The sequence below is a fragment of the Streptosporangium sp. NBC_01810 genome (genome assembly GCF_035917355.1).
Classification (GTDB): domain Bacteria; phylum Actinomycetota; class Actinomycetes; order Streptosporangiales; family Streptosporangiaceae; genus Streptosporangium.
Genome location: NZ_CP109070.1, coordinates 4,288,603 through 4,344,675 on the forward strand (window position 1 = coordinate 4,288,603; position 56,073 = coordinate 4,344,675).

57 protein-coding genes (2 of these 57 cut by a window edge) are annotated in these 56,073 nt (G+C 70.2%); 27 read left to right on the forward strand and 30 right to left on the reverse strand.

The features are described 5' to 3' along the window. Positions 1-243, reverse strand: partial view of an aa3-type cytochrome oxidase subunit I gene (gene ctaD / locus OIE13_RS18505; RefSeq protein WP_326638103.1) — the start only. 1,419 nt of this gene lie to the left of the window's left edge; only the first 243 of its 1,662 coding nucleotides appear in the window; it begins with the start codon at positions 241-243; its stop codon lies beyond the left edge, outside the window. Further along, positions 240-989: an aa3-type cytochrome oxidase subunit II gene (ctaC, locus tag OIE13_RS18510; protein WP_326638101.1), complete on the reverse strand. Its 750-nt coding sequence runs from the start codon at positions 987-989 to the stop codon at positions 240-242. The genes ctaD and ctaC overlap by 4 nt, the downstream gene beginning before the upstream one ends. Positions 990-1,205: 216 nt before the next feature. Here ctaC and OIE13_RS18515 point away from each other — a divergent pair, with 216 nt between their 5' ends. The 3 genes from OIE13_RS18515 to OIE13_RS18525 all read left to right on the forward strand — a co-directional run bounded on the left by OIE13_RS18515 (position 1,206) and on the right by OIE13_RS18525 (position 3,121). After that, a complete protein-coding gene (locus OIE13_RS18515) occupies positions 1,206-2,342 on the forward strand; it encodes a cysteine desulfurase family protein (protein WP_326638100.1) in 1,137 nt (378 codons plus the stop codon). Positions 2,343-2,367: 25 nt separating this feature from the next. After that, the gene (locus tag OIE13_RS18520; protein ID WP_326638099.1) at positions 2,368-2,637 is read left to right on the forward strand and encodes a sulfurtransferase TusA family protein; all 270 of its coding nucleotides are present in this window, start codon (positions 2,368-2,370) and stop codon (positions 2,635-2,637) included. Positions 2,638-2,698: 61 nt separating this feature from the next. Further along, a complete protein-coding gene (locus OIE13_RS18525) occupies positions 2,699-3,121 on the forward strand; it encodes a CBS domain-containing protein (RefSeq protein ID WP_326638096.1) in 423 nt (140 codons plus the stop codon). Between the two features lie 218 nt (positions 3,122-3,339). Here the strand turns inward: OIE13_RS18525 and OIE13_RS18530 are convergent, their stop codons facing one another. Together OIE13_RS18530 and OIE13_RS18535 are read right to left on the reverse strand one after the other, a co-directional pair. Beyond that, entirely contained in the window at positions 3,340-4,326 is a 987-nt protein-coding gene (locus tag OIE13_RS18530) for a carbohydrate kinase family protein (RefSeq protein WP_326638094.1), read from the reverse strand. 149 nt (positions 4,327-4,475) lie between these two features. Beyond that, positions 4,476-4,829, reverse strand: a complete 354-nt coding sequence (locus tag OIE13_RS18535) for a HesB/IscA family protein (protein ID WP_030910261.1) — start codon at positions 4,827-4,829, stop codon at positions 4,476-4,478. A 210-nt stretch (positions 4,830-5,039) separates the two neighbouring features. On the opposite strand from OIE13_RS18535, the gene nadA reads away from it, so the two are divergent. Beyond that, entirely contained in the window at positions 5,040-6,194 is a 1,155-nt protein-coding gene (gene nadA, locus OIE13_RS18540; RefSeq protein ID WP_326638089.1) for a quinolinate synthase NadA, read from the forward strand. A gap of 104 nt (positions 6,195-6,298) precedes the next feature. On the opposite strand, the gene OIE13_RS18545 is transcribed toward nadA, so the two are convergent. The 7 genes from OIE13_RS18545 to OIE13_RS18575 all read right to left on the reverse strand — a co-directional run bounded on the left by OIE13_RS18545 (position 6,299) and on the right by OIE13_RS18575 (position 13,385). Beyond that, the gene (locus OIE13_RS18545) at positions 6,299-7,009 is read right to left on the reverse strand and encodes an SIMPL domain-containing protein (protein ID WP_326638087.1); all 711 of its coding nucleotides are present in this window, start codon (positions 7,007-7,009) and stop codon (positions 6,299-6,301) included. A gap of 100 nt (positions 7,010-7,109) precedes the next feature. Next, on the reverse strand, positions 7,110-7,862 hold the full coding sequence (locus OIE13_RS18550; RefSeq protein WP_326638086.1) for a maleylpyruvate isomerase family mycothiol-dependent enzyme: 753 nt from the start codon (positions 7,860-7,862) through the stop codon (positions 7,110-7,112). A gap of 1 nt (position 7,863) precedes the next feature. After that, the gene (locus tag OIE13_RS18555; protein ID WP_326638084.1) at positions 7,864-10,320 is read right to left on the reverse strand and encodes a protein kinase domain-containing protein; all 2,457 of its coding nucleotides are present in this window, start codon (positions 10,318-10,320) and stop codon (positions 7,864-7,866) included. Between the two features lie 220 nt (positions 10,321-10,540). Then, positions 10,541-11,116, reverse strand: coding sequence for a PspA-associated protein PspAB (gene pspAB, locus OIE13_RS18560; protein WP_326638083.1), 576 nt, complete (start codon positions 11,114-11,116; stop codon positions 10,541-10,543). 263 nt (positions 11,117-11,379) lie between these two features. Then, positions 11,380-12,285, reverse strand: coding sequence for a zinc metalloprotease HtpX (gene htpX / locus OIE13_RS18565; protein ID WP_326638081.1), 906 nt, complete (start codon positions 12,283-12,285; stop codon positions 11,380-11,382). A 9-nt stretch (positions 12,286-12,294) separates the two neighbouring features. Continuing rightward, positions 12,295-12,573 (reverse strand): PspA-associated protein PspAA, encoded by a 279-nt coding sequence (gene pspAA / locus OIE13_RS18570; RefSeq protein ID WP_326638079.1) that lies wholly within the window; start codon positions 12,571-12,573, stop codon positions 12,295-12,297. Further along, positions 12,570-13,385 (reverse strand): PspA/IM30 family protein, encoded by an 816-nt coding sequence (locus OIE13_RS18575; RefSeq protein ID WP_326638077.1) that lies wholly within the window; start codon positions 13,383-13,385, stop codon positions 12,570-12,572. The genes pspAA and OIE13_RS18575 overlap by 4 nt, the downstream gene beginning before the upstream one ends. Positions 13,386-13,532: 147 nt before the next feature. Between OIE13_RS18575 and OIE13_RS18580 the strand changes: the two genes are divergently transcribed. After that, on the forward strand, positions 13,533-14,141 hold the full coding sequence (locus tag OIE13_RS18580) for a DUF3043 domain-containing protein (protein WP_326638074.1): 609 nt from the start codon (positions 13,533-13,535) through the stop codon (positions 14,139-14,141). A gap of 277 nt (positions 14,142-14,418) precedes the next feature. On the opposite strand, the gene OIE13_RS18585 is transcribed toward OIE13_RS18580, so the two are convergent. Further along, a complete protein-coding gene (locus OIE13_RS18585; protein WP_326828454.1) occupies positions 14,419-15,732 on the reverse strand; it encodes an SMI1/KNR4 family protein in 1,314 nt (437 codons plus the stop codon). 44 nt (positions 15,733-15,776) lie between these two features. On the opposite strand from OIE13_RS18585, the gene OIE13_RS18590 reads away from it, so the two are divergent. Further along, entirely contained in the window at positions 15,777-16,775 is a 999-nt protein-coding gene (locus OIE13_RS18590; RefSeq protein WP_326638070.1) for an aldo/keto reductase family protein, read from the forward strand. A 269-nt stretch (positions 16,776-17,044) separates the two neighbouring features. Here OIE13_RS18590 and OIE13_RS18595 read toward each other — a convergent pair whose 3' ends face one another. Further along, positions 17,045-17,251: a hypothetical protein gene (locus OIE13_RS18595; protein ID WP_326638068.1), complete on the reverse strand. Its 207-nt coding sequence runs from the start codon at positions 17,249-17,251 to the stop codon at positions 17,045-17,047. A gap of 205 nt (positions 17,252-17,456) precedes the next feature. On the opposite strand from OIE13_RS18595, the gene OIE13_RS18600 reads away from it, so the two are divergent. Beyond that, on the forward strand, positions 17,457-18,500 hold the full coding sequence (locus OIE13_RS18600; RefSeq protein ID WP_326638066.1) for a bifunctional adenosylcobinamide kinase/adenosylcobinamide-phosphate guanylyltransferase: 1,044 nt from the start codon (positions 17,457-17,459) through the stop codon (positions 18,498-18,500). 137 nt (positions 18,501-18,637) lie between these two features. Continuing rightward, on the forward strand, positions 18,638-19,585 hold the full coding sequence (locus tag OIE13_RS18605; protein ID WP_326647022.1) for an adenosylcobinamide-GDP ribazoletransferase: 948 nt from the start codon (positions 18,638-18,640) through the stop codon (positions 19,583-19,585). Between the two features lie 192 nt (positions 19,586-19,777). On the opposite strand, the gene OIE13_RS18610 is transcribed toward OIE13_RS18605, so the two are convergent. From OIE13_RS18610 to OIE13_RS18620, 3 genes are all read right to left on the reverse strand, one after another. After that, the gene (locus OIE13_RS18610; RefSeq protein WP_326638064.1) at positions 19,778-20,701 is read right to left on the reverse strand and encodes a CPBP family intramembrane glutamic endopeptidase; all 924 of its coding nucleotides are present in this window, start codon (positions 20,699-20,701) and stop codon (positions 19,778-19,780) included. A gap of 69 nt (positions 20,702-20,770) precedes the next feature. Continuing rightward, a complete protein-coding gene (locus OIE13_RS18615) occupies positions 20,771-21,739 on the reverse strand; it encodes a DUF1648 domain-containing protein (RefSeq protein WP_326828455.1) in 969 nt (322 codons plus the stop codon). A 65-nt stretch (positions 21,740-21,804) separates the two neighbouring features. Then, positions 21,805-22,152 carry a GntR family transcriptional regulator gene (locus OIE13_RS18620; RefSeq protein ID WP_326638061.1) on the reverse strand — a complete coding sequence of 116 codons (348 nt, stop codon included), beginning with the start codon at positions 22,150-22,152 and terminating at the stop codon, positions 21,805-21,807. Between the two features lie 126 nt (positions 22,153-22,278). Between OIE13_RS18620 and OIE13_RS18625 the strand changes: the two genes are divergently transcribed. From OIE13_RS18625 to OIE13_RS18665, 9 genes are all read left to right on the forward strand, one after another. After that, positions 22,279-23,775 carry a leucyl aminopeptidase gene (locus tag OIE13_RS18625; RefSeq protein WP_442811545.1) on the forward strand — a complete coding sequence of 499 codons (1,497 nt, stop codon included), beginning with the start codon at positions 22,279-22,281 and terminating at the stop codon, positions 23,773-23,775. 209 nt (positions 23,776-23,984) lie between these two features. Continuing rightward, positions 23,985-25,364 (forward strand): dihydrolipoyl dehydrogenase, encoded by a 1,380-nt coding sequence (gene lpdA, locus OIE13_RS18630; protein WP_326638058.1) that lies wholly within the window; start codon positions 23,985-23,987, stop codon positions 25,362-25,364. Positions 25,365-25,400: 36 nt separating this feature from the next. Beyond that, positions 25,401-26,888 carry a 2-oxoglutarate dehydrogenase, E2 component, dihydrolipoamide succinyltransferase gene (gene sucB / locus OIE13_RS18635; RefSeq protein WP_326828456.1) on the forward strand — a complete coding sequence of 496 codons (1,488 nt, stop codon included), beginning with the start codon at positions 25,401-25,403 and terminating at the stop codon, positions 26,886-26,888. A gap of 246 nt (positions 26,889-27,134) precedes the next feature. Continuing rightward, complete coding sequence (locus tag OIE13_RS18640; protein ID WP_326638054.1) at positions 27,135-28,031, forward strand: TIGR01777 family oxidoreductase; 897 nt, start codon at positions 27,135-27,137, stop codon at positions 28,029-28,031. Positions 28,032-28,071: 40 nt separating this feature from the next. Beyond that, the gene (locus tag OIE13_RS18645; RefSeq protein ID WP_326638052.1) at positions 28,072-28,809 is read left to right on the forward strand and encodes a peptidase E; all 738 of its coding nucleotides are present in this window, start codon (positions 28,072-28,074) and stop codon (positions 28,807-28,809) included. A gap of 28 nt (positions 28,810-28,837) precedes the next feature. Continuing rightward, the gene (lipB, locus tag OIE13_RS18650; RefSeq protein WP_326638050.1) at positions 28,838-29,515 is read left to right on the forward strand and encodes a lipoyl(octanoyl) transferase LipB; all 678 of its coding nucleotides are present in this window, start codon (positions 28,838-28,840) and stop codon (positions 29,513-29,515) included. Between the two features lie 126 nt (positions 29,516-29,641). Then, a complete protein-coding gene (gene lipA, locus OIE13_RS18655; RefSeq protein ID WP_326828457.1) occupies positions 29,642-30,571 on the forward strand; it encodes a lipoyl synthase in 930 nt (309 codons plus the stop codon). Positions 30,572-30,938: 367 nt separating this feature from the next. Then, complete coding sequence (locus tag OIE13_RS18660) at positions 30,939-31,619, forward strand: DUF4191 domain-containing protein (RefSeq protein ID WP_326638046.1); 681 nt, start codon at positions 30,939-30,941, stop codon at positions 31,617-31,619. Next, complete coding sequence (locus tag OIE13_RS18665) at positions 31,619-32,413, forward strand: class I SAM-dependent methyltransferase (protein WP_326828458.1); 795 nt, start codon at positions 31,619-31,621, stop codon at positions 32,411-32,413. The genes OIE13_RS18660 and OIE13_RS18665 overlap by 1 nt, the downstream gene beginning before the upstream one ends. A gap of 204 nt (positions 32,414-32,617) precedes the next feature. Here OIE13_RS18665 and OIE13_RS18670 read toward each other — a convergent pair whose 3' ends face one another. From OIE13_RS18670 to OIE13_RS18685, 4 genes are all read right to left on the reverse strand, one after another. Beyond that, on the reverse strand, positions 32,618-33,757 hold the full coding sequence (locus OIE13_RS18670; protein WP_326828459.1) for a serine hydrolase domain-containing protein: 1,140 nt from the start codon (positions 33,755-33,757) through the stop codon (positions 32,618-32,620). A 126-nt stretch (positions 33,758-33,883) separates the two neighbouring features. Beyond that, on the reverse strand, positions 33,884-34,186 hold the full coding sequence (locus OIE13_RS18675; RefSeq protein WP_326638040.1) for a cupin domain-containing protein: 303 nt from the start codon (positions 34,184-34,186) through the stop codon (positions 33,884-33,886). Then, positions 34,183-35,220 carry an RNA polymerase subunit sigma-70 gene (locus tag OIE13_RS18680; RefSeq protein WP_326638038.1) on the reverse strand — a complete coding sequence of 346 codons (1,038 nt, stop codon included), beginning with the start codon at positions 35,218-35,220 and terminating at the stop codon, positions 34,183-34,185. Before OIE13_RS18680 ends, OIE13_RS18675 begins: the two co-directional genes overlap by 4 nt. 255 nt (positions 35,221-35,475) lie before the next feature. Next, on the reverse strand, positions 35,476-35,937 hold the full coding sequence (locus tag OIE13_RS18685; protein WP_326638037.1) for an RDD family protein: 462 nt from the start codon (positions 35,935-35,937) through the stop codon (positions 35,476-35,478). Positions 35,938-36,381: 444 nt separating this feature from the next. Between OIE13_RS18685 and glnA the strand changes: the two genes are divergently transcribed. Further along, positions 36,382-37,806: a type I glutamate--ammonia ligase gene (gene glnA / locus OIE13_RS18690; RefSeq protein WP_326638035.1), complete on the forward strand. Its 1,425-nt coding sequence runs from the start codon at positions 36,382-36,384 to the stop codon at positions 37,804-37,806. Positions 37,807-38,357: 551 nt separating this feature from the next. On the opposite strand, the gene OIE13_RS18695 is transcribed toward glnA, so the two are convergent. From OIE13_RS18695 to OIE13_RS18705, 3 genes are all read right to left on the reverse strand, one after another. Next, positions 38,358-38,543: a hypothetical protein gene (locus OIE13_RS18695; protein ID WP_326638034.1), complete on the reverse strand. Its 186-nt coding sequence runs from the start codon at positions 38,541-38,543 to the stop codon at positions 38,358-38,360. Between the two features lie 101 nt (positions 38,544-38,644). Continuing rightward, complete coding sequence (locus OIE13_RS18700; RefSeq protein WP_326638032.1) at positions 38,645-39,544, reverse strand: cation diffusion facilitator family transporter; 900 nt, start codon at positions 39,542-39,544, stop codon at positions 38,645-38,647. Further along, positions 39,544-39,708: a hypothetical protein gene (locus OIE13_RS18705; RefSeq protein ID WP_326638030.1), complete on the reverse strand. Its 165-nt coding sequence runs from the start codon at positions 39,706-39,708 to the stop codon at positions 39,544-39,546. The genes OIE13_RS18700 and OIE13_RS18705 overlap by 1 nt, the downstream gene beginning before the upstream one ends. Positions 39,709-39,741: 33 nt before the next feature. On the opposite strand from OIE13_RS18705, the gene OIE13_RS18710 reads away from it, so the two are divergent. Then, complete coding sequence (locus OIE13_RS18710; RefSeq protein WP_326638028.1) at positions 39,742-40,014, forward strand: DsbA family protein; 273 nt, start codon at positions 39,742-39,744, stop codon at positions 40,012-40,014. A 123-nt stretch (positions 40,015-40,137) separates the two neighbouring features. Continuing rightward, complete coding sequence (locus tag OIE13_RS18715) at positions 40,138-40,383, forward strand: vitamin K epoxide reductase family protein (protein ID WP_442816071.1); 246 nt, start codon at positions 40,138-40,140, stop codon at positions 40,381-40,383. Between the two features lie 201 nt (positions 40,384-40,584). Here the strand turns inward: OIE13_RS18715 and OIE13_RS18720 are convergent, their stop codons facing one another. Together OIE13_RS18720 and OIE13_RS18725 are read right to left on the reverse strand one after the other, a co-directional pair. After that, positions 40,585-40,815 carry a DUF397 domain-containing protein gene (locus tag OIE13_RS18720; protein ID WP_442811544.1) on the reverse strand — a complete coding sequence of 77 codons (231 nt, stop codon included), beginning with the start codon at positions 40,813-40,815 and terminating at the stop codon, positions 40,585-40,587. Further along, a complete protein-coding gene (locus tag OIE13_RS18725) occupies positions 40,812-41,684 on the reverse strand; it encodes a helix-turn-helix domain-containing protein (RefSeq protein ID WP_326638026.1) in 873 nt (290 codons plus the stop codon). Before OIE13_RS18725 ends, OIE13_RS18720 begins: the two co-directional genes overlap by 4 nt. A 225-nt stretch (positions 41,685-41,909) precedes the next feature. Here OIE13_RS18725 and OIE13_RS18730 point away from each other — a divergent pair, with 225 nt between their 5' ends. The 3 genes from OIE13_RS18730 to OIE13_RS18740 all read left to right on the forward strand — a co-directional run bounded on the left by OIE13_RS18730 (position 41,910) and on the right by OIE13_RS18740 (position 43,846). Beyond that, positions 41,910-42,251, forward strand: coding sequence for a hypothetical protein (locus tag OIE13_RS18730; protein WP_326638024.1), 342 nt, complete (start codon positions 41,910-41,912; stop codon positions 42,249-42,251). 348 nt (positions 42,252-42,599) lie between these two features. Next, positions 42,600-42,791 (forward strand): hypothetical protein, encoded by a 192-nt coding sequence (locus OIE13_RS18735; protein WP_326638022.1) that lies wholly within the window; start codon positions 42,600-42,602, stop codon positions 42,789-42,791. Positions 42,792-43,234: 443 nt separating this feature from the next. Beyond that, positions 43,235-43,846, forward strand: coding sequence for a C40 family peptidase (locus OIE13_RS18740; protein WP_326638020.1), 612 nt, complete (start codon positions 43,235-43,237; stop codon positions 43,844-43,846). Positions 43,847-43,863: 17 nt separating this feature from the next. Here the strand turns inward: OIE13_RS18740 and OIE13_RS18745 are convergent, their stop codons facing one another. The 5 genes from OIE13_RS18745 to OIE13_RS18765 form a co-directional block, all read right to left on the reverse strand. Continuing rightward, positions 43,864-45,108 (reverse strand): hypothetical protein, encoded by a 1,245-nt coding sequence (locus OIE13_RS18745; protein WP_326638018.1) that lies wholly within the window; start codon positions 45,106-45,108, stop codon positions 43,864-43,866. Positions 45,109-45,341: 233 nt separating this feature from the next. Further along, a complete protein-coding gene (locus tag OIE13_RS18750) occupies positions 45,342-48,323 on the reverse strand; it encodes a bifunctional [glutamine synthetase] adenylyltransferase/[glutamine synthetase]-adenylyl-L-tyrosine phosphorylase (protein WP_326830300.1) in 2,982 nt (993 codons plus the stop codon). A gap of 207 nt (positions 48,324-48,530) precedes the next feature. Next, a complete protein-coding gene (locus tag OIE13_RS18755) occupies positions 48,531-49,232 on the reverse strand; it encodes a type 1 glutamine amidotransferase (RefSeq protein ID WP_326638016.1) in 702 nt (233 codons plus the stop codon). Between the two features lie 133 nt (positions 49,233-49,365). Beyond that, positions 49,366-50,091 (reverse strand): hypothetical protein, encoded by a 726-nt coding sequence (locus OIE13_RS18760; RefSeq protein ID WP_326638015.1) that lies wholly within the window; start codon positions 50,089-50,091, stop codon positions 49,366-49,368. 375 nt (positions 50,092-50,466) lie between these two features. Beyond that, a complete protein-coding gene (locus OIE13_RS18765; RefSeq protein WP_326638013.1) occupies positions 50,467-51,828 on the reverse strand; it encodes a glutamine synthetase family protein in 1,362 nt (453 codons plus the stop codon). 183 nt (positions 51,829-52,011) lie between these two features. On the opposite strand from OIE13_RS18765, the gene OIE13_RS18770 reads away from it, so the two are divergent. The 4 genes from OIE13_RS18770 to OIE13_RS18785 form a co-directional block, all read left to right on the forward strand. Continuing rightward, positions 52,012-52,905, forward strand: a complete 894-nt coding sequence (locus tag OIE13_RS18770; protein WP_326828460.1) for a terpene synthase family protein — start codon at positions 52,012-52,014, stop codon at positions 52,903-52,905. 35 nt (positions 52,906-52,940) lie between these two features. Beyond that, complete coding sequence (locus OIE13_RS18775) at positions 52,941-53,486, forward strand: EF-hand domain-containing protein (protein ID WP_326828461.1); 546 nt, start codon at positions 52,941-52,943, stop codon at positions 53,484-53,486. 161 nt (positions 53,487-53,647) lie between these two features. Further along, positions 53,648-54,595 carry a terpene synthase family protein gene (locus OIE13_RS18780; RefSeq protein WP_326638007.1) on the forward strand — a complete coding sequence of 316 codons (948 nt, stop codon included), beginning with the start codon at positions 53,648-53,650 and terminating at the stop codon, positions 54,593-54,595. A 275-nt stretch (positions 54,596-54,870) separates the two neighbouring features. Then, positions 54,871-56,073, forward strand: the 5' portion of a protein-coding gene (locus OIE13_RS18785) for a sensor histidine kinase (protein ID WP_326828462.1). It continues 720 nt past the right edge of the window; only the first 1,203 of its 1,923 coding nucleotides appear in the window; its start codon is at positions 54,871-54,873; the stop codon falls past the right edge of the window.

The window sequence follows — 56,073 nt, forward strand, 5'->3', positions numbered from 1 at the left end:
GGTGCCGTGCATGGTGAACAGCTGGTTGAACTGCTCGTTCGTGGTCAGCTGGAGGCCCGGCTGCGCCAGCTCCGCCCGCATGATCAGCGCCATGACGCCGCCGATCAGGAAGAAGACGAACGAGGTGATCAGGTAGAGATGTCCGATGATCTTGTGATCGGTGGACGTCGCCCACTTGACGACGACCGAGCCCTTACGGGTCGGCGCCGGGGAGAGGACAAGGGGCTCGTTAAGTGCGGTCACTGGGCACCCGCCTGGCTAGCGATGTACTGGTCGAACTCGGCCTGGGGCACGAGCTTCACCGAGAAGAGCATCCGGCTGTGATCCACACCGCAGAGCTCGGCGCAGCGACCGGCGTAGACGCCTGCCTTGTTCAGCGTCTGGACCTCGAACTTGTTGGTCACACCCGGGATCACGTCGCGCTTGAAGTGGAACGCCGGGACCCAGAAGGAGTGGATGACGTCCGGCGAGTGGAGATCGAACTCGACGTTCTTCTCGACCGGCAGCACCAGCTCGGGGCCCTTGGTGTAGTCGGCCGCGGGCAGGCCCACGACCTGGACGGTCTTGCCGTTGTACTCCGTCGTGAAGCGCCAGCTCCACTGGAAGCCCTCGACCTTGACCTTCACGTCGGGCTTGCCGGACAGGGTGTTGATGTAGTTCTGGTCCCGCGCGGTGAAGAAGAAGAACACGCCGACCATGATGATCGGCACCACCGTGTAGAGGATCTCGATCGGCAGGTTGTACCGCACCTGAGGCGGCAGCTCCTCCGTGGAGTTCTTCTTCTTACGGTGGAAGGCGACGGACCAGAGGATCAGACCCCACACGACCACACCGGTGGCGAGGGCGGCGATCCACGATCCGTTCCACAGGCTCTGGACGGATTCGGACTGCTTGGTGACGCCCTCGGGCAAGCCGCCTCGGGACCATTCTTCGGCACTGCACGCCGTCAGGGAAACCAGCAGCAGCGCCAGAGCGGCAGCGCGTGGCACCCGGCGGCGGGCCAACGGACGCCGTGCGGAACGGCGGGTCGGACTCACGGATCGCCTACCCCACAGATGAAGCCCAGGAGTCACTCCTGGGCGGTCGTTTGTTCACGTTCAAGATTTGTAGTTCACAGCTTCACGCTGGGGGACACATTAGCGCGGACAACCGTCGCCCCCCCGCGCAGCCCCCGCCCGCACCGTGCGTGGTGCGACGATTGGAGCGTGGCGTACTTCGACGCGGCCTCCACTGAGCCGCTGCACCCCCAGGCTCGGGAGGCTCTCATCGCGGCCCTCGACGTCGGCTGGGCCGACCCCGCGAGGCTGTACGGTTCCGCTCGCCGGGCAAGGATGTTACTGGAACAGGCGAGGACCGAGGTCGCCGAGGCGCTGGGCGCCAGGCCCGACGAGGTCTCGTTCACCTCCTCGGGCACCCAGGCGGTGCACCTGGGCGTGCTCGGCACCCTGCACGGGCGCCGCAGGAGCGGCCGCCGCCTGGTCACCTCGGCCGTGGAGCACTCCAGCGTGCTGCACGCCGCCGGCATCCACGAGCGCGACGGCGGCTCGGTCGAGACGGTCGGCGTCGGCATCACCGGCGCCGTCGAGGCCGGCGCCTTCCGCGAGGCGGTTCTCGCCGAGGGCACCGCCCTGGCCTGCCTGCAGAGCGCCAACCACGAGGTCGGGACCGTCCAGCCGGTCGCCGAGGTGGCGGCGGCCTGCGCCGAGGCGGGGGTTCCGCTGCTGGTGGACGCCGCCCAGACCGCGGGCCGGATGCCGTTGCCCGGCGGCTGGTCGGTGCTGGCCGCGAGCGCGCACAAGTGGGGCGGCCCCGCGGGGGTCGGCGTGCTGGTGGTCCGCAAGGGCACCCGGTGGCGCAGCCCGCTGCCCGAGGACGACCGCGAGCGCCGCCGGGTCCCCGGTTTCGAGAACGTGCCGGCGATCGTCGCGGCGGCCGCCGCGCTGCGTGCCACGGTGGCCGAGTCGGCCGTGGAGTCGGCCAGGCTCTCCGCGCTGGTGGACCGCGTCAGGAGCGAGGTGCCCCGGCTGGTCTCCGACGTCGAGGTCATCGGCGATCCGGTCGTGCGAGCGCCGCACATCGTCACCTTTTCGTGTCTTTACGTGGAGGGTGAGGCGCTGCTCACCGAACTCGACAAGGCCGGATTCTCGGTATCGTCCGGCAGTTCCTGCACGGCGAGTACGCTTCGTCCATCGCATGTTCTGGAGGCCATGGGCGTGCTCACGCACGGGAACGTACGGGTGTCACTGCCCCGAGGCACCTCGGCGGCGGATGTCGACCGCTTCCTCGCCGTCCTGCCCGGCACGGTGCGCAGGATCCGCGAGGAGGCGGGAGTTAAACTGTGATCAATATTTGGGAAGTGAAGACTCCATGACGTCCAGTCAGGCCACCCCGGCGGGATCGGCCCAGAGCCCGGCACTGACCATCGACGCGCTGGGCAAGAAGTGCCCGATTCCCATCATCATGCTGGCCGAGCAGATCAACCACGTGCCGCTCAACGCGATCGTCGCGGTCCTCGCCGACGACCCCGCCGCCTTCACCGACATCCCGGCCTGGTGCCGGCTGAAGTCGCACCGCCACGTGGCCAGCTACGAGCTCCCCGAGCGCGGCTGGTCCATCCACGTGCGCCGCAACTACTGACTTGTCCTGAAACTGGGTATGACCCTCCCCGAAAATCCACCAAACGGTTCGGGGGGACAGCATGAGCGGTGAGACCGCCAGGAGTCTGATGAATACCGGAGTCCGGTGCGTGGAGGCGCACGAGACGCTCGACCGGGCCGCACAGATGATGCGCGACATGAATGTGGGCGCACTGCCCATCTGCGGCAGCGACGACCGGCTGAAGGGGATCATCACCGACCGCGACATCGTGGTCAAGTGCGTGGCCCACGGCATGGACCCGTCCAAGGTCACCGCCGGTGAGCTGGCGACCGGCCTGGTCTGGGTGTCGTCGGACGCCAGCGTCGACGAGACGCTGGCCAAGATGGAGCAGAACCAGATACGGCGGCTGCCGGTGATCGAGGACGGCCGCATCGTCGGCATGATCAGCGAGGCCGACCTGGCCAGGCATCTGCCCGACGACAAGCTCGCCGAGTTCGTGCACCGCGTCTACGCGGGCGTCTGACACCTGCCATACCGGCAATCCCGCCCGGCTGAGGTCTCCCGATGTCGGGCGGCCTCAGCCGGGCGTGGCTCACCCGCCGGCCCAGCGGTGGTTCAGGCCACCGGTGATCCCGGCGGAGCCCAGCGGGCCCGGTGCCGTCCGGCCGGTGTCCAGGCGCCGGATCAGGCGTGCCGGATCAGACGCGGTGATTCAGACGCGGTGATATCAGACGCGGTGATTCAGGCGTGGTGGCACTTCACGAAGCCGACCACCTCGGCCGCCGCGTCGGCGCCGTAGGCGTCGGCGAAGCGCTCCAGGAAGACCTTCTGGCCGAGTTCGTACTCCTGACCGCCGACGCGCTCCAGCACGTGGGTGGCGGTGAGGTTGCCGACCTGGCCGCAGCGCTCCAGGGACATGCCCCAGGCCAGGGCCGCCAGGAAACCGGCCCTGAAGGCGTCCCCCACGCCTGTGGGGTCCGCCTTGCCGAGCTCGGGCGCCGGGGGGATGTGCAGCGGCGGCTCGCCCTTGCGGTCGATGACGACGCCCTTGGGGCCGAGCGTGGTGACGCGGACGCCGACCCGGTCGAGGATCTCCTCGTCGGTCCAGCCGGTCTTCTGCTCGATCATGCCCTTCTCGTAGTCGTTGCCGAACAGGTAGGCGGCACCGTCGACCAGCTCGCGGATCTCCTCGCCGGGCATGCGCGCGAGTTGCTGGGAGGGGTCGGCGGCGAACGGGATCGCGCGCTGACGCGCCTCGGTGGTGTGCCTGAGCATCGCCTCGGGGTCGTTGGGGCTGATCAGCACCAGGTCCAGGCCACCGAGCCGCTGGCTGATCGGGCCGAGCTCGATGAGACGGGCCTCGGCCATCGCGCCGGTGTAGAACGACGCGATCTGGTTGTGGTCGTCGTCGGTCGTGCACAGGAAACGGGCGGTGTGGTGCATCTCGGAGATGTGGACGGAGTCGCAGTCGACTCCGTGGCGCTCCAGCCAGGAGCGGTAGTCGGCGAAGTCCGCACCGACCGCGCCGACCAGGACGGGGCGAAGACCCAGACAGCCCATGCCGAAGGCGATGTTGGCCGCGCAGCCGCCACGGCGGATCTGCAGGTCGTCCACGAGAAACGACAGGGAAATCCGATGGAGCTGATCGGCGATGAGCTGGTCGCCGAAGCGGCCCGGGAAGGTCATCAGGTGATCTGTCGCGATTGAGCCGGTGACGGCGATGCGCACGGGGTTCTTCTCCTCGTTGTCAGCATCTCTGGGAACGTGGGCGATTGAGCCACGCAAGAATACGCGACCTTGCGGGCGCGCGAAGGCCCCGCGCGGTGACGGATGTCACCACGCGGGGCCTTCCCGGTCTTGCCCGGTCGAGCGAGTCCCTAGTTGAACGAGTCTCCGCAGGCGCACGAACCCGTGGCGTTCGGGTTGTCGATCGTGAAGCCCTGCTTCTCGATCGTGTCGACGAAGTCGACCGTGGCACCCACGAGGTAGGGCGCGCTCATCCGGTCGGTGACCACGCTCACGCCGTCGAAGTCGGAGACGACGTCACCGTCCATCGAACGGTCGTCGAAGAAGAGCTGGTAACGCAGGCCGGAACAGCCGCCGGGCTGCACGGCCACGCGCAGCTGGAGGCCTTCCTCGCCCTGCTGCTCCAGCAGGCTCTTGACCTTCGCGGCGGCCGCGGAACTGAGGATCAGGCCCTGCGCCGTGGTCTCGCTGCTCTCAACCGACATGTGGTGACTCCCGCGTCTGCGTCAGCCGCTCCCCGGGAACGGCTGTCTGTTTCTGACGTCCTTCTCAGACGCTACCAACACCCGTCCCCCGGTACACATTCCTGAGACAACACACGCCTCCTCCTTTGGACAAAACTCCCTCCCCTGGAATAAAGCCCCAATGACGTGTGTCATCATTAGTCGTCACTTCGACGATAAGGGGGTGTGGCCATGACGACCACCGAGACCGGGCTTCCGCTCTTCGTCCTGGGCAGGGGCGTCGACCCGCACAGCGAGCGCGGTGTCGACTGCCCGGGCGAACTGCCGTCCGCGTCCGACCCGGCGCTGGTGGAACGCGCCAGGAAGGCGAAGGCGGCGCTCGGTGACAGGGTCTTCGTACTGGGCCACCACTACCAGCGCGACGAGGTCATCCAGTTCGCCGACGTGACCGGCGACTCGTTCAAGCTCGCCAAGGAGGCCGCGGCCCGGCCTGACGCCGAGTACATCGTCTTCTGCGGCGTGCACTTCATGGCCGAGTCCGCCGACATCCTCACCTCCGACTCCCAGAAGGTGGTGCTGCCAGACCTCGCCGCCGGATGCTCGATGGCCGACATGGCCACCTTCGACCAGGTCGAGGAGTGCTGGGAGGCGCTGGAGGACGCCGGGATCGCCGACATCACCGTCCCCGTCACCTACATGAACTCCAGCGCCGACATCAAGGCCTTCTGCGGGCGCAACGGCGGCGCCGTCTGCACCTCCTCCAACGCCAGGCGCGCCCTGGAGTGGGCCTTCTCACGCGGGGAGAAGGTGCTCTTCCTTCCCGACCAGCATCTGGGCCGCAACACCGCGGTGCTGGAAATGGGCCTGTCGCCAGGCGAGTGCGTCGTCTACAACCCGCACCGGCCGAACGGAGGCCTGACCGCGGAGCAGCTCGCGGGCGCCAAGATGATCCTGTGGAAGGGGCACTGCTCGGTGCACGGCCGCTTCAGCGCCGAGTGCGTGGACGACGTCCGCGCGCGCATCCCCGGCGTCAACGTGCTGGTCCACCCCGAGTGCAGGCACGAGGTCGTCACCAAGGCCGATCATGTCGGTTCGACCGAGTACATCATCAAGAAGATCGAGGAGGCTCCCGCCGGGTCCTCCTGGGCGGTGGGCACCGAGCTGAACCTGGTCAAGCGGCTCGGCGCCATGTTCCCCGACAAGGACGTGACGTTCCTGGACCGGACCGTCTGCTACTGCTCGACGATGAACCGGATCGACCTGCCGCACCTGGTGTGGGCGCTGGAGTCGCTCGCCGCCGGCCAGGTCGTCAACCAGATCACCGTGGACGACGACACCGCCCACTGGGCCGGGGTCGCTCTGGACCGGATGCTGGCGCTGCCCTGACCGCGGGGTGGACGGGCCCCGGTGGGTGGTGACCCGCCGGGGCCCGTCGCGTGCCGGGAACCTGTCGCGTACCCGGGATCGGGGGAGCACCGCCTGAGCGGGGCCTAATCCAGCTCGTAGACCACCCTGACACTGACCGACATGTCCTGGCGTCCGGGGCTGATCGACGCCTTGTCCGCCATCGCACCGGCGGCGAAGAACGGCCGCGGCGGAGTGACGTTCTCCTCGCTGATCTCCAGCGCGCGGCCGAGCCTGCGCCCCGCGAGCCTGGCGTACTGCGCGGCGCGGGTCCTGGCGTCCCTGAAGGCGGCCTCGCGCGCCAGCCTGAGCGGCGCGCGGTTGTCGGAGACCTCGAAGGAGATGCTGTCCAGCCGGACCGCCTCGCCGGCCGCGACCGCCGCGTCGACCACGTCGTCCGCGGCGTCGATGTCACGCACCACCGCCTCGACGCCCTGCGCGGCCCGGTAACCGGAGATCGTGGGGTAGTCCTTGTACTGGGGGCCCAGGGACAGCTCGTTGGTCCGCAGGTCCTTGGCCGCGATCCCGGCCGCGAGCAGCGCCTTCGTCAGCGCGGCGGCGGCGGCGCGGGCGGCGGTGAACGCCTCTCCCGCGGTGGGGCGAATCACCTCGACACCGGCGTCCAGCTTCATGACGTCGGGAGTGACGGACAGGCGTCCCTCACCCACGATCGTGATCTGCGGCCGGTCTCCCTCCACCGCCACCGTGGAGGACGCGGAGTCCGCGAGCGCGGCACCGCCGAACAGGCTCATGGAGACGAGCGCGGTCGAGGCCACCACCTGAGACATCTTGATCATAGGGGCATGGCACCACGGGGCGGCGGCCCCGGCGGCGAGCCCTCCCGGGGATCTGCTGTTTCTTGGCCGAATCCCGGGGCGGGTATTCAACTTCCGCCGGTCAGACCCTGGCGAGCTCCCGCCACCAGCCCAACAGCCCCTCGTCGCCCTCGACGGCGTAGTCGTCGGCACTGCGCCGCCCCCACACGACCTGGAGCAGGTCGGCCGACGTGGCGGTACGTACGGTCACGCTCCCCGGCCGCAGAGACCGCCGGTGATGGAAGCGGTCGGGGTCAAGAGTGATCACCCATCCGGCCCCGGTGTCGGCCTGCAGGGAGATCGTCTCGCCTCCGCCCCTCAACTCGGCCACGCCCGGGTTCCACCGCGCGTACGGCAGGACGTCGAGGAACTCCTCGACCCCGTCGGCCGCCGTCTCCTCGTCGACCGTGACCGGGACGCCCAGTGCGAGCTCGGCGTCCATCCGGTGCACCAGGGTCTCGTGGAGCATGCGCCTCGACCAGAACCCCACCCGCTGCTCGGCGCCCCAGGACCACATCGGCGCCCGCGGGTCGCGCGACAGCAGCGCCTCGGACAGCAGGGTGGCCCCCTCGGCGAGCCAGGCGGGGGAGCCGCTCGCGTCAGCCGGCAGGCCCGTGTCCGTCTCGCGGCGACTGTAGCGCCGCTCGGCCAGGTCGCGGACCATGGCGGCCACCCACCGGTGCACGCCACCGATGTGGGTGACAAGCCCGGCCAGATCCCAGCCAGGACAGGTCGGCACGGGAGCGGACATGTCCCGCTCCCCCAGGACGTCGACCATCCGGGCAGCCTCCGCGGCGACCGCCGAGGCGTGCTCGGCGTGGGTCCATTCCCTCATGTCAGCCCTCTCGCGTGAAGCGCATGAACTGCTTCTCGTACTCCTTGGCATCGGTGGTGGTGGCCAGCACCCGCTGCGGCCGCCCCGCGAAGTCGAACACCACGGCCTCGTAGCCCGACCCCTTGCGCCGCCAGCCCGCGATGTGCTCGTCGTCGTACCAGCCGATGAGCCGCTCGGTCTCGAATGGGATCCGGACCTTCGCCGGGGCGTCGGAGCCGGTGGACCAGACGCAGATCTCCTTCTCGGTCCCCTTACAGTACGTGAGCAGCGACGATCCCGACGGGGAGATGTCGTCACCCTCGACGGTGATCGGGGTTCCCACGTCCAGCAGGGTCTGCAGCACGGTGCCCTGCAGGTCGTAGAAGCGGATGCGCTGGGTCTTGCCGGTGAGCGCCCAGGTGCCGACGGCGCGGCCGTCGCCCCGCCAGAAGTAGCTCCACTTGCCCGCGTCCTTCTCCTTCACACGGACGATCCTGGCCTTCTTCGTGGCGACGTCGATGATCGCGAAGCCGTACTCCTTGCTGGTGTCGTCCACGGCCTCGTAAAGCGTCACCAGGCCGCGTCTGCCGTCCGGCGACCACTGCGGCAGCGTCGGGTAGACCGGCGCCTTGGTGATCCTGATCCTGGTCGCCGCGCCGGAACGCTGGTCGATGACCGACACGATCGAGTAGCTCTGCGCGTCGTATATCCGGTCGGTGCCCAGCGCCTGGGTACCCGCGGCGTTGAGCGTGTAATGGAAGTACTTGCCGTTCTTGGCGAACCGATCGGTGCCGGACTTCCTGACGTAGAGGGTCTTCTCCCAGTCGAGGCTGTAGGAACTCAGCTTGATCGGGTCCTGGGGACTCTCGTGGAGCGTGATCGAACTGCCGGGCAGCTTGATCCTGCTGGTCGCCTGCGGCACCGTGGGAGCGTTGGGGGACGGGGTCACGGCGGGAGTGGGAGAACTTTTTGTGCCGCCGGCCTGGGTGATACCCGGCTGAGGGTCGCCCGGCGTCTCGGTGGTGCCGCTGCGCACCGCCAGCACGACGCCCCCGGCCACGAGGGCGGTGGCCAGCAGGCCGCCGACGACCGCGAACCACACCCCGCGCCCGCTCCGGGCGGAGACAGGCTGCTGTCCCGGATACGCCGGTGATCCGGGGTTCCGGTACGGGGCGCCGTCATGGGAGGGATAGGTCGCGGGACCGCCGTAGGACGGGGGCCCCGGGGGCCCCTGAAATCCCTGCTGCGGGTATCCCTGTCCTTGTTGGGAATGGGGACCGGCCTGAGCGTAGCCGTGAGACGCGGACGGCTGGGCGTAACCGTGGGGCTCGGACGGCTGCGTGTAGCCGTGAGACGCGGACGGCTGCGTGTGGCCACGTGGTTCGGAGTGCTGGGGGTAGCCCACCGGGCCTCCCTGCGGGCCCTGCGCCGGGTAGCCCCCGCCGGGACCTCCGTGCTGGGGATACGGCTGCGGCTCGGGGTGGCGGGGGTAGCCCTGCTGGACGCGGTCGTCGCCTCCCGGATGCCGCTGCACGTAGGCGGTGGGGCCGGGTTCGCTCCCGGCCGGGTAGCCGCCGGGGCCGGGGCCGGTCCGCTGCGCCGCAGCGGCCGAGCCCTCGGCGAGGATGCCGCGGGGCGCGGTGGGCAGCGCGGCGCCGGTCGGCCCGCCCGCATGGCCGAGCAGCCGCAGCAGCGCCTCGCCCGCCGCGGGCCGCTGTCCGGCGTCCTTGGACAGACACTGCCCGACCAGGTCGCGCAGCGCCGGATCGGCGATCGCCCCCAGGTCGGGTTCCAGGTTCATGATCCGGTTGAAGATCGCCGGCAGGCTGTCCGTACCGAACGGCGGCTGCCCGGTGGCCGCGAAGACCATCGTGCAACCCCAGGCGAACATGTCGGCGGGCGAGCCCGCGTTCTCCCCCGCCAGTTGCTCGGGGGTCATGTAGGAGGGGGTGCCGATCGCCATCGCGGTCAGCGTGGAGGTGCGGTCGAGCGCCTTGGCGATACCGAAGTCGATCACTCGGGGGCCGTCGGGGGCCAGCAGCACGTTGGAGGGCTTGAAATCACGGTGGACGATTCCCGCCTGGTGGATCGCGACGAGCGCGGTGACCGTGCCGATCGCCAGGCGGTGCAGGGCCGCACCCTCTCGGGGGCCCTCGGTGGCCACGACCGCGTCGAGCGTCGGGCCGTCGATGTACTCGCTGACGATGTACGGGCGATGCTGGTCGACCCCGGTGTCGATCACCGCGGCGGTGCAGAAGGGCGCGACCCGCTGGGTCGTGCTGACCTCACGGACGAAACGTTCCATCGCCTCCTCGTCCTGCGTGAGGTCGGCGCGGAGCAACTTGACCGCGACACGGACTCCCGTCGGGGAGACCCCCAGGTAGACCGTTCCCTGGCCTCCCTCGCCGAGCCGGGCGGTGAGCCGGTACTCCCGCACATGCTCGGGATCCCCGGGCCGCAAGGACGCGAGGTCCGCCATGGTCACACCCTTCTTCCGTGATGAACTTCCGGTCCCATTGTGGGGGCAAAGGGTCACAGGACGTACATCAAACCGCAAGCCGGGCGGACCTCCAAAGCGCGGTCCAGACGACCTTGCGGGATCCGCGGAAGGGTCGGAAGAGCGTGCGCGAGAGCCGGCTCGCAGGCCGGACGATCTCGGGTGAGAAGGACCGGGCCAGGCCGCCCGGCGGCGGGACCGCTCAGAGGCCGGGCGCGCCCCAGAGGGGGAACCAGCGGCCGAGATCCGGCTCGATCTCCAGCTCACCGCCGATCGCACCGCGCACCTGCAGCTCCAGCGCGTTGTCCCTGCGCCCCTCCTGCCCGGGCAGCGGGGCGAACGGGTAGAAGGTGCCCTGCTTGTAGAGGTAGACCATGGCGAGCCCGCGGCCGTCGGGGGCCGCGAAGGAGACCAGCGAGCAGAGCAGCGAGGGGCCGAAACCCGCCGCCTCAAGGGAGGAGTTGACCGCGTGCAGGTCGGTGACCAGATCACCGAGCAGGTCAGGCGCGCGGCGCACCAGCAGCCACGTGTAGCCGTAGGAGTCCTTCGAGACCTTCACCGGGGGGCCGCCTCCGGCGTCCAGCAGCTGGGTGACGTCGCGCTCAAGCGCGGCGAACGCCCCGCCCTCGGCCGAGCGGAAGCAGACCGCTCCCAGCCCGGTCGGCACCAGATCGGTGGCCGCCTGCAGGGTCACCGCGGCCGAGGGCAGCGCGAACAGCGCGTCCAGGTCGGCCTTGGCCGGTTTGCCGCGGCCCAGCAGAGCATCCCACCAGCGCATCCGGTCACTTCCCCTTCACGGCTTCACGGCTTCCACGGAACGGCACTTCACCGCTCACCGTAGTCCGCTCGCCGTAGTCCACCGCAGGCGGCGCCTCCCACCGATACGCCCTGTCAGCCCCCCTGCCCGAGCTGGGCGGAGATCCTGCTTCCGCTCGGATACGAGCCACCCGTCGCGGAGCCTTGCTGTCAGCCCCCCTGCCCGAGCTGGGCGGAGATCCTGCTTCCGCTCGGATACGAGCCACCCGTCGCGGAGCCTTGCTGTCAGCCCCCCTGCCCGAGCTGGGCGGAGATCCTGCCGAGCTGGTCAAGGCGCCGCTCCAGCGGCGGGTGGGTCGCCAGCAGCGCGCTCAGGCTCGCCTTGCCGGACAGTGCCGGTACGAAGAAGAAGGCGTTGAACGGCTCGGCCTCACGCAGGTCCCTCGTCGGGATGCGGGCCATCTCACCGCTGATCTTGACAAGGGCGCTGGCCAGAGCCGACGGGCGCTGGGTGAGCAGCGCTCCCGCGCGGTCGGCGGCCAGCTCCCGATAGCGCGACAGAGCCCGGGTGAGCAGGAAACTGACCGCGTACACCAGGACCGAGACGAGCATGATGATCAGGCCGATCGGCAGTCCGCCCCTGTCGTCGCGCCCGCGCCCGCCCAGGCCGCTGTAGAGCGCGACCCTGGTCATGAGCCCGGCGACTATGCCGAGGAAGGACGCGATCGTCATGACCGCGACATCGCGGTGGGCCACGTGGGACATCTCGTGGGCCAGCACGCCCTCCAGCTCACCGGTGTCGAGCCTGCGCAGCAACCCCGTGGTCACGCAGACCACGGAGTTCTTCTGGTTACGGCCGGTGGCGAACGCATTCGGGACGTCCGAATCGGCGATCGCCACCCGCGGCTTGGGCATGTCGGCCAGAGCGCACAACCGGTCGATCATGCCGTGCAACTCCGGCGCCTCCTGCGGGGAGACGACACGTCCGTGCATCGCGAACAGCGCGATGCGGTCGGACATGAAGTACTGCACGAGGAGCATGACGCCGGCGATCAGCAACACCGCGACCGCACGGACGCCCAACGCGATCAGCACGGCCACGAAGACGACGTAGAGCAATCCCAGCAGGAACATGGTGATCACCATGCGCCTGGTCAGGCCCCGGTCCGGGGCGAACCGGGTTTGTACCATATGACCAGGCTATCCGGGAATCAGCCCCTCATTGCCGAGCATCTCCCGAACTTCTTCCATGGAAGCGTCGGCCGGAGGCAAAATCAGCTCCGAGGACTCCAGGCTGTCGTCGGGCAGCGCCTTGCCGACATGGCGGACCTTGTCGAGCAGGGCGTGCAACCGCGTACGGAATGCCTCCTCCTCGCCCGCCTCGATGGCGGCCTCCAGTTCGGCGTCCAGGGCGTTGAGCACGTCAAGGTCGGCGGGGGCGATGTCGATCTGCCCCTCCCCCATGATGCGGACGATCACAGGCCCTCCCCTGGCTGGCGCAGCTGCTGCGTCTGGTTGGACTGTGGTTGCTGCTGAGGCTCGGGCTGCTGCTGGGCCGGACCGGGCGTGATCGCCCCCTGGGGCCCGGCGCCCTGGCCGAGTTCGGCCTTCATCCGGGCGATCTCCAGCTCCACATCGTGGCCGCCGCCCATACGGTCGAGCTCGGCCTGGATGTCGTCGCCACGCTGCCCGCTGAAGTCGTCGAGTGCGCCGCTGGCCAGCAGTTCGTCGATGGCACCCGCGCGGGCCTGCATGGAGGCCGTCTTGTCCTCGGCGCGCTGGATCGCCAGACCGACGTCGCCCATCTCCTCGGAGATGCCGGAGAAGGCCTCGTTGATCCGCGTCTGCGCCTCGGCCGCGGTGTAGGTCGCCTTGATCGTCTCCTTCCTGGTACGGAAGGAGTCGACCTTGGCCTGCAGCCGGTGGGAGGCCGTGGTGAGCTTCTCCTCCTCGGCCTGAAGGTTGTCGTGCTGCACGCGGAGGTCGGCGATCTGGGTCTGCAGGCTGCCGCGGCGGGTCAGCGCCTCGCGGGCCAGGTCCTCGCGACCGACCCCGAGCGCCTTACGGCCCTGCTCCTCAAGCTTGCGCGACTGCGCCTCGATCTGGTTGATCTGAAGCTCCACGCGTTTACGCGAGGTGGCGACGTCCGCCACACCCCGGCGCACCTTCTGCAACAACTCCAGCTGGCGCTGATATGAGTAGTCCAGGGTCTCGCGAGGATCCTCCATCTTGTCCAACGCGTTGTTCGCCTTGGACCTGAAGATCAGCGAAAGTCTCTTCATCACGCTCATGCGCGTCGGCCGTCCCCTTCTTCAAGTGCGCTTCGGGTCACCCCAAGTGATTCCAGCCCCCCGAAAAGCACCGGAGCCACCATAGGGTTCACCCTACGCATAACGCGCGGGGGCGTCACTAAGTTGCAGTCCCGGTAGGCTGACGTTGTGTTCCGACGTACCCAGACCACCGCGGACGACTCCCCCGCCTCCGCTAACGATCCTAAGCCTGCGGGCAAGGGGCGTCCCACACCCAAGCGACGGGACGCCGAAGGCCGTCGCCGGCAGCCGGTGAACGCCCCCAGCAACCGCAAAGAGGCCTACCGGCAACTCCGCGAGCGCCAGGCGAACGACCGCGTCAAGGCGCGCGAGGGGATGCTCCGCGGCGACGAGCGTTACCTTCCCGTCCGCGACAAGGGGCCCGTCAGGAAGTTCGCGCGCGACTGGGTCGACTCCCGCCGCGTCGTCAGCCAGTACTTCCTGCCGTTCTCCCTGCTGATCCTGCTGCTCACCTGGATCCCCTTCCCGACTGAGGTCCGCGGCTACGTCTACGTCGCCGTGATCACGATCGGCTGGCCGATCATGATGGTCGGCGTGCTGCTCACCTCGATCTGGGTGTCCTGGAAGGTGAAGAAGCTCGCCGCCGAGAAGTTCCCCGGCGAGAGCCTCAAGGGTGTCGGCTTCTACGCCGCCATGCGCGCGCTGCAGATCCGCAAGCTGCGCTTCCCCCCGCCCACCGTCCTGCCAGGCGGCAAGCCGGTCCCGCCGAAGAAGTAGTTCGCGGCACCCGGGAGCAGCACGGCCCATCGGCTTTCGAACCCCGCCCCTTTCTCGAAGGGGCGGGGTTTTTCATGTCCTTCGTTCTTCATGTCCTTCGTTCTTCATGTCCTTCGTTCTTCATGTTCTTCGCAATGGCCGCGAAGCGGGTCCGTGGGGCTTTCCTGGGAGTCCCCGCGTGTTGCTCTCGCGGGCGGGAGGGACATCGATCCGCCTCCGGGGCCTTTCTGGAGGCTTCCCCGGAAGCCGGGGTCCGCGACGGCCCGTCCGGCGGCGATCACGACTGCACGACGTCCCAGTCCAGCTCGCCACCGGTCACCTTGGGTTTCCAGTGGCCCACGGACCCGCCGGTCTCCAGGGCGTTCGCCGTCGCCTTCAGCAGGCCGTAGTACGAGCGGATCCGGATGCCGCCGGGCGTGAAGCTCATCCGACCCTCGTGATCGGTCCGCCCGACGTCGCGCGCCACGGAGTCGATCACCAGGTGGTCACCGCTTCCGTTGGCGCCGAACGGGATCATCCGCCCGTCCCACCATTCCGCCCGCGAGTCGATGCCGACCTCGACGCCGATGTCCTCCCCGTCCGTCCCGCAGAGCCGCCGCCAGGTGTCACGGATCCCGCGAACCCCCTGGTTCCGGTTACCGATGAAGCCGAACGGCCAGGTGTCGTCCACGAGGCGGGCCCCGTCGTGCCGTAGCAGGGAGGCACGCAGGTCGTCGGGGAAGCGCAGGCCCATCTGCGCCTCGGCGACGGCGATCGTGCGGGCCCTGGCGGGCCTGCCCAGCGTGCGAAGGCTCTCTGGGGCGTTGGCCGCGAGCCACCTCTCGATGCGGCGCCACTGGCGGTTCACCGCCCCGGTCACCCTGGGGTCGATCGCCCGCACCCTCGGGACCCCCACCTGCGGCCGGCAGGCCGCGTCGGGAACCGCCGCGGCGGAACCGTCCGGCGGCGGGGCGAGGTCGGCCACGACGGACTCGTCCGGCGGGGCGGGGGCGGCCGCGGCGGAGTCCGGAACGACCACGACAACCCGGCACGAGCCGGTGTACCGGCTCACCGGCCCCTCTTCCGCCGGGTAGCGGATCCCCGGTTCCAGCGCCTGCCCCGGCTCGCACCCGTCCTTCGCATCCGGAGGGCTCCGGAGGGCGATTTCCTCGACGGCCCGCGTCCCCTCCGAGAAGACCGCGTTCTCCAGGACCTGCGTGCCGAAGGCGAGCAGGAACAGCCCGATCCCGACGACACCCCAGCGGGCCAGGCGGCCCCGGGTGGCCCCGTCCAGCGGCTCGTGCGGCGACCTGCGCGCGAACGTCCGCTCGACGGCGGACCGGAAGGCGGAGGGGGGACCCACGGCGTACCGCCTGAGGTCCTCCTCCGTGGGGACACCGAGGAGCGGCGCGGGAGGCCACCGCGGCACGCGCCCGGCCCCGGAGGCCGTTTTCTCCGCCGGTGAGCCGATCGACGCCTTCTTGATCGGGGAGTAGCCCCGGGGGCCGGCCTCCGGTCTCCGCCACAGGCGGACGACCACCACGACGACCGCCGCCAGCACCCCGGCGGCGAGCGCCAGCCGCACTCTCCGAGAAGTGATCAACCGCAACACGCCCGGCAGAGTATCCCGAATCGGGCACCTACTAATGTCAGACCATGGAATTCCGCCACCTTGGCCGGAGCGGTCTCATGGTCAGTGAGATCAGCTACGGCAACTGGATCACCCACGGTTCCCAGGTAGAGGAGGACGCCGCCAATCAGTGCGTGCGGGCGGCGCTCGATGAGGGGATCACCACCTTCGACACCGCCGACGTGTACGCGGGCACCAGAGCGGAGGAGGTTCTCGGCCGCGCCCTCGCGGGCGTCCGCCGCGGGTCTTTGGAGATCTTCACCAAGGTCTACTGGCCGACCGGCCAGGGCCCCAACGACCGCGGCCTGTCGCGCAAGCACATCACCGAGTCCCTGCACGGCTCGCTGCGCCGTCTGCAGACCGACTACGTCGATCTTTACCAGGCACACCGCTTCGACTACGAGACGCCGCTTGAGGAGACCCTCAAGACCTTTGACGACCTCGTACGCCAGGGCAAGGTCCTCTACGTCGGCGTCAGCGAGTGGACCGCCGAGCAGATCAGCCGGGCACTGAAGATCGCTGACAAGATGGGCTTCGACCGCCTGGTCTCCAACCAGCCCCAGTACTCCATGCTGTGGCGGGTCATCGAGGCCGAGGTCGTGCCGCTGAGCGAGAAGGAGGGCGTCGGCCAGATCGTCTTCTCTCCCATCGCCCAGGGCGTGCTCACCGGCAAATACCTGCCGGGGCAGCCGCCCCCCGCCGGTTCCCGGGCCACCGACCCCACCGGGGGCGACTTCATCTCCCGGATGCTCAACGACGACGTGCTCACCCGCGTCCAGCAGCTGAAGCCGATCGCCGCCGATCTCGGGCTGAGCATGGCCCAGCTCGCGGTGGCCTGGGTACTGCAGAACCCGAACGTGTCCTCGGCCATCGTCGGCGCCAGCAGGCCCGAGCAGGTCCGCGACAACGTCAGGGCCTCCGGGGTGAAACTGGACGCCGAGGTGCTCAAGAGGATCGACGACGTCCTCGGCCCGGTCGTCGAGCGCGACCCCGCCAAGACCGTCAGCCCCAGGCAGCGTCCCTGAGTGCTGTGACCGCAAAGGCTCGCCGGATTCATCCGGTGGGCTTCGCCGGCTGACCTGAACGGTCAGTGACCACCGGCCCGGCGAAGGTCTCCGGTCACCGCGGGACGGGGAGACCCCTCGCCCCCTCTCACCGAGGGGGCGAGGGGTCGGTGAGCCGCTCGCCGTTCCTCAGTGACCGTCAGCTCGCGCCCGGCTCTTCCACCAGGCGGGATGTGCGGCTCACCATGTGACCCGGCCGGTCGGGGGGCCGCCTCCGGCGGGTTTCGCGCTCACTCCGGGCGCAGGGACATTCCCTCGTACTCGATCTTCTCGCCTTCGAACAGGGTGACCTTCTCAACCCCTGCCTCCAGCAGCTCACGCCAGTTCTCACCGAGCCACGACTCGGCATCGGCCTGGCTCGGGAACGTTTCCGGCGGCGCGACCCCCTCGACTACCTCGCCGCCATTCGCGTTTTCATAACGCCAGCGCCACGTCATGCCATAGCTCCTTCTCACGGATCCTGCCAGTGCCGTTCGGCGGCTCAGCGAACCCTACCTCTCCAGGGTGCCCCCGAGCGTGGAGGCAGGATCATGGTCTCGCGCCCCGCCGCCCGGCTGTTCCCGACCCCGTACGCTGCGGAGGTCACCCGCTTCCGCCGGCAGGCGGAGGCTCTCAACCCCTCAACCCGATGGGAGACCGGGCGTGAAGGTCCTGATCTCCGGTACGGCTGGTGCGGCCGGCTGGCCGTCCCCGGGCTGCGGGTGCGCCTCCTGCTCCCGCGCCCCCTCCGGCCGCCGCCCCACATCCGTGGTGCTCGGCGACTCCGTACGGCTGCCGCCCACCGGCCCGCTCCCGCCCGGCTACCGCGCCTCACCCGGCCCGGACGGCCTCACCGTCACCACCCCCGGCGGCCGGCGCGTCCTCTACGCCGCCGCCTGCCCGCCCGTCTCTCTCCCGGATGGGGAGCCAGACCCCGCCTGCGTGGGAGAGGCGCTGGACCTGGTGCTGCTGGATGTGCTTGACCGGCCGGAACGGCTGGGGGACCTGCGGCGGCGGGGGCTGGTCGGCGAGCGGACGCATGTGGTGGCCGTCGACGTCGACCACCGGGTACCGACGGAGGCGGAGCTGTCCCGGCGGGCGGCTGTGTGGGGAGTGCGCGCCGTACCGGATGGCACGGTCATCGACATCGGCGAGCCCCCGCCGGTTCCGGCTCCCCCACCCCGAAGGACCCTGCTGCTCGGCGGGACCCGGTCGGGCAAGTCCGCGGAGGCCGAACTGCGGCTGGTGTCCGAACCCGAGGTCCTCTATGTCGCGACCGGGCCGTCCGGCGACGGCGACCCCGAGTGGCTGCGCCGGGTCCGGGCACACCGTGACCGCAGGCCCGCCCACTGGGAGACCGCCGAGACCACGGACCTGGCCGGGCTGCTGCGGTCCGCCGGGACCCCGCTGCTGATCGACGGGCTCGGCACCTGGGTCGCCTCCGTCTTCGACGAGTGCGAGGCGTGGTCGGGCGGGAACGGCCTGGACGCGGTCACGGCCCGGTGCGACGACCTGGTGGCGGCCTGGCGGCAGACCCGGGCCCGGGTAGTGGCGGTCTCCGACGAGGTCGGCCTCGGCGTGGTGCCCGCCACCGCCAGCGGCCGGATGTTCCGTGACGTCCTCGGCCGCCTGAACCAGCGCCTCGCCGCGGAATCCGAGGACGTCGCCCTCGTCGTCGCCGGCCGCCTCCTGCTCCTGCCCTGCTGAGCCTCCCCGGCTGCTGAACCGCTGCCCGCCGCCGGAGTCGGAGGAGGTCACCCTGCCCTGCCGGGCCTCCCCGGCTCCGGGCGCGTACCGAGAAATCCGCAGGCGGGGGGCGCGAGCTATGATCTGCGGTCGTGCCCATGCCCCCGCCCTCCGACAGGCCGTCGACGTTCACCGACGGGGTGCGTCTCGCAATCGGCACGCTGAGTGTGTTCCCGGTCCGTCCCGGGGTGGTCGACCGCCGCGCGGGGGGCGTCGCGATGGCGATCGCCCCGCTGGTGGGGGCGGCGCTCGGGGCCGTCGCGGGGCTGGTGCTGGCGGTGGCGCTGTGGCTGGGCATGACGCCGCTTCCGGCGTCGGTGCTGGCCGTGGCGGCCCTCGCACTGCTCACCCGGGGGCTGCACCTGGATGGGCTGGCCGACCTCGCCGACGGGCTGGGCAGCGGAAAGCCCGCCGAACGGGCACTGGAGATCATGAAGCGGTCCGACATCGGCCCGTTCGGGGTGGTGACCCTGGTCTGCACCTTGCTGCTCCAGGTGGCGGCCCTGTCGGAGCTCGCCCGCGCGGGGATGGGGCCGGTCGTCCTGGTCACGGCCTGCGCGGCCGGGCGGCTGACCCTCACCTGGTCCTGCCGGGTGGGAATCCCCCCGGCCCGCCCCGACGGGCTCGGCGCGATGGTCGCGGGCACCGTGCGACGGAGCGTCGCGGTGGGCATGACCGCGCTGGTGCTCGCGGGATCGGCGGCGCCGGCCTTCCTGCGTGACGCCGATGTCCTCGACGTCTGGTCGCCCTCCTTTCCGTTCCTCGACGCGTACGAGGACAACTACCGGCTCATCTCGGAGATCGGCTCGATCTCAGCGTCCGGCGGGACCGCGGTGGCCGGCCTCAGCGACCTCGTCCCCTGGCTGGGGAACCTCTCCGCTTCCTGGGGGCTCCCGGCTGCCGTGCTACTCGGACTGCTGGCGGCCTGGGTGGTGCGGCGCAGAGCGGTGCGCCGGCTCGGCGGCATCACAGGGGACGTGCTGGGAGCCCTGGTCGAGATCGCCACCGTCACGGCACTGCTGGTGAGCACGGTGCTCGTGAGCTGACCCCCCAGCCTCGCCCGGCCATGCCGGCTCCGTCGGCTCCGTCGGCTCCGTCGGCTCCGGAAGATCCGGAAGATCCGGAAGATTCGCTGGCCAGGCTGAACCTGCGGACCTCACCAGAGCAGCCGAACTTCGCGAATCGGGCAGATGAGGCTCATCGGCGATAAGCCCGGGGATCTTCCTCTCCGCAGACTCTCAGGCGGTGGCCTGAAGCTGCGGCTCGATCGGCCAGCGTTTGATCACCAGCGCGGAGATCGCGGCCAGCAGCACCGAGCCGACCAGCCCGGTGATCCCCACGACAGCCAGATTAGGCGGGTCGGCCGCGTCACCGACGAGCAGGGTCAGGCCGCCGGAGGCGTTCAGGGATCCGTGCCCGACGACCGCGGGCCAGACACTCCCGGAGTAGAGGCGGAACCAGCCGAGCAGGGCACCGAAGACCACGCAGAAGACGACGAACATCGGCGCCGCCCACGCGCCCAGCTCGGGGTAGTTGTATCCACGCAGGGTGAGCGGGAAGTGCCAGGCTCCCCAGATCAGCCCGGACACCAGGAGCGCCCGCCAGGTGCCGAGCGGCATCAGGCGGGGCAGCAGCCAGCCCCGCCACCCCCATTCCTCGCCGAATGCCGCGATCGAGTTGATCAGCGGAGCGATCAGGAAGGCCGTCGCGACCTGCACGGCCACCAGGACTCCGGGCTCCATCGGAAGCGGCCGGCCAAGAGAGGCCGCCGCCAGGGTCTCGCGGAACAGGCTGAGCCCCCGCAGGTCGACGGAGAGCAGGCCGAGGGCGGCGCTGAGCGCGATCGCGGCGATCACCAGTAGGGGAATCCCGAACCAGGCCAGCGCGACGAGCGCGAGCGTGCGCCCGCGACGCTCCCCCATCCACAGGCCGGTCCGCTCAGCCCACTCACGCCAGGCGGTGGCGGGCTCCCCGAGCCGTCTGCCGCGCAGCCGGACAGCGAGGACTCCGAGTGCCGGGGTGAACATCATCGCCACCCCGATCACCGTGAACGCCAATACACCGGCCGACTCGCCCATCAACCAGAGGGGAAGGGCGAACAACCAGGACAGGCCGAACGCGACGAGCAGAAACAACCACAGGTCAGTGGATCTGCGGAGCATGAGATCACCTTCGAACGCTTGGTCTTCGAGGGATGTCTTTGGGGATGGAAAGGCCCGCGAAGGTGGAGATCAGCGGGCGCCGGGACCGGTGGAAACCCTGGCCACGAGGGTGTTCAGCAAGGCGGCGCCATTCTCGGCGTCATCGATCGAGACGGCGAAGCGACCGCCGGAGACGTAGCCCACCACAAGGCACTCCCCGCCTCTGAGCATGACCGTCACGGCACCCGGCAGGCCTCGAATGCCCCAGCCTCCAACATTGGATGGGAACAGCTCCTCCGACCAGGCCCGCTCCACTTGCGTGATCGGAATGTGCTTGCGGGGCAGGCGGAGTGGTCCGTAGAAGAGGACGACACCCTCCTCGGTGACCTGCACCCGCACCGAACTGAAGGTCACACCCACCAGGCCCACCAGGAGCATGATCGCTGCGGGGATCCACAGTGTGCCGTCACCACCGAGCAGCGCAAGCACCGTGAGCCCCACCCCTGCGGCCAGAACGGAACCGCCGAGCGTGACAAGCAGGTTATTGCGCGCCGAGGAGACCCATACCGCGCGCTGGCCCGGACGAAGCGGGACCTTTCGCGTGGAGATCGCTCCCCGCTCGGGGAGGTCATCGGGCCCCGGACGGCCCAGCAGGGCGCCGAGCCAGCCGCCCAGCACCAGGAGGGCGGGCACGAGCAGCGCCCCCCACCCCAGGTGACCGGCCTGCCACCAGCCTGGAGCGTCGAGGTTGGCCGACAGCGTGATCGCCTGCAGCCCCAGGAAGAACATGCCGCCCCCGCCCAGCAGGGCACCGAGCGCCATGCGACTCGCCCTGCGCCTGAGCATCCCGGCGTTGACGAGTGCGGACGCGCAGGAGGCGCCCGCGATCAGCGTCCACAGACCGGCCTGGAACAGCAGCGAGACGGTGAACGGCATCGAGCCGTCGGGGGCACCGGACGGACCCCAGTGTGTGGCGATCGGGTCGGGCAGCCGGTCTCGCAGCGCCAGTGGTACGGCGATCAGGGCGGCTGCCACCAGCGCGGCCCAGCCGGCTGTCACGGAAAGGAATCGGGCTTGCAGGCCCACGGCGATCACCCCTTCGAAGGAGCGGGTCTCAGACCCGGTCAGGACAGTTCTCTGATGAGCTCGATGACGTCGTCATGGCGGTAGCCGTACTGGACCGCCTCGGCGAGCAGGGAGCGCAACTTCTCCTCGATGACGCTGCGCGGGTTGGGGCGGCTGAGCACGCTCACGCCGCGGCCGCGGCGGAACTCCAGCACCCCCTCGTCGCGCAGGTCCCGCAGGGCGCGCAGCACCGTGTTGGCGTTGATGCCCAGCGCGACGGCCAGATCGCGAGCCGGCGGGAGCCGGTCTCCCTGAGCGTAGGAACCCTCGGCGACAGCGCGTCTGATCGCCTCGGCAACCTGCTCGTGCAGTGGCCGAGGATCGTTCATATCCAGGGTGAGCAACATGATGCTAGCGACATTAGCACCAACCCCCTCGATGGTGCCACTCCCGATAGCACCATCGGGTGACGCGATTCATAGGACGAACCCTCGTTTACGAGTACTATGCAAGCCCGACTAGCATCGGCTTGTGTGACCACTGTGCGGCTGACCCCAACTGACAACGCTGTCTCGTTCGACACCGACGCACTGGTCGTCGGCGTCCATACCGGACCGGACGGCCTGCTCCCCGCTCCCGGGGCCGACGGCCTCGACCAGGCTCTCGGCGGCAGGCTCGCCGCCACGCTCGACAGCGTGGGCGCCAAGGGGAAGCCGGGCGAGATCTCCAAGATCCCCACTTTCGGCGCGCTGACCGCGCCCCTGCTGGTCGTCGTCGGCCTGGGCGACGTCCCCGAGGGCGGCTACGACGCCGAGGCCCTGCGCCGCGCCGCAGGCACCGCGGTCCGCGCCCTGGCGGGCACCGAGCGTGTGGCGCTGGCCCTGCCCACCGCGAACGCCGAGCACGCCGGCGCCGTCGCCCTGGGCGGCCTGCTCGGCGCGTACTCCTTCACCAGGTACCGGACCGCCCAGGAGCCGAGCACCCCGGTGGCCGAGCTGGCCGTGCTGACCGACGCCGAGGGCGCCGAAGCGGCGGTCGGGCGCGCCGGCACGCTGGCCGAGTCGGTCTCACTCGTCCGCGACCTGGTCAACACCCCGCCTTCGGACCTGTGGCCCGCGCGCTTCGCCGAGATCGCCGAGCAGGTGGGCGGCGAGGCCGGCCTGTCGGTGGAGGTCCTGGACGAGAAGGCGCTCAGGGAGGGCGGCTACGGCGGCATAGTCGCCGTGGGCCAGGGATCGGCCAACCCGCCCCGCCTGGTACGCCTCGCCTACAGCCACCCCGAGGCGGACAAGAAGCTCGCCTACGTCGGCAAGGGCATCACCTTCGACTCGGGCGGCCTGTCGCTCAAGCCGTCGGCCGCGATGGACTGGATGAAGTCCGACATGGGTGGCGCGGGCGCCGTCTTCGGCGCGATCCTCGCGATCGCCAAGCTGGGCCTGAAGGTCAACGCGGTCGGCTACCTCTGCCTGGCCGAGAACATGCCGAGCGGTACCGCGCAGCGCCCCTCCGACGTGTTCACCAGCTTCGCGGGCAAGACGGTCGAGGTGCTCGACACCGACGCCGAGGGCCGCCTGGTCCTGATCGACGGCATCGCCCGGGCCGGTCAGGACGACCCGGACGTGATCGTCGACGTCGCCACGCTCACCGGCGCGCAGATCGTCGCGCTGGGCTGGCGGACGGCGGGCGTCATGGCCAACGACGACGACCTCCGGGCCGAGATCGTCGCGACGGCGGGCGAGCAGGGTGAGGCCGCGTGGCCCATGCCGCTGCCCGACGAGCTCCGCAAGGGGCTCGACTCTCCCGTGGCCGACATCGCCAACCTGCACCCCGAGCGCTTCGGCGGGATGCTGACGGCGGCGATCTTCCTGCGGGAATTCGTGCCGGACGGTGTCCGTTGGGCACACATTGACATGGCCGGTCCCGCGTTCAACAAGGGAGAGCCACACGGCTACACGCCGAAGGGCGGTACCGGGGCGATCACCCGGACGCTCGTCGGCCTGGCCGAGCGTTATGCGAACGAGCCCGCCTAGTCGTCGGCGTGGCCGCGCATGCGGGTCACAAGTAACACAGACAGATGAAAAGATGCGGTTGTCGGTGCCGGGCCAAGGGCGGGCACCGACTGGGCGCCAAGCCGGGTCCGGCGGCGGTGTGGATGCGATCGAGGATCCGCACGGCCGGCCAGGGCACGGAAGGGGCGCGACCGTGAACACGGTATTCCGATCCGACAAGGAGCTTTCCTGTGGCTGATGGCAGCGGCCCCTACGACATCGTCGTCCTGGGTGGCGGTAGCGGTGGGTATGCCTGCGCTCTGCGGGCAGCCGAGCTGGGCAAGACGGTCGCGCTGATCGAGAGGGACAAGATCGGCGGCACATGCCTGCACCGGGGGTGCATTCCCACCAAGGCGCTTCTGCACTCCGCGGAGGTCGCCGACGAGACGCGGGAAAGCGCGACCTACGGCGTCAAGGCCCGTTTCGAGGGCATCGACGTGCCCGCGGTCCACGCGTTCAAGGACAAGATCGTCAATCGCGCCTGGAAGGGCGTGCAGGGCCTTCTCAAGAGCAAGGGCATCACGATCATCGAGGGTGAGGGCCGTCTCGCGGGCCCGAACCGGGTGTCCGTGGGCTCCGGGATCTACGAGGGCCGCAACATCGTGCTGGCGACCGGCTCCGCGCCCAGGTCCCTTCCCGGCCTGGAGATCGACGGCGAGCGTGTCATCACCAGCGAGCACGCGCTCAAGCTCGACCGGGTGCCCACCTCCGTGGTCGTCCTGGGCGGCGGCGTCATCGGTGTGGAGTTCGCCAGCGTCTGGCGCTCCTTCGGCGCCGAGGTGACGATCGTCGAGGCCCTGCCGCACCTGCTGCCGCTGGAGGAGGAGTCCAGTTCCAAGCTGCTTGAGCGCTCCTTCCGCCGCCGCGGCATCAAGCAGGAGCTGGGCGTCTTCTTCGAGGGCGTCAAGACCACCGACACCGGCGTGGTCGTCAGCCTGGCCAACGGCAAGACCCTGGACGCCGAGCTGCTGCTCGTCGCGGTCGGCCGCGGCGCGGTCTCCGCGGGCATGGGCTTCGAGGAGGCGGGCGTCGCCATCGAGCGCGGCACCGTCACCGTGAACGAGTTCTGCCAGACCAGCGTGCCCGGCGTGTACGCGGTCGGCGACCTCATCCCGACCCTGCAGCTCGCCCACGTGGGCTTCGCCGAGGGCATCCTGGTGGCCGAGCACATCGCGGGGCTGAACCCCGTGCCGATCGACTACGACGGCGTGCCGCGGATCACCTACTCCGACCCCGAGGTCGCCTCGGTGGGCATCACCTCCGCCCAGGCCAGGGAGCGCGGTCACGAGATCGTCGAGTTCACCTACGATCTCGCGGGCAACCCCAAGAGCCAGATCCTGCAGACGCAGGGCGCCGTCAAGATCGTCTCGGCGAAGGACGGCCCGGTGCTCGGCGTGCACATGGTCGGCCGTCGCGTCGGCGAGCTCGTGACCGAGGGACAGCTGATCTACAACTGGGAGGCCCTGCCCTCCGAGGTCGCGCAGCTCATCCATGCCCACCCGACCCAGTCCGAGGCCGTCGGCGAGGCGATGCTGGCGCTGGCCGGCAAGCCGCTCCACGTCCACAACTAACGTAAGCCCTCACTCGGAACGCGAGAGAAGACACCAATGCCGAAGTCCGTACAGATGCCCCAGCTCGGTGAGAGCGTCACGGAGGGCACCGTCACCCGTTGGCTGAAGAAGGAGGGCGAGCGCGTCGAGGCCGACGAGCCGCTTCTCGAAGTCTCCACCGACAAGGTCGACACCGAGATCCCGTCTCCGGCCGCGGGCATCCTCACGAAGATCGTGGTGGCCGAGGACGAGACGGTCGAGGTCGGCGCTGAGCTCGCCGTCATCGACGAGAACGGCACCGAGGGCGCCGCCCCGGCGCAGGAGGCGGCCCCCCAGCCGGAGCCCGAGCCGGAGCCGGCCCCCCAGCAGCAGGCACAGCCGGTCTCCTCGATCCCGCAGCCCGCCCCGCAGGCTCCCGCCCCGGCGCAGGCTCCCGCTCCGGCGCCGGCGCCGGTTCCCGCGCAGGCCCCGGCACCGCCCCTCCAGGCCGCGCCGCCGGCCCCGATCGCGGCGGCACCCGCCTCCGAGCCCGCCGCCCAGCTCTCCGGTGACAGCCCTTACGTCACCCCGCTGGTGCGCAAGCTCGCCGGCGAGCACGGCGTCGACCTCGACTCGCTGAGCGGCACCGGCGTCGGCGGGCGCATCCGCAAGCAGGACGTGCTGGAAGCGGCCCGCGACCAGCGCGAGCGGGCCGCGGCGGCCCAGGCCCAAGCTCAGGCACAGGCACAGGCACAGGCGGCCCCGCGGGCCGCCGCCCAGGCTCCGGCTCAGGCGGCCGCCCCCGCGCAGGCTCCCGCGCCGGTCGCGGTGGACACCACGCTGCGCGGGCGCACCGAGAAGATGTCGCGGCTGCGCCAGACCATCGCCAAGCGCATGGTCGAGTCGCTGCAGGTCTCGGCCCAGCTCACCAGCGTGGTCGAGGTCGACGTCACCAAGATCGCGCAGCTGCGTAACCGCGCGAAGGCAGAGTTCCAGCGGCGTGAGGGCGTCAAGCTCTCGTTCATGCCGTTCTTCGCCCTCGCCACGATCGAGGCGCTCAAGCAGCACCCGAAGCTGAACGCCACGATCAACAGCGAGACCAACGAGGTCACCTACTTCGACGCCGAGCACCTGGCCTTCGCAACGGACACCGAGCGCGGCCTGATCGTCCCGGTGATCAAGGACGCGGGCGACCTCAACATCGCCGGGCTGGCCCGTAAGATCGCCGATCTGGCCGAGCGCACCCGCACCAACAAGGTGAGCCCGGACGAGCTCGGCGGCGGCACGTTCACGCTGACCAACACCGGCAGCCGGGGCGCGCTGTTCGACACGCCGATCCTCAACCAGCCGCAGGTCGGCATGCTGGGCACCGGCGCGGTCGTCAAGCGCCCGGTCGTCCTGGACACCGCCGAGGGTGAGGTCATCGCCGTCCGCTCGATGGTCTACCTCGCGCTCAGCTACGACCACCGCCTGGTCGACGGCGCCGACGCCGCCCGCTTCCTGACGACGATCAAGCGTCGCCTGGAGGAGGGCCGCTTCGAGAACCAGCTGGGCCTCAACGCCTAGTCCCCCGTTCTCTCCCACCGGGCCGGTCCGCGACTCCGCGGGCCGGCCCTGCTCGTTCTCGCCCGCGTGTCGCGCCTCGTCCTCCCGGTACGCCGAAGGCGCCGATCGCAGGGACACGGGCGCTTTCCCGGGGACCTCTTCCCGGGAACCTCGGGGGCACGGCGCGGGAACCTCGGGGGCACGGCGCGAATCCGGTCGGCCTCCGGTTTCCGAAGACCTCAAGGGAGGTCGACTACATTGGGCGATATGACGATCATCGTGACCGGTTCCTCGGGCCTGCTGGGATCGGCTCTGGTCAAGGCCCTGCGGGACGACGGCGCCCGGGTGGTCCGTCTGGTGCGGCGGGTGCCGAAAGACGGCGACGAGTCCTTCTGGGACCCGGCCAAGGGGGTTGTCGACCCGGCGGCGCTGGAGGGCGCGGAGGCGGTGATCCACCTCGCCGGCGCGGGCATCGGCGACCGGCGCTGGAGCGACGACTACAAGCGCGAGGTGGTCCGTAGCCGGGTCGAGGGGACTCGGACCCTGGTGGGCGCGCTGGCCGGTCTGGCGGCGAAGCCCGTGGCGCTGCTGTCCGGCTCGGCGATCGGCTTCTACGGCGACACCGGGGAGGCGTCGGTGGACGAGAGTGCGCCCGCGGGCGCCGGGTTCCTCGCCCAGGAGGTCGTGGTGCCGTGGGAGGCGGAGACGGCGCCCGCCGAGGAGGCGGGCATCCGGGTGGTGAGACTCCGTACCGGACTGGTGCTGAGCGGGCAGGGCGGCATGCTGTCCCGGCTGCTCCCCGTCTTCAGGTTGGGGTTGGGCGCCCCGCTGGGGTCCGGGCGGCAGTACTGGTCGTGGATCTCCATCGACGACTGGGTTCTCGCCGTACAACACATACTGAGAAATTCAGAGATCTCGGGGCCGGTGAACCTGACGGCGCCCGAGCCGGTCACCAACGCGGAGTTCACCAAGGTGCTCGGAGCGGCCCTGCACCGGCCCACGCTGCCCCTGGCCGTTCCGGGGTTCGTGCTGCGCACGGCCATCGGGGGGTTCGCCGAGGAGGGTGCGCTGACCGGCCAGCGGGTGCTGCCGCGGCGCCTGCTCGACAGCGGCTACGCGTTCCGGCATATCCGTCTCGACGAGGCACTGTCCGCCGTACTCTAGGGTCCCTGTTGCAGCCGTTGTCAGCACTGGGGAGATCGATATGAGCACGCCCGGGCAGTCGCACATCCTCGCGATCGGGGGTGGTTCGTTCCGCGCTTCCGCACGTTACGGCTCCATCGAGGCGAGCTCGCTGCTCCGGTACGCCCTTGACCTCACCGGTCAGGACCGGCCCCGGCTGGGCCTGCTCGCCACCGCTACCGGTGACGACGCCGACTGGCTGTTGAAGATGTACGGCGCCTTCCGCGAGTGGGACGTCGAGGTCAGCCACCTGTCCCTGTTCCCGATGCCCAACATCGAGGATCCGCGCGAGTGGGTGCTCGGCCAGGACGTCATCTACGTCAGCGGCGGCAGTGTGGCCAACCTGGCGGCCCTGTGGCGGCTGCACGGCCTGGACGAGATCTTCGAGGAGGCGTGGCGGGCCGGCGTGGTGCTGAGCGGCCAGAGCGCCGGGGCGCTCTGCTGGCACGTGGGCGGCAACACCGACTCCTTCGGCCCGACGCTGCGGGTGTGGTCCGAGGGCCTGGGCCTGCTGCCCTACTCGTGCGGCGTCCACTACGACTCCGACCCGCAGCGCCGCGCGCTGCTGCACGAGGCGGTGGCCTCGGGCGAGCTGCCGGAGGGTTACGCCGCCGACGAGGGCGTGGCGCTGCACTACGTGGGCACCGAGTTCATCCAGGCCGTCAGCGTGCACCCGGACGCCTACGCCTACAAGGTCGAGCACGACGGGGCAGGTGGGGCCAAGGAGTTCCGCATCGAGCCTCGGCTTCTCACGTCGTGACCACGAACGGGTCAACTACTCTTGAGACGTGAGTGACCTGGCAATCGTCCGTCTTGGCGTTGATTTCCCCTATGAGCAGGCCTGGGATCTTCAGCGGCGCATCCACGCACGCCGTGTGGCCGAGGAGATTCCCGACACCTGCCTGATGCTCGAGCACGCGCCGGTCTACACGGCGGGCAAACGAACCGCGCCGCACGAGAGGCCCACCGACGGCACCCCCGTCGTCGAGGTCGACCGGGGCGGCCGGATCACCTGGCACGGTCCCGGCCAGCTGGTCGGCTACCCGATCGTCAGGCTCGGCGGCACGCTCGACGTGAACGCCTACGTGCGGCTCCTGGAGGAGACCCTGGTGGCCGTCTGCGCCGACTTCGGGGTGCAGGCGGGCCGAGTTCAGGGGCGAGGCGGCGTCTGGGTGGCCGGAGACCCCTCGCACGGCCTGCCCGACAGGAAGGTCGGGGCCATCGGCATCCGGGTCTCGGGCGGCGTCACGATGCACGGATTCGCGCTCAACTGCTCCAACGACCCGAGCTGGTACAACCGGATCGTCCCGTGCGGTATCAGCGATGCCGGGATCTCCTCGCTGTCCGCCGAGACCGGCCGGCGGATCGTGGTCGACGAGGTCCTGCCGTACGCCGAGAAGCATCTGGCGGAGGCGCTCGGCGCGCGGGCCTTCGAGCTGCCCGAGGAAGACCTGTTCCGGCGCTGAACACCGGGAACCCCGGGACCTCGCGGCTCGCGGTGGGACATAGGCTGGGGACGTGAGCGAGCGTGACGACTTTTACCACACCTCGACGTGCAACACCTCGGTCCCGCGACCGGCAAAGGAGCTCGCATGACCGTCGCACCCGAAGGGCGGAAGCTCCTCCGCCTGGAGGTCCGCAACGCTGAGACCCCCATCGAGAAGAAGCCCGAATGGATCAAGACCAGGTTCAGGACGGGCCCGAACCACACCGAGCTGCGGGCGCTGGTCAAGCGCGAGGGGCTGCACACGGTCTGCCAGGAGGCCGGATGCCCCAACATCTCCGAGTGCTGGGAGGACCGTGAGGCCACCTTCCTCATCGGCGGCGACCAGTGCACCCGGCGGTGCGACTTCTGCCAGATCGACACCGGCAAGCCCAAGGCGTACGACACCGACGAGCCGCGCCGCGTGGCCGAGTCGGTGCGGCAGATGGGCCTCAACTACGCGACCGTGACCGGTGTCGCCCGCGACGACCTGCCCGACGGCGGCGCGTGGCTGTACGCCGAGACCGCGCGGCAGATCCACACGCTGCTGCCCGGCTGCGGCGTCGAGTTGCTGGTGCCCGACTTCAACGGCGACCAGGCCCAGCTGGAGGAGGTCTTCTCCGCCAGGCCCGAGGTGTTCGCGCACAACGTCGAGACCGTGCCGCGGATCTTCAAGCGCATCCGGCCCGCCTTCCGCTACGAGCGCTCCCTGGAAGTGATCACCAAGGCCCGTCAGGCCGGCCTGGTGACCAAGTCCAACCTGATCCTCGGCATGGGCGAGGAGCGCGAGGAGATCGTCCAGGCCATGCGCGACCTGCACGAGGCCGGGTGCGACCTGCTCACCGTGACCCAGTACCTGCGGCCCACCCCGCGCCACCACCCCGTCGACCGGTGGGTCAAGCCGGAGGAGTTCGTGGAGCTGGGCAAGGAGGCGGAGGCCATCGGTTTCGCCGGGGTCCTGTCGGGGCCGCTGGTGCGCTCCTCCTACCGGGCGGGCCGCCTGTACAAGCAGGCGGTCGAGGCCCGTCAGCACGCCTGAGCCGGCTCCCGCCAACCGGAAGGACCCCGCTCGTGACGAGCGGGGTCCTTCCGGTTTTACCGGCCCGGTTCGCATGGCCGCTCCAGTGGAGGCCGCCTCGGCGGCCGATGTGGCGATAGTGGTCGCCTCGACCACCCCCGAGGCGGCTCGATCGCCCCCGAGGTGGAGAGCTCGGGCCGCAGCGTCGCCGACCGCCGCCTGAGCGCGACCGTGACCGTGTAATCCCGGTAAAATAGTCGGCGAGGGGCACTTCTCCCGGTCGTATCGGCCTTTCCGGCGCTCCGCGGCCTTCGGGCCCGGCGCCGGAACCGGCACCGGGCAGGTCACGTTTTCACTTCTTGAGCCATGGATTTGTATCCTTCAGAACATGGCCAAGAAGCCCGAAGACTCAGAGCGCCCGGGGCGCATCAAGCAACTCCGCATGATCGCGAAGATCATCAAGGAGGCCAACCCCAAGGGGATGCCGATCGTCTACGCCTCGGCGCTGGGCACGCTCGCGCTGTGCGTGGTGATCGGCCTGGTCACGGGCTGGTTCTGGTATCTGCTTTTCATCGGGATCATGCTGGCCCTGACCGTCGGACTTGTGGTGTTCGGCCAGCTCGCCCAGAAGGCGCAGTATTCCATGCTGCACGGGCAGATCGGCGCCGCCGCCGCGATCCTGCAGGGCATGCGCGGCAACTGGGAGGTCACCCCGGCCGTCGCGGTCACCCGCGACCAGGACATCGTGCACCGCGTGGTCGGCTACCCCGGCATCATCCTGGTCTCCGAGGGGCCGGGCAGCCGCGTGCAGAAGATGCTGGTCGCCGAGAAGAAGCGCGTCCAGCGGATCGCGCTGGACGTGCCCGTCTACGACGTCCAGTCCGGTGACGGCGAGGGGCAGATCCCGCTGGCCAAACTGCAGCGGCACCTGATGAAGCTGCCCCGCAACCTCAAGAAGCCCGCCCTGTACGAGATCAACAACCGGCTGAAGGCCCTGCCGCAGACGCTGCCGATGCCCAAGGGCCCGCTGCCGCGCGGCGCGAAGATGCCCCGCCCGAAGATGCGCTGATGAGCTCCGCCGGGGTGGGCCGCCACCGGGTGGACTCCGCGGCCACGTCCCGGGCCAACCGCGGCTGGTGGGACGGGGCCGCCGACGACTACCAGGCCGAGCACGGGGAGTTCCTGCGCGACTCCGGGTTCGTCTGGTGTCCCGAGGGATTGGACGAGGCCGACGTCCACCTGCTGGGCGATGTCGCGGGCAAGGACGTGCTGGAGATCGGCTGCGGCGCCGGGCAGTGCGGACGCTGGCTGGCCGGCCAGGGCGCCAGGGTGGCCGCCTTCGACCTGTCCTTCCGCCAGCTTCAGCATTCGCGCCGGATCGACCTGGACGCGAGCGCCGCGCTCCCCGTGGTCCAGGCGGACGCCGAGATCCTGCCCTTCGCCGACGGGGCGTTCGACCTGGCCTGCTCGGCCTTCGGCGCGCTGCCGTTCGTGGCCGACGCCGGGGCCGTCCTCGCCGAGGTCCACCGGGTGCTGCGCCCCGGCGGCCGGCTGGTCTTCTCGGTGAGCCACCCCATCCGCTGGGCCTTCCCCGACGACCCCGGTCCTGGCGGGCTGACCTCGGACCGCTCCTACTTCGACCGGTCCGCGTACGTGGAGATCGGCGAGGACGGGCGCCCGTCCTACGTCGAGCACCACCGCACGATGGCCGACTGGGTCCACCTCATCACCGCCTCCGGGCTGGTGCTGCGGCAGCTGACCGAGCCCGAGTGGCCGCCGGGCCACGACCGCGAGTGGGGCGGTTGGAGTCCGCTGCGCGGCCACCACCTGCCCGGCACCGCGATCTTCACCTGCACCCGGTAGGCACGCGTCCACCGACAGGCGACCCGCGCGCTCGGGCGCCCCGCGCGCTCAGGCGACCGGCACGCTCAGGCCTTCGACGCGCTCGGGCCGCCGGCGCGAGATCCGCGCGGAGGCCGTGTCTCGGGGCGGACGCCTGCCCCGAGACACGAACGGCACCCCGGCCTCGTTTTCCGGATCGGTTCAGATCACCTGCGGAACGCGGGCCTAGCGGCCGGCAACGGCGTTCATGACAATCCGCCCGATCTCGTCGAAGGTGTCGAAGTCTCCGCCGTAGAACATGTTCTTGGTCATGGCGATCGCGATCCCGGTGGCCGTGTCGGCGTACGCGGCCGAACCACCGCTGCCCGCCATCCCGAACAGGGTGGGGCTGTCGAGCAGCGCGGTGGCCCCGATGGCGTACCCGAGGGATCTGGTGACCGGAGTGCCGGTGACCTCGTCCACACCGGTGACCGCAACCTCGGTGATCTCTCGCAGCCGTTCCGGCGAGACGAGCCTGACACCGTCCACCTCTCCCAGCAGGGCGGCGTACATGCGGGCCACGGCGCGGGCGGACATGGTGCCGCCCGCCGGGATGTCGGAGGTCAGCACGTCGGCGCGGTTGCCGAAACCGGCATCCGGCATCGCCGCCATCGGCGCCGCCGTGTAGCCGTCCACCACCTTGAAGAACGGTATGTCGGCGAACATCTCGGCGGACATCTCCGCGGGCATCTCGAAATCGCTCGGCGCGTCCTCCAGGCGGGCCAGCCTGCCCAGCTCGGATTCGGGAACGCCGAGGAACAGCTCGCCGGCCACCCCGAGCGGCCCGGCGACCTCCTCCCGCAGGACCCGCGAGATCGGCCTGCCGGTGGCCCGGCGGACGATCTCCCCGATGATGTAGCCGAACGAGTGGGGGTGGTAGCCGGTCCTGGTGCCGGGCTCCCACCAGGGCTTGGCGTCGGCGATCGCCGCGCACATCCCCTCCCAGTCGCACAGGTCCTCGGGCGTGGTCCCGGCGGGCACTCCGGGCACGCCCGCCGAGTGGGTCAGGGCGTGCCGCACCGTCGCGCGTTCCTTGCCGTGGGCGCCGAACTCCGGCCACAGCTCGACGATCGGCGTGTCGTAGCCGAGGACGCCCCGCTCCACGAGCACGTGCACCACGGTCGAGGTGACGCCCTTGCCGGTCGAGGCGCTGTAGAACGGCGTGTCCGGCGTGACGGGACGCCCGGTGGCCGGGTCGGCGACGCCCGCGACGACGTCGACCACCGGTTCGCCGTTCCGGTACACGGCGACCTGCAGGCCCCGCTCGGTCCCGGACTCCACGAGCCTGTCGACCGCCTCCTGGACCTGCTTCTGCATATCGTTCATGATCATTCCTTCCGTGATGCGGTGTGTGACCGTTACGACGGCCGGAGACCGCAAAAGGAATCGCTCCGGGGATCCGGTTCTCGGAAGTGCGGTGCCGCCCGGCCCCCGTCCCGCTGGGCCGGGGACTCAGCGGCGCCCGGGCCTCCGGGAGATCGCGAGCAGGACGGCGGGTTCCCGTCCCGGATTGCGCAGGGCTCGCACCGGCAGCCCGTCCAGCCACAGCACGTCGCCGCACCGGAAGGCCAGGCGATCACCGTCGGAGCAGACGAGCTCGATCCGTCCGCACTCAAGCAGGACGATCGCGTCCCGCCATTCGGCTCCGGCCCGGTCCAGCGAGCCGCCGGGTTCGACGACGACCGCCCGTACCTGGAACGACGGCCCGAACCGCCCCGCGAAGGAGGGAGGCGGGTCTTCGCCGGTGTCCGTCACAGCGTCGAGGGGAGGCCGAACGCCGGGAAGATCTCGGCGCCGAAGGTGGTGATCTGGGTCACCAGCCCGTCCTCGACCCGCAGGACACCGAGCCACGAGCCCTGGTACTCGGACTCGCCCGGGCGCCTGAGGTAGGCCGCCGCGGCGGGTTGCCGGTTGGCGCGGGTGGGCAGGACGCGCCAGTCACCCCACGCCTCGGGGCCGATCATGGCCGGGCGCCACGACTCGACGATCGCCTCCCCACCCAGGATCCAGATCGGGGCCGGCGGCATCGTCTGCCAGGCGTCCGCGCGCAGCACCCCGGCCAGCACCTCGGGATCCGCCTGCTCGACGGCGTCCATGTAGCGTCGCAGCGCCGCGAGTTCCTCCCCGGTCGGATCCGAGGAGGGCGCCCACTCCAGACGCTGTGCGGGCAGGTGCTCCCGCATCGTCGACCGGGCCCGCTGCAGAGCGCTCTTCACCGCCGCGACGCTCACCTCCAGCAGCGCGGCGGCCTCCTGCGCCGACCAGCCGAGCACGTCGCGCAGGATCAGCACCACCCGCTGCCGGGGAGGCAGATGCTGGATGGCGACCAGGAAGGCCAGCTCGATCGTCTCCTTGGCGACCACCTCGGCGTCCGGCTCGGCGCCGGCGGGCGCGGGCGGCTCCAGGAGCCGGTCCGGGTACGGGCTCAGCCAGAAGACCTCGGTCGGCGACGGCGAGGACACACCGGAAGTGGCCAGCACCGGCGCTTCGCGCGGGCGCGGGCGACGCGGGTGGCGGTCCAGGAAGTCCAGGCAGGCGTTGGTCGCGATCCGGTACAGCCAGGCCCTGAAGGTCGAGCGCCCCTGGAAGCTCTCCCTCTTGCGCCAGGCGCGCAGGAACGTCTCCTGCACCAGGTCCTCCGACTCCTCGAAGGAGCCGAGCATCCGGTAGCAGTGCACCCGCAGTTCCCGCCGGTACCTCTCGACGAGCGTGCCGAACGCCGGCTCGTCACCCGCCAGCGCGGCGGCCAGGACCGCGCTCTCCTCCGGACCCGCCTCATCCTTGATCACGAAGTCGTTCCTCCCTCACGGCTGACCGCCCAGCGCGGCCGCCCACCGTTATGACGGCCGCCGACAGGAAAAGGAATCGGCGCCCGTGGAGCCTGGCGCGGGCGAGATCACGAATACGAGCGTGAAGCCTGAACACAGAGCCGGCCTCGGGTACAAGCGCGAAACCGGGCGTGAGGACAGCTCAGATGCGAGCGTGAAACCTGAACACAGGGCCAGACTCGGGTACAAGCGCGAAACCGGGCGTGAGGACGCGGCTCAGAGGCGTACGACCACGGTGTTCGCCGCGCGGTCGTGCAGGCCCCGCTGGTCGCGGTCCCAGATGAGAGCGGGCAGGGCCAGGCAGAGCAGGACGGTCCGTACCAGCACGGAGACGAACCCGGGGCGGCCGCCGCCGAGCGCGGCGACCCTGATGCCGAACAGGCGCATCCCGAAGGTCATCCCCATGGTGCCCACCAGCAGGAGGTATTCGGCGGCCAGGACCAGGATCGGGACCCAGGCCGAATGAGCGGGGTCGATCCGCAGAAGCCCCTGGGTGATCGCCCAGGTGCAGATCAGCCAGTCGACCACGATGGCGCCGAGCCTGCGGCCGAATCCGGCCACCGAGCCGCTGCCCTCTCCGGGCAGCCCGAGCCGCTCCCCCGGATAGCCGAGATCGACTCCGGCCGACCTGACGCCACCGAGCCAGGTCTGGGTCCAACGCGGCTGCTTGCTGCTCATGGCCCCAACGGTATCCGCCCCGGGTACCGCCCCCGTACTCGCCCGGACCGGCCGGCGAGGCGGGACGGCGACCGGCTGCGCTTCTGGGTCGGTAAGTGGAACGGCGGGGGGGACCGCCCCGGCGCGGTGCGACGTCGATGACGGCTTCATCCACCCGTTCTATCCGGACTCGACTCCCGATCGGGAAGTGAAGGCCGACGGCCCCGCCGTGGATCCCTACTCGCTCGAGGAGGAGACGCCGGAGGGCTGCAGGCCACTGAAGTCCGGCACGTGAAAATCCGGCAAAACCGGGCAAAGGAAGGCTCGGTATACCCGTCCAGCCGGGGCCCGAGAACTAGCGTGGGGGCGACTTTCGCTTAACACGAGCGAAACAAACGAGACACGGGGCGGTAACGGCACAGGCATACTTTCGGTCTGATAGCCCGTGCCCCATGGGAGGTTCGCGTGTTCAACTCCGCCGACGACGTCCTGAAGTTCATCAAGGACGAAGGGGTGCAGTTCGTTGATGTCAGGTTCACCGACCTGCCGGGGACGACGCACCACTTCACGTTCCCTTCGGAGAACTTCGGAGCCGGCGTCTTCACCGACGGTCTCATGTTCGACGGCTCGTCGATCCGCGGTTTCCAGGCCATCCACGAGTCGGACATGCTGCTGCTGCCCGACCCGTCCACGGCCGTGCTCGACCCGTTCCGGCAGCACAAGACGCTCAACATCAACTTCTTCGTGCACGACCCGCTGACAGGCGAGGCCTACAGCCGCGACCCGCGCAACGTCGCCCGCAAGGCGGAGGAGTACCTCAAGGGCACCGGCATCGCCGACACGGTCTACTTCGGTCCCGAGGCCGAGTTCTACATCTTCGACGACGTGCGGTTCGAGACCAACGCGCACGCGAGTTACTACTACATCGACTCGATCGAGGGCGCCTGGAACAGCGGCAAAGCCCAGGACGGCGGCAACCTCGGTTACAAGCCGCGCTTCAAGGGCGGCTACTTCCCGGTCCCGCCGATGGACCACTTCACCGACCTGCGCTCGGAGATGGTGCGCCGCCTCATCGACGCGGGCATCGACGTCGAGATGCAGCACCACGAGGTGGGCACGGCCGGCCAGGCGGAGATCGACTTCCGGTTCAACACGCTGCTCAAGGCCGCCGACACCCTGATGCTGTACAAGTACATCGTCAAGAGCACGGCCCTGGAGTACGGCCACACGGTCACCTTCATGCCCAAGCCGATCTTCGGTGACAACGGCTCCGGCATGCACTGCCACCAGTCGCTCTGGAAGGACGGCGCGCCGCTCTTCTACGACGAGGTCGGCTACGCGGGCCTGTCCGACACCGCCCGCTACTACATCGGCGGCCTGCTCAAGCACGCCCCGTCGCTGCTGGCCTTCACCAACCCGACGGTCAACTCCTACCACCGCCTGGTGCCCGGCTACGAGGCCCCGGTCAACCTGGTCTACTCCCAGCGCAACCGCTCGGCGTGCATCCGCATCCCGATCACGGGCTCCAACCCGAAGGCCAAGCGCATCGAGTTCCGCGTCCCGGACCCGTCGTGCAACCCGTACTTCGCCTTCGCCGCCCAGCTCATGGCCGGCATCGACGGCATCCGCAACAAGATCGAGCCGGTCGAGCCGGTCGACAAGGACCTCTACGAGCTTCCCCCCGAGGAGGCCCGTAACATCCCGCAGGTCCCCGGCTCGCTGACGGACGTGCTCGCGGCCCTGGAGGCCGACCACGAGTACCTGCTGGAGGGTGGCGTGTTCACGCCGGACCTGATCGAGACCTGGATCTCCTACAAGCGGGAGAACGAGATCGACCCGATCCGGCTGCGCCCGCACCCGCACGAGTTCGAGCTCTACTACGACGTCTGAGCCTCCCGACCCGCGCAAACCCCGGTGACCGGCGGAAGCGCACGGGCATCTCGCGAAAGGCCGTCGGCCGTCCCTCCCAGGAGGGCACGCTCGACGGCCTTTCGCATGCGCTCCTCCCCCGACGGCACGAAGTGCGCGCAGGTGCGTGAACCCGGTCTCTCGTGGCCGGGAACCCGGCGAGGCCCCTCCGCTACCGCACGCTCCCGGCAAGAGCGTCATGTGGAGCCCAGGTTGATGGAGCAGACGAAAATGGACGTCCATCCCCTCCACCTCGTAGTCCGACCACTCCGCGCCGCCCGTGTAGCGTGCCCAGTCCGCCTTGCTGAGCTCCACGCCGGTGTAGCCGCGGCAAGCCGCCTCCTCCGGGTCGGCGACGACCTCGGCCAGGTTCCTGAGATCCCACAGGGAGACGCCGCCCGGGTCGGCCCCCAGGGCGACGCCGCCATCGGCGCTGATTCCAAGGTCGCGGGCGGAGGAGGCGTGCGCTCTCGTCACCGACAGGCGCGCTGGACGAGGCCTGTCGGTCAGATTCCCCCCAGACCAGGCGCCTGTCAGGCGGTCGCCAGCAGCGCGGCCAGGTCCTTGGGCACCGGCATGGGCTGGGTCAGGCCGAGGTCGACGCCGGCACCCGGCAAGCGCGCTTCGGCGGCGGCTTTGGCGACGGCTTTGGCGGCCAGGTCAAGCCCGGCCGCCACGGTGACCGCGGCCGCGCCGAGCAGCGCGTGGACAGCGTTCACCCACCGGGCCATAGCCGGGCGCGGTGGCGGTCCGCCGTACAGCTGAGAGCTCGGCTGCCCCCGCACTCCCCGCAGTGCGGATCACCTGCCCTGGAAAGGGCTCACCAGCCGAGTTCGTCGCAGCCGTTGTGGGCGGCGGGTTCGACTTGGAGGGTGGCGTGGGCGACGCCGTGGCGCCGGCGGAGCAGGTCGCGGGCCTGATCCAGGACGGCGTGGTTGTCGCTCTGGTCTGTGGTGACGAGGTGGGCGGTGGCGACGTTCATGCCGGAGGTCAGCGTCCATAGGTGCAGGTCGTGGACGTCGCGTACGCCCTTGATGACGGCCAGGTCGGTCGCGACGGCGGTGGCGTCGACGCCCTCGGGGACGTGCTGGCCGAGGACTGCGAAGACTTGGCGGCCGAGCATGACGGCGCGTACGGCAACGAAGACGCCAATGGCCAGAGCGATGACGGTGTCCCAGAAGGTCTGGCCGGTGGCGGCGATGAGCCAGCCGGCGACGATGACGCCGACCGAGCCTGCGGTGTCGGCCACGACCTCCAGGTAGGCGCCCTTGACGTTGAGGCTTTCGCTCGCGCCGGACCGCAGCAGAACCAGGGCGACGAGGTTGACGACCAGGCCGATGGCGCCGACGACGAGCATCGGCCCGGAGGAGACCTCGGCCGACCCGCCGATGCGGCCGATCGCCTCGGCGACCACGTACAGGGCGACTGCGAGCATCAGCACGACGGCCAGCAGGGAGGCGAACACCTCGGCCCGGTAGGAGCCGTAGCTGCGGCGGCCGGTGGTGTCGGGGCGGGTGGCGATCCTGGTGGCGACCAGCGCGGCGCCGAGGGTGACGACGTCGGCGGCCATGTGCCCGGCGTCGGACAGCAGCGCCAGCGAGCCGGAGATCAGGCCGTAGGCGAGCTCGACGAGGAAGTAGGCGCCGATCAGGGCGAAGGAGAGCGCCAGGCGCCAGCGGTGGCGGCTTGCGGCATGCCCATGGCCATGTCCGGTGCCCATCACAAAACCCCATCCCGTTCGGAGTGCAGGACCTCGGTGTGCTCGGTGTCGGACAGCAGCCCGAAGACGTCAGCCGTGTCGGTCAGGTCTTGCGCGGACGGCATCCGCTCGCACACCGCGACGGCCCGGTCGGCGTCGACGACCTTGGCCGCACAACCGTCCATTGCCAATATTTGCTCATATGAATATGTGTTCATATGAGCAAGGTTGGGGTGGTTTTGCCGACGTGTCAAGAGCGGTCCCGCTCATGGGCGGCCCGTCGTACCCCCACGCCCGGGTCGGGACCCGGACAGCTGGAGTTCCTCGACTTCGAGTGCGAAGCCTGCCGGGCCGCCTTCCCGGTGGTGGAGGACCTGCACGAGCAGTACGCAGGCAAGGTGACCTTCGTCGTGCGTTACTTCCCGCTGCCCGGCCACTTCAACGCCGAACGCGCTGCCCGCGCCGTCGTCGATGCGGCACTCGCCAGCTGAGGCCGGCGGGGAACCGGCCGCTGCCCGACCGGCGTCCGCGGACGCTCCCCGCCGGTCCCCCCAGGCCTCCGGGCGCATGGCCGGCCCGGGGAGCCGTTTGCCCGGCTGCTGGCCTGGCTACTACTGGCCGGTGGCGCGCTCGGCCTGAGCGCGGCGTTCACGCTCTCCGTCGAGAAGATCGCCCTGCTGAAAGATCCGGCCTACGTGCCCACGTGCAGCATCAATCCGATCCTTTCGTGCGGTTCGGTGATGATCACGCCGCAGGCGGAGGTGTTCGGATTCCCCAACCCGCTCCTGGGCATCGCCGGATTCGCCATCGTCACCACCACCGGCGCCGGCCTGCTGGCCGGGGCGGTGCCGCGCGACTGACCTCGTATGCCGCGACGGCGCTCTCCGCCAGGTCCACGTACGGCCTGCCACACCACTTGTCGAGCGCTTCCGCGGAATAGCGTGCCAAACCCTCTATGTCGCAGCAGAGCTTGGCGTCCGGCTCCGGGAACACGTCGTCGGATTCCGTAGGCAGGTGCGTGGTCGCGAACGCCCTGCGGATCAGGAGGCCGAAGTGCCGGTTTACCTGGCGGAGAAGTCGAATTCGCCGTTCTTGACGCCGCCGACGAATGCCTGCCACTCGGCGCGGGTGTAGACGATCACCTCGGCGTCGGGGCGGAGGCTGTGCCGTACGGCGACGCGCCCACTGCCATCGGCCAGCGGACCGGCCTCGACGCACTGCCCGCCACCGTTGGCGCTCCTGGTGCTGATGTGCCAGGCGACGCCCGCCAGCTCCTCGGGGCTGATCATCATGTGCTCCCTCTCGCTCGTTTGGCACGACCGATCGCGGTCCGGATGACGGTCGCGGACTCATCCGGGGTGAGCGCGGCGCTACGTAGGGAATCGTACGCTCGTGCGAAGATCTCGGCACCCTCCGCTTCGGTGTAGACGGCACCCCCTCTGGTCTCCACATAGCTCGCGTCGGAGTAAGGCTCCGGCATATCGAAGATCGTGAAAGCACCCTCCGGGCTGGCGTGCGCCCCGGTGGCGAATGGCAGGACCCGGACGGTCACGTTCGGCCTCGACATGGACTTGGCCAGGTGTTCCAGTTGGGCGCGCATCACCTTCGGGCCGCCGATCATGCGGTGTAGCACGGCCTCGTCGAGAACGATCTCTATGCTCGGAGCCGACTCGGCGTCGAGCACGCGCTGCCGGGCCATCCGGAACTCCACCCAGCGCTCGATCTGCTCACCCGGAGCATCCGCGTCGCCTGCCGCGATGACCGCCAGGGCGTAGTCCCGGGTCTGAAAGAGGCCCGGGATGACCATCGCCTCATAGGAGCGGATCCCCTCCGTGCGGGTTTCGAGCCAGACGTGGTCGAACATCCCACCGAGGGAGTCGGTGGCATAGCCGTCCCACCAACCCTTTCGCCAGATGTCGCGGCTGAGCCGCTCCAGCCCGTCGCGGATCTTCTGGTCGCCAACGTCGTACAGGTTAAGGAGAGCCAGTACGTCGGACACCCTCGCCGGGATGATGCCGGCCTCCAGTCGGCTGATGGTCGCGGCGTCACGCTGCAGGTAGTCACCGGCCTGCCTGAGCGTCAGCTTGGCCGACTCACGGAACTCCTTGAGGCGTTTGCCGAGCCACTGCGCCCGCAGTGTCGGTCCTCGTTTTGCGCCCATCGCCGTCTCCTTCGAGCTCGCGACGTCCGTGTCGCTGATTCGATAAGGGATGAATCGGGACAAGTCCAACAAGCTCTTCAAGCAAGCTTGCGCACTCGTAAATTCAATGTCACGCTACCGAGGCATCGATGGTCACGCTATGCGTTTACTTGAAGACGCAGAGAAATCGAAGCGGAGCCGTCCAGCAAATCTCCACTCAGGTTCAGCACCGGAAGGGAGCACGACATGGAGCATCACGCTGGTTCCGACCAGCCATCCGTCCGCCATGACCCGGACTTCGACGAGCGTTGCCCGCGGAGCACGGGCCCGGAGAGTGCGTACGCGAGTGCGCGCATGCCGACCGGTGATCTCCCGCGCATGTTCGCCCTGGTCCAGGAGCTCGACGAGGACGACGAGAGGGGCAGGGCGAGTTCGCCGGAAGTGGTGGCGTACGGGCTGGCGCTGCCGGATGGGACGGCGGCGACCGTCAGCAGGAACGGGTACGGGTTCGGCCGGTGGACGAACGCCCACCGGGCCGCGCATCGGCTGGGCTCCGACCTTGTCTGGCTCGGCGAGAGCGCCGTCTGACCGGTCAGGGAAAGGTGCCCCGGACCGCGCCCCCGGGGCATCGCGGTCGCGTGCACGAAGGTGATGCACAACGGCTGCGTGCGGCAACGCCGTCCTACGCGATCACACGACACCGGCCATGACCGGCACGAGACACCGCCACTGAACTCGAACGAGCGATGTCGTGCTGCGCGAACAGCCCCCAAGTCGACATCACCTATTGAGCGCCGGTAACGAGGCCGCGCGTTCCACAGTCCTCACGATCAAGGACGGCACCCCTCCTGCCGTTAGATCGCCGACGAATGGGACAGAGGGGGTGGGGCCGGGCGGCAACGGGTCCGGTCGGAGATCACTACCTGGAGGTTGTGCATGCTTGCTCAGACCACGCGGAAGGCGGCGCTGGCCGCGGCGGCGCTGGCGGCGCTCGTCGGCCTGGTCGGCGGTTGCGGAGGCGACGGTGACGGTGACGACGACAGGGACGACAGCCCGGATGTGGTCAACACGACCGGACCCGGTGGGGACGACGACGGCGGTGCGGACGACGACGGGGACGGCAACTGATCACCACGGAGGCGGCGGGCAGTGTCGCCCGCCTCATCGCGACCCGCATGCCCGGCACGCGGGTCGCGGCATGCCGACCCTCCCCACCTGCTCGCAAAAGCTCATCAAGGCGAGGGGGCGCCCGGCGAGAGCCGGGCCAAAGCCGCGGGATGTCCCGGGTGACCGCCTAGAGCCTGCGTGGCAGCAGCCCCGTGTCCTAACCGACAGATAAGCCTGCGGGCAGCGACCGCGCGCCTCGACCAACAAGTCGAACTCCTTGACGTAGGTGCCGTGTGGCCCCGTGGAGCCTGCGGGCAGCGAGAAGTCGACGGGCCTCGTACGGTCGCGGGTCGGCCGTCAAGGTGACCGGGCGAAGAGTCTCCCCGAAGCCTTCATGAGACGCGCGGAGCCGGGTTGTTGGGCAGACTGGTCGTGACTTATGCGGATAAATCAGGCGAGGTGACGTGACAGAGGCCGGCCCTCACCGACTTCGCGATCTTCTCGGACACCGGCAGCAGGCCGCGGCGGCCGTGCTGCTGGGAATGCTCCTGCTGCTGAGCGCCTCGGTGCCGACCTGGCCGGTCGCCCTCAACCGGACCACCGCCATCGCGTACGCGATCGAAGCCGGATGGCGCCAACCCGGCTGGAGGGGCGGCGGGATCCCGTACTCCTGGGGCGGCGGTCACGGCGAGAGGCCTGGCCCCTCCCTCGGCACCTGCCAGGGCTACACGGGGGCGATCCAGCCCTGCCCGGCCACCCAGACCCTCGGACTGGACTGCTCCGGTCTCACCCGCTGGGTCTACCACCTGGCCTACGGGCGCGACGTGCTGGGACCCGGCAACACCGACGACCACGTGAAGCGGCTCAAGAGGATCCCCGCCGCCGTGGCCAGGCCGGGAGACCTCGTCTTCTACGGCAAGATCGGCAAGCGTAAGGTCAGCACTCATCACGTCGGCGTCTACGTCGGCCGGGGAAAGATGATCAATGCACGGAGGACCGGGACCGAGGTGCGGATCGATCGCGTCGCGGCCCTCGACGACCTCGTCGGCTACTTCCGCTACCCGGGACCCCTCTGAGGTGCCCTGAAACAGGGCTAGGAACGGTTGCCCCGGACGCCGGTCAGGCGGCGTAGCACGTCCCACCAGAACGAGGCGCCGAACAGCAGCGCCACCATGGTGAGCAGGTAACCCGGCCAGTGGCCGGGGGTGATGAGCCGGTCCCACCAGGCTTCGCCGTTCCAGTGGAACGAAGGATCGGCGGAGCCGTCGGGCGGGATCGTGATGCTCACGATCGCGTGGTCGAAGATCTTGACCAGCGCCGGGGAGCTGAGGGACTCGGTCACGCACTGGTACGGCTCGGCGAGACCGGCCTCGGCACCGGCGCACTTGTCCCTCAGCGCGGCGTACCCCTCCCCGCCACCTCCCGCGATGGCGGTCACCCCGGCACGGTAGGCGTTGTCGCGCAGCAGGGTCTTGCCGTACTCCAGTGCGTCCATGCTGAACAGCAGGGTCAGCACCATGCCCAGCGCGAACACCACCCACTTGACGTAGCGGGCGTAGAGCGTGGACAGGCGATGCATCTCCCCGTTGAACCAGTCCTCGACGCCCTGCCGGAACTTCTGCGCGTCCCGCTGGGCACCCTCCCAGATGCCCTTGAGATGGCCCGCGAGCGGGCTGCGGATGGCCTCCAGTTTGGCGAGCAGGCCGTCGACCCCGCCCTCCTCGGCGGCGACCAGTTCCATCACGGCGCCGGAGAAACGCTCGGGCGGGATGTTGGCGATGCTGGTGCGGGTGCCCTTGGGGTGGTCGATCTCCTGGAGCCGTTCGTACAGCCGTGCGGTCATGTCGACCGGCGGCGCGGGCCGCCCCCCGAGATCTTCGGCGGTGGGCTCACCGGTGCCCGCCTCACCGGGTTCGGCCCCTTCTGCGCTCTCCTCCGCAGCCAAGACCTCAGCCGGGGCCTCAGCCGAGAGTTCAGCCGGGACCTCGGCCGGGAGCTCGGTCGAGAGTTCAGCCGAGACCTCGGCCGGGACCTCGGCGGGGGCGACCGGCATCGGCTCGACCACCGCGGGCGCCGGATCCGGACTGTGCGCCGGGCGCGGATCATTGCCGGAGAAGGGCAGCTTCGCGAAGACGTCGGCTATCTTCGACGGGATCCACGACCTGCCGTCCTCGGAGCCGTCCAGGGTGTCCCTGAGATAGGCCCAGAGGAACTTGCTGCGGATCCCGAGCAGCCGGACGAATGCCTCGTTGATCCCGCTCACCAGGAGCGACAGGAGCAGGAAGGCCAGGATCAGGCCGATGGCCAGATCAATGTAAACCGATATCAAAAAGATCACCCGGACCGTTGATACACGCCCTCCCCCGGCGGCGCAACGAGATCACCAAAACGGGTCGGTTTTCGTGACCCCGGGGGGCAGGCGGACCGACCCTCACGATCCGAGTCAGGTGACCGACACCCACTCCGCCCCCCGGGGGACGGAGATCCTTGCCCGCCGCGCGGGCTTCTGGTGGGTCGCCGCTTCTTCGCGTGGCCGGGACAAGTCCCGGCCCTGTCCGGCCGCGAGAACGGTCAGCCCTCGTAGAAGACGCGCTCCACGACCCGGCGGGCACGGCGGGTGGCGCGGCGGTAGTCGTCCACGAAGTCCTCCGTACCGTCGGGCGGGTAGCCGAGGGCGCGGGCGATGAGCATGCGCTCGCGGACGTCCACCGGGATCGTGTCCGAGGCCCGGCCCCGGACCACGACGACGGCGTCGCGGATGCGGGAGGCGAACCGCCACGCCTCGGCGAGCATCGCCTCGTCGGCCTCCGCGAGCAGGCCCTCGGCGACCGCCGCGCTCAGCGCCTCCAGGGTGCGGGTGGTCCGCAGCGACGGGAGACGCCCGGCGTGACGGAGCTGGATGAGCTGGGCCACCCACTCCACGTCGGACAGCCCGCCGGGGCCGAGCTTGGTGTGCAGGGCGGGATCGGTGCCGCGCGGGAGCCGTTCGGCCTCCATCCGGGCCTTGAGCCTGCGGATCTCCAGCACGGCCGCCTCGGAGATGCCTCCGGGCGGATAGCGCAGCGGGTCGGCCAGGTGCAGCAGGCCGATCCCAAGCTCGGCGTCCCCGGCGGAGAAGCGGGCGCGCAGCAGCGCCTGCGACTCCCACGGCGAGGACCACCGCTCGTAGTAGGCCGCGTACGAGGCCAGGGTGCGGACCAGCGGCCCGGCCTTGCCCTCGGGGCGCAGGCCGGGGTCGATGAGCAGCGGCGGGTCGGGGGCGGGCAGGGCCAGCAGGCGGCGCAGCTCGTTGGCCACCTCGTACGCCATCTCGGTGGCCTCGCGCTCGGCCATCCCCTCCAGCGGAGAGTGCACGAACATCACGTCGGCGTCGCTGCCGTAGGAGGACTCGATCCCGCCCAGACGGCCCATCGCGATCACCGCGAACCTGGTGCCCAGCGGGGTACGGCGTTCCATCTCGACCTTGTCGATCGCGGCGTCGAGCGCGGCCTGGATCGTCACGTCGTTGAGCCCGGACAGTGTCTGGCCGACCTCCTCGATGTCGATGAGGCCGGAGAGGTCGGCGGCGGCGGTGCGGAGCAGCTCCCTGCGGCGCAGTCCCCGGACCGCGGCCACCGCGCCCTCGGCGTCCCCTGGATGGCGGGCGACCATGGTCCGTGCCTCCGACAGCAGCGCCTCGGCGGGCCTGGGGGCCAGCTCGGTGTCCGAGCCGAGCATCGCGACCGACTCAGGTGCGTTCATCAGCAGTCCCGTCATGTAGCGGCTGGTGCCGAGTATCCGGGCCAGCTGCGAGGCCACCGCGGTCTCGTCGCGCAGCAGTCGCAGGTACCACGGGGTGGAGCCGAGTTTGTCGGAGACCTGGCGGAAGCCGAGCAGGCCGGCGTCGGGATCGGGTGCGTCGGCGAACCAGCCGAGCATGACCGGAAGGAGGGTGCGCTGGATCGCGGCACGGCGGGAGACGCCCGTGGTCAGCGCGCTGATGTGACGCAGCGCCCCGGCCGGGTCGGTGTAGCCGAGCGCCTCCAGGCGGGCCTTGGCCGCGGCGGTGGAGAGCCGGTCCTCCGACTCGGGCAGCCGGGCCACCGCCTGCAGCAGCGGCCGGTAGAACAGCTTCTCGTGCAGGCGCCGTGCCTCCATGGCGTGCCGCCGCCACCTGGTGGTGAACTCTCCCACCGGGTCGGCGGTCATGCCCAGGCTCCTGCCGAGACGGCGCAGGTCGGCGTTGCCCTCGGGCACCACATGCGTGCGGCGGAGCCGGTGCAGCTGGATCAGGTGCTCGACCTGGCGCAGGAAGGTGTACGCCTCGGCGAGGGCCTTGGCGTCGTCCCTACCCACGTAGCCGCCGCGGGAGAGAGCGGCGAGCGCGGGAAGGGTGGCGCGGCGGCGCAGCAGCGGATCGAGACGGCCGTGGACGAGCTGGAGCAGCTGCACCGCGAACTCTATGTCGCGCAGCCCGCCCGGCCCGAGCTTGAGCTGGCGGTCGGCCGCGCCGCCGCGGACGTGCTCCTCCACCCGGCGGCGCATGGCCTGCACGTCCTCGACGAACTTGTCGCGGGTGGCGGCCTGCCAGACCATCTCGTTCACCGCGTCGACGTACTGCTCGCCGAGTTCGGCGTCGCCCGCGACCGGCCGGGCCTTCAGCAGTGCCTGGAACTCCCACGTCTTGGCCCAGCGCCGGTAGTAGGCCAGGTGGCTGGCGAGGGTACGGACCAGCGGCCCGGCCTTGCCCTCGGGGCGCAGCGCCGCGTCGACCTCCCACAGCGCCCCCTCCGGGGTACTGGTCGAGCAGGCGCGCATCATGCCCTGGGCCAGCCGGGTGGCGAGCTTGATGGCCCCGTGCTCGTCGAGGGTGTCGTCGCCCCCCTCTCCCGGCTCGGCGACGAAAACGACGTCGACGTCGCTGATGTAGTTGAGCTCGCGTGCTCCGCACTTGCCCATGCCGATGACGGCCAATCGCACCGCCCCCGCCTCCGGGTGCTCCGACCTGGCGATGGCGAGCCCCGCCTCCAGCGCGGCCCCGGCCAGGTCGGACAGCTCGGCGGTCACCTCCGACAGCGATACGGCCCCGGTGACGTCACGCGCGGCGAGGTGAAGCAGGCGGCCCCGGTAGGCGACACGTAGCGCCGAGAGAGTGGCGGTGGAGGCGTCGGCGGCCCTCGGCTCGGGATCGTCGGGCTCGGCGCCGACCGCGAGCAGCAGCTCCGCGCGGAGCTCTCTCTCGCCCGGGCGCTCCACCTCCGATGTCTCGCCGAGCAGACGCCAGTGCTCCGGATGCCTGACGACGTGGTCGCCGAGCGCGGCGCTGACGCCGAAGACGCCGAGCAACCGGGCACGCAGGCCTGGGTCGGCGCGGAGCGCTCCAAGAACGCTGGGGTCCTGCTCGGCCAGCCGGTTCAGCGAGGTGAGCGCCAGGTCGGGATCGGCAGCGGCGACCAGCGAGGTCAGCAGGTCGATGTCTCCGAAGGCCTCCGGCCCCAGCTCGTCGAGCAGCCGCTCGGCCCTGGCCCCGTCGGCGAAGCCGAGCCTGGCCAGGCGCCCGGCAGTCGTCTGCATCCGGGGCACGGTCTCCACCGACCCTCCATGGTCTTCGATCACAAGCACGGGTGCCCTTCCTCAGTCCTTACCCCGAGCGATCAAAGGTGCACGCCCCTCGCGGTCGCGTCGGCCTCGGCGCGTACCTCGGGCATTCGGAGCGTCGCCGCACAGGCTAATCCTGAAAATGTGCGGCGTCGTTAGCGGATTCGGAACGTAATCACTCAGTCACGCGGTTTGGGCGGCGGTGGCGAATCGCTCGGCGAGGGGCTTCCAGGCGGCGGCGAGGCGTTCTCCGGCCTCCTTCACCTGCGTGTTGAGCTCTTCGACCGAGTGACCCAGGTCGGTCAGGTGGTCGGCCGAGCCGGTCGTCCAGCCGGCGAAGATCTCCGGGGTGGCCTCGGGGTGGAACTGCACCGCCCAGGCGCTCTCCCCCAGCCGGTAGGCCTGGTTGGGGTAGGGGGTGCCGGTGGCCAGCGGCACCGCGCCCGCGGGGAGCCTCGTTATCGCGTCGCGGTGGTACTGGACGGCGGGGGAGGGGGTGAGACCTGCGAACAGCGGGTCCGCTCCGGCGGCCGGCAGTGGGACGACCTCGGTCGCGCCGACCTCCAGCCCGTGCTCTCCGCGCTCGACGGCGCCGCCGCAGGCGAGCGTCATGAGCTGGGCGCCCAGGCAGATTCCCAGGGTCGGCACGCCCGCCTCGACACAGCCGCGGATCAGGTCTCGGGTGGCGGGCAGCCAGGGGTACTGCTCGTCTTCCCAGGCCGCCGCCTCGCCGCCGAGGACGATCAGCGCGTCGGCGGCCCGCTCGGGCACGGCCTCGCCCAGGTAGGGCCGGACGATCTCGCAGGCGGCCCCGGCCTCGGCCAGCCATCCGGCGAGGAACCCGAGACCCGCGTCCGCCTCATGCTCGATGACAATAATTCTCATACGGAAATTATGGGCTGAAATAGGGATAAGTGACGTCTCACCCACTGACCACGTGGAACGCGAGGGCGGGCACCGGTGGTGTGGAGGGTCAAGGGCAGGACCTAGCTGGAGCGATCCAGTCCGAGGGCAGGACCTAGGCGGGAGCGATCCAGACGGCCTTGGCGGCGGCCACCAGGGTGCCGTCGACCTCGTAGATGGCACTCTCCCCGAAGAGCTTGCGGCCCTCGCGGCCATTGGCGCGGGCGACGACGGAGTAGGTGCCGCCGGGATAGATCCGGCGGTGCAGCCGCATGGTCAGCCTGCCGAGCAGGGCGAACTCGCCCGGCTGGAAGTGCGCCCAGCCGGTGGGGCAGTCGAGGGCGGCCCAGACGATCGCGTCGGGGACGGCGCCGTCCTCGTCGGCGACGGTCATCGGGACCCGCCAGCCGGCGGCGATCAGGTCGGTGCCGGGCACCTTGCCGGGGAAGATCCGCAGGCCGTCGCCGGGATCGCGCAGACCGCACGCGAAGCAGCCGGGAAAGGCGTGTTCGACGAGGCCGGCGAAGCCGCCCTCGGCCCGCGCCGCCTCGTTGAAGGGCACGAAGGCGGGTACGTCGAAATCCTCGGTGACCGTGATGGCCTCGACGAGGAGCCTCTCACCGTCGGTGAGGGTCGCGGTGTTGGCGAGATGGCGCAGGGACAGCTCGGTATCCAGTGGCGTGGGCGCGTGCAGCGTGACCTCGACAGCCGAGTCGTGCCGGGCGCCGCGCAACGCCTCGGAGACCGTGCCCGCGATCCATCCGCCGTTCGCGGAGCCCTCGGGGCCACGGAAACGCGCCGGAACGGTCAGCACGGTCTGCAGCTCGGCAGTCGTCGTCATGCCGCACCTCCTGTCGCCTTTATGGCGATTAATCCTCAAAAATCATGGTATTTGGACTGACCAATTTTATCGGACTGCTTGTACATACAGCCAACCCGGGGTCGATGACGCCCTCGTTCGCACCAGGTAACGCCGGTATGACGTTCGGCAGGCGGCATCGGATTACCCGCCTTGGAAACGCATCACGGCCGCGCGGCATCGGATTACCCGCCTTGGAAACGCATCACGGCCGCGCGGCATCGGATTACCCGCCTTGGAAACGCATCACGGCCGCGCGGCACGAGTCGCGCGGCCGTGTCCCACGACCGTGTCCCACGGCCCTTCCCGGCACGGTGGGTGCCCCGGACGCCCGCCGTGCCGGCGCCGCGGGAGCGGCTAGAGGACCGGCAGGTAGCGGCCGAGCTCGAACTCGGTGACCTGCCGGCGGTAGTCGTTCCACTCGGCACGCTTGTTGCGCAGGAAATAGTCGAAGACGTGCTCACCGAGGGTCTCGGCGACGAGCTCGCTGCGCTCCATGACCGCTATGGCCTCGTCCAGCGACTGGGGCAGCGGCTGGATGCCCAGCGCCCTGCGCTCGGCCGAGGTCAGCGCCCAGACGTCGTCCTCGGCGCCTGGGGGCATCTCGTACCCCTCCTCGATTCCCTTCAGACCGGCCGCGAGGATCACGGCGAAGGCCAGGTAGGGGTTGCAGGAGGAGTCGAGCGAGCGGAACTCGATGCGGGTCGAGCCGCCCTTGTGCGGCTTGTACATCGGCACCCGGACCAGGGCCGAGCGATTGTTGTGGCCCCAGGAGATGTAGCTTGGGGCCTCGCCGCCGGCTCCGGCGATCGCCTCGGCACCGCCCCAGAGCCGCTTGTAGGAGTTGACCCACTGGTTGCAGACCGCGGTGATCTCGGCGGCGTGCGCCAGCAGGCCACCGATGAAGGAGCGACCGATCTTGGAGAGCTGGTAGTCGGCGCCCGGCTCGTAGAAGGCGTTACGGTCGCCCTCGAAGAGCGACATGTGGGTGTGCATGCCGGAGCCGGGATGCTCGGTGAAGGGCTTGGGCATGAAGCTCGCCCAGATGCCCTGCTCCAGCGCGACCTCCTTCATGACCAGGCGGAAGGTCATGATGTTGTCGGCGGTGGTGAGCGCGTCGGCGTAGCGCAGGTCGATCTCCTGCTGGCCCGGGCCGCCCTCGTGGTGGCTGTACTCGACGGAGATGCCCATCGACTCCAGCATCATGATCGCGTTACGCCGGAAGTCATGGCCGGAGCTGTGCGGGGTGTGGTCGAAGTAGCCACCACCGTCGATCGGCTCGGGCCGCCCGCCACCCTCCGGCCGGTTCTTCAGCAGGAAGAACTCGATCTCCGGGTGGGTGTAGAAACTGAAGCCCATGTCGGAGGCCCTCGACAGGGTGCGCTTGAGCACCCAGCGCGGATCCGCGTGCGAGGGCGAGCCGTCCGGCATGAGGATGTCGCAGAACATGCGGGCCGCGCCCGGCGTCTCACTGCGCCATGGAAGGACCTGGAAGGTCGACGGGTCGGGCTTGGCGAGCATGTCCGACTCATAGACCCGGGCGAAGCCCTCGATCGCCGAGCCGTCGAAGCCGATGCCCTCGGCGAAGGCCCCCTCAAGTTCGGCCGGAGCGATGGCCACCGACTTCAGGAACCCGAGCACATCGGTGAACCACAGCCGGATGAACCGGATGTCGCGCTCCTCAAGGGTGCGGAGAACGAACTCCTGCTGGCGGTCCAAGGCTTCTCCTTCATTGCTGACGTGCTGCGACACGCCTGATGGTCTATCAGTTTGCCCTCTTAGTGTTTCGCACACGTTACGAGGAGGAACAGTGAGCCGCGTGTCGCGCCTCCGCACGACGTGCCCCGTCTCCTCTTACAGTGTGCGACCGGAACCACTGGAAGTTCGATCCGGGGGAAAACGATGACGCGCACCGAAGTTCATGAACCACCGCACACGGTCTCGTCACCGGTCAGGCTCACCGAACGCCTCGCGGCGCTGGCCATGTCCTGCCCCGTCCACCCCTCGATACACCTCATCGAGGCCGCCGTGTCCGACTGGGCCCACGCGGCCGGACTGGCCCCCGACCCCGCCGCCTCCTGGCTGGCCGGGCGGGCGTTCGCCCGCTGCGAAACCCGCGCGGTCACGCTGCTGGCCCGCTGGCTGACCTGGATGTCGCGGCTGCGCGCGGAGCCCGCGGCGCTCGCCCCGGTCCTCGCCGTGGCCGCGGGCGGCGGTCCGGGCACGACGCCGCCCGCGCGGGCCTTCGCCGACCTCTGGGAGGCGTGCGCACCCCGGATGAGCGACGCGTGGCGCGAGCGCTTCACCGCCGGGCTGTCCACCGGCGCGCGCCCGGCCGGTGAGCACGCGGTCGGCGAGCACGCGGTCGGCGAGCACGCGGTCGGCGAGCACGCGAACGCCTTCGGCTGCCTGCTGCTGGACCTGGTGGAGCCCTGCTATGGAGTGGAGGTGCCCGCCCCGGTGCGGCGGAGCCCGCAGTGGCAGGCACTCGTCGAGGCGAGCGGCGACGTGACCACCTGGTGCGCGGACGCGGCGGCCGGACGCGACGGCGCCGCAGGCGCCTTTTTGGAACGCTCCAACCGGACGGCGACGGAGGAGTGGGTGATCGACCGCGTCGCCACCCGGATGGAGGAGTTGTGGACGGCGGCCCGCGCGATCCCGGCGCTCACCGAACGGCACGGCCTTGGCTTTGCCGCCTCCCACGAGGTGACGCGGGTGGCATGCGCTTTCTTGACCATCCCGAGGGCTTATCTGGAGTGGCTCCTGGAAACACCCCGCTATCGTCACTTAGGGTAACAGTTCGAGTTCACCAAGTAACGACGGGGTAAACGATGAGCACCAGGCTCCTCAATCGCAAGCTTGACCGTGCCTTCGGGCACATGGACGTCGACGGCAGCGGATCCATCAAGCGCGAGGACCTTCTCGGTCTCGGGGCCCGGATCCTCGTCGGCTTCGGTGAGTCGCCGACCGCCCCGACCGGCAGCAGGCTCGCCCAGGGCTTCGAGGGAATCTGGCGGACGCTGGCCGCGGAGATCGATGTCGACGGCGACCGCGCGATCTCCCCGGCGGAGTTCCGCGCCGGCATGACCTCCGCGTTCGTCGAGGGCGATCGGTTCGACGCGGTGTTCGGACCCGCGGCCGAGGCGGCGGCCCGGCTGTGCGACGCCGACGGCGACGGTACCGTCGGGCCGGACGACCTCTGGGTCATGATGGCCGCGTTCGGCACCTCCCGTGAGAACGTGGCGGCCGCCTTCGAGCGGCTCGACGGCGACGGTGACGGCATGGTGTCCGTGGGCGAACTGGTCGAGGCGACCCGGCAGTTCTACACGAGCACCGATCCGGACGTGGCCGGCAACTGGCTGTTCGGTCCGCTGTAGTGGCTCTCACCCCGACTTTCGGCGATCCCCTGACCTTTCCCCGACCCCACTCACAACCCTTGCCACATTCCCTGCGCCCGTCCCCCTCCCCCGTCGCGCGTCCCTTCGCCGCCCAGCCCTCCGGGACCTCGGGTTGCCCAGGGCCGCCGCGCCCCTCCGGGGTGGCCGCGGCTTCGCTGCTGCCCCTCGCCGAGCTCGTACCGGCGATGTCGGCACCGTGCCGGATGCATCCCTCGGTCGACCTGATCGGCGCCGAACTCACCGCCTGGGCCCGCGAGGCCGGGCTGGAGGCTTCCCCTCGCGCCGGGTTCGAGCGGATGGCGGGCCGTGCCTTCGCCGGGTTCGGCATGGCGGCGACGCTGCTGTTCGCCAAATGGCTGACCTGGCTGTTCCACTTCGACGACGAGTGGGACGAGAAGCCCGCCGGGCGCGCGACCGAGATCGTGGAGGCCGCCTTCGCCAGGCTCGACCTTGTCGCGCGCGCTCCCGCCCATGCCTCCTCAGCCGTCGAGATCGCCTTCGCCGACCTCTGGGAGACCACCGCGGGGCGGATGAGCACCAGGTGGCGGCACCGGTTTCTGGCGGGGCTGGCGGCGCAGGGCGAGGCCTGCCGCACCGAGGCCGAGAACCGGTGCGCGGGCCGGGTGCCCTCCCCCGCGGAGTATCCGCGGCTGCGGCGGGGCACGGCGGGCCCCTACCTGTTCGATCTGGTGGAGCCCTGCCTGAGTGTGGAGGTGCCCGCGGGGCTGCGGGAGAGCACGACCTGGCGGACCCTGCTGGACGCCTGCAACGACGTCACCGCGTGGTGCAACGACGTCGCCTCGCACCACAAGGAACGGGCCAACGGCGACGTGCACAACTACGTGACGGTCGCCGCGACCGCGTTCGGGCTCTCCGACGGCGCCGCCGTCACCTGGGTGAACGACCGGATCGCCGCCCGCGCCGAGGACCTGCGGACCTCCGCGCGCCGGCTGCCGGCGCTGTTCGACCGGTTCGAGCTGTCGACCGGCCAGGCCCGGGAGGTCAGCAAGGTCGCGTGCGCGTTCCTCGCGGCGCCGAGAGCGCAGTTGGAATGGCTCCTGGAGTCCAGCCGGTACGACGTGCCGTGACCTGGCCGTTCCCACCCCGCCGAGGCCGTCCGGGTGGGAACGGCCTCCTGCCCCACGCCCCCGCCGTCCGGGTGGGAACGGCGCCCTGCCCCACGCCCCCGCCGTCCGGTGTGGCGGGCCTGTCGGCGGTCGGGCCGGCTCTCGGGCGCCCCACAAGATCCTCCTGCTTTAATCGCTTATTGATTGGATTGCATCTAATGCCGGTTAAGGTCCTTTCAAGTACGAAATGAAGGGCCTGGACTCTCATGCGCGGGCTGAACCTGCCGATCCCAAGGGTGACGCCCATCCAGAGGCGGGTCGCGGCGATGCTGGCCGCCAGCGTGTCCATCGCGATGGTGTGCGTCAACGTCTGGGTCACGGCGCAGCTCCAACAGCCCTCCTACACGCCGCTGCCGTTCGCGCCGGAGGACGTGGCCGGCACCGCGTTCCCCGTCCTCGGGGTGCTGCTGGTGTTCCAGCGGCCCCGGCTGGTCATCGGTTGGCTACTCTGCCTGGGCGGGCTGTTCTCCGCGTTGAACAGCCTCACGGCGAACCTCGTTCTGCTGAACGCGATACGGAAGTGGGCTGTCGCGCCCGAGGCGATCTGGACCGTCGCCGGGGTGAGCTGGAGACTGACCATCCTGTTCCTGGCCGTGCTGCTGCCGCTGCTCTACCCGGACGGCAGACTGCCCTCCCCGCGCTGGCGGCCGCTGCTCTGGGGCTCGGCCGCCGTCCTGGCGGCCGACGTGCTCGTCACGGATTTCATGTCCCTGCCCGGACGGGAGGGCACGTCCCCCCTCAGGTTCCTCCTGGACATGCTCACCAACACGGTGATGCTCCTGGCCTTCGCCTCACTGGCCGCGCGGTTCCGGGGGGCGGGCCCGGAGGAGCGCAGGCAGATCCTGTGGCCGCTGGTCGCGATCGCCACCGTGATCCTTCCCTGGGTGTTCGGCAACCCGGTGTGGTGGCTGGCGTCGTTCACGATCCCGCTGGTCCCGATCGCGATCACCTTCTCGGTGCTGCGGTACCACCTCTACGGGATCGACACGCTCATCACCAGGGCGCTGGTCGGCGCGGGCCTGGTCGGCGTGATCGGCGGGGTGTACGTGGCGGTGGGCACCGCCTCCAGCCTGTTCCTGTCGGACGTGGACCGGATCGGCGGCCTGATCGCCGCGCTCTGCGCGGGGGCGTTCTTCCACCCGATACGGCGGGTGCTCCAGCGTGGCGCCGACCGCCTGCTCTACGGCAGCAAGGGCGACCCGGTGGCGCTGGCCGCCGAACTCGGGCGCAGGCTGCAGCGTACCGATCCCGCGGGCGGGCTGGCCGCCGCACTGGAGGTGCTGCGCGACGGTCTGGCGGTCACCGGTACGGGCGTGCGCTTCTCCGGCGGCCGGCCCAAGGATGCGACGGCGGGGACGCTGGAGGAGGTGGCGCGCGACATCCGGCTCGTGTGGCACGGCGAGCCCGTCGGCCGCCTGCTCATCGGCCCACCGGGGGCC

Bases quoted from the DNA above. Each gene is read 5' to 3' on its own strand.
- OIE13_RS18520 (WP_326638099.1), top strand. From the start codon at position 2,368: ATGACGTCCAGTCAGGCCACCCCGGCGGGATCGGCCCAGAGCCCGGCA.
- OIE13_RS18525 (WP_326638096.1), top strand. From the start codon at position 2,699: ATGAGCGGTGAGACCGCCAGGAGTCTGATGAATACCGGAGTCCGGTGC.
- OIE13_RS18535 (WP_030910261.1), bottom strand. From the start codon at position 4,829: ATGTCGGTTGAGAGCAGCGAGACCACGGCGCAGGGCCTGATCCTCAGT.
- nadA (WP_326638089.1), top strand. From the start codon at position 5,040: ATGACGACCACCGAGACCGGGCTTCCGCTCTTCGTCCTGGGCAGGGGC.
- OIE13_RS18545 (WP_326638087.1), bottom strand. From the start codon at position 7,009: ATGATCAAGATGTCTCAGGTGGTGGCCTCGACCGCGCTCGTCTCCATG.
- OIE13_RS18550 (WP_326638086.1), bottom strand. From the start codon at position 7,862: ATGAGGGAATGGACCCACGCCGAGCACGCCTCGGCGGTCGCCGCGGAG.
- OIE13_RS18555 (WP_326638084.1), bottom strand. From the start codon at position 10,320: ATGGCGGACCTCGCGTCCTTGCGGCCCGGGGATCCCGAGCATGTGCGG.
- pspAB (WP_326638083.1), bottom strand. From the start codon at position 11,116: ATGCGCTGGTGGGATGCTCTGCTGGGCCGCGGCAAACCGGCCAAGGCC.
- htpX (WP_326638081.1), bottom strand. From the start codon at position 12,285: ATGGTACAAACCCGGTTCGCCCCGGACCGGGGCCTGACCAGGCGCATG.
- OIE13_RS18575 (WP_326638077.1), bottom strand. From the start codon at position 13,385: ATGAGCGTGATGAAGAGACTTTCGCTGATCTTCAGGTCCAAGGCGAAC.
- OIE13_RS18590 (WP_326638070.1), top strand. From the start codon at position 15,777: ATGGAATTCCGCCACCTTGGCCGGAGCGGTCTCATGGTCAGTGAGATC.
- OIE13_RS18595 (WP_326638068.1), bottom strand. From the start codon at position 17,251: ATGACGTGGCGCTGGCGTTATGAAAACGCGAATGGCGGCGAGGTAGTC.
- OIE13_RS18605 (WP_326647022.1), top strand. From the start codon at position 18,638: ATGCCCCCGCCCTCCGACAGGCCGTCGACGTTCACCGACGGGGTGCGT.
- OIE13_RS18610 (WP_326638064.1), bottom strand. From the start codon at position 20,701: ATGCTCCGCAGATCCACTGACCTGTGGTTGTTTCTGCTCGTCGCGTTC.
- OIE13_RS18620 (WP_326638061.1), bottom strand. From the start codon at position 22,152: ATGTTGCTCACCCTGGATATGAACGATCCTCGGCCACTGCACGAGCAG.
- sucB (WP_326828456.1), top strand. From the start codon at position 25,401: ATGCCGAAGTCCGTACAGATGCCCCAGCTCGGTGAGAGCGTCACGGAG.
- OIE13_RS18640 (WP_326638054.1), top strand. From the start codon at position 27,135: ATGACGATCATCGTGACCGGTTCCTCGGGCCTGCTGGGATCGGCTCTG.
- OIE13_RS18645 (WP_326638052.1), top strand. From the start codon at position 28,072: ATGAGCACGCCCGGGCAGTCGCACATCCTCGCGATCGGGGGTGGTTCG.
- lipA (WP_326828457.1), top strand. From the start codon at position 29,642: ATGACCGTCGCACCCGAAGGGCGGAAGCTCCTCCGCCTGGAGGTCCGC.
- OIE13_RS18660 (WP_326638046.1), top strand. From the start codon at position 30,939: ATGGCCAAGAAGCCCGAAGACTCAGAGCGCCCGGGGCGCATCAAGCAA.
- OIE13_RS18665 (WP_326828458.1), top strand. From the start codon at position 31,619: ATGAGCTCCGCCGGGGTGGGCCGCCACCGGGTGGACTCCGCGGCCACG.
- OIE13_RS18670 (WP_326828459.1), bottom strand. From the start codon at position 33,757: ATGAACGATATGCAGAAGCAGGTCCAGGAGGCGGTCGACAGGCTCGTG.
- OIE13_RS18685 (WP_326638037.1), bottom strand. From the start codon at position 35,937: ATGAGCAGCAAGCAGCCGCGTTGGACCCAGACCTGGCTCGGTGGCGTC.
- OIE13_RS18700 (WP_326638032.1), bottom strand. From the start codon at position 39,544: ATGGGCACCGGACATGGCCATGGGCATGCCGCAAGCCGCCACCGCTGG.
- OIE13_RS18705 (WP_326638030.1), bottom strand. From the start codon at position 39,708: ATGGACGGTTGTGCGGCCAAGGTCGTCGACGCCGACCGGGCCGTCGCG.
- OIE13_RS18710 (WP_326638028.1), top strand. From the start codon at position 39,742: ATGAGCAAGGTTGGGGTGGTTTTGCCGACGTGTCAAGAGCGGTCCCGC.
- OIE13_RS18720 (WP_442811544.1), bottom strand. From the start codon at position 40,815: ATGATGATCAGCCCCGAGGAGCTGGCGGGCGTCGCCTGGCACATCAGC.
- OIE13_RS18725 (WP_326638026.1), bottom strand. From the start codon at position 41,684: ATGGGCGCAAAACGAGGACCGACACTGCGGGCGCAGTGGCTCGGCAAA.
- OIE13_RS18730 (WP_326638024.1), top strand. From the start codon at position 41,910: ATGGAGCATCACGCTGGTTCCGACCAGCCATCCGTCCGCCATGACCCG.
- OIE13_RS18735 (WP_326638022.1), top strand. From the start codon at position 42,600: ATGCTTGCTCAGACCACGCGGAAGGCGGCGCTGGCCGCGGCGGCGCTG.
- OIE13_RS18750 (WP_326830300.1), bottom strand. From the start codon at position 48,323: ATGCAGACGACTGCCGGGCGCCTGGCCAGGCTCGGCTTCGCCGACGGG.
- OIE13_RS18755 (WP_326638016.1), bottom strand. From the start codon at position 49,232: ATGAGAATTATTGTCATCGAGCATGAGGCGGACGCGGGTCTCGGGTTC.
- OIE13_RS18760 (WP_326638015.1), bottom strand. From the start codon at position 50,091: ATGACGACGACTGCCGAGCTGCAGACCGTGCTGACCGTTCCGGCGCGT.
- OIE13_RS18770 (WP_326828460.1), top strand. From the start codon at position 52,012: ATGACGCGCACCGAAGTTCATGAACCACCGCACACGGTCTCGTCACCG.
- OIE13_RS18775 (WP_326828461.1), top strand. From the start codon at position 52,941: ATGAGCACCAGGCTCCTCAATCGCAAGCTTGACCGTGCCTTCGGGCAC.